We start from the raw sequence: 42273 nt of genomic DNA on the forward strand, positions 1-42273 counted from the left end.
ACTTCACGTACAAGCTCGGCTACTCGGCCTTCTTCCCGCTCCCCACCGGGTTCTTCGCGGACCCGAAGGGCTTCGGCGAGAAGCCGGTCGGCAACGGCCCGTACCAGTTCGTGTCGTGGGAGCACAACAAGGCCATCACGCTCAAGGCCTACGACAAGTACACCGGCACCAACAAGGCGAAGAACGGCGGGATCGTCTTCCGCAGCTACACCTCGCCCGAGGCCGCGTACAAGGACCTGATGTCCGACACGCTGGACGTGCTGGACCAGGTCGACTCGACCGACCTGCCCAAGTACAAGGACGACCTGGGCAAGCGCGCGATCGACCAGGCCCAGGGCGCGATCCAGAACATCTCCTTCGCGCTGTACAACGCGGACTGGTCCTCCATGGACAAGGACAAGGCCGCCAAGGTGCGCCAGGGCCTGTCGATGGCGATCGACCGCGACACCATCACCAAGACGGTGCTGAACAACAGCCGTCAGCCCGCCGACTCGTTCGTGGCGCCGGGCGTCATGGGCTACAAGGCCGGCGTCTGCGGCGACGCCTGCAAGTACGACCCGGCCAAGGCCAAGCAGCTCATCACCGACAACGGTGGCGTCCCCGGCGGCAAGATCACCATCCTGTACAACTCCGATGGTGGCCACAAGGAGTGGGTGGACGCGGTCTGCAACTCGATCCGCCAGGCGACCGGCGTCGAGTGCCTCGGTGACCCGAAGCCGGACTTCAAGACCTCGCGTGACATCGTCACCAAGAAGCAGGTCCAGAGCATGATGCGGACCGGCTGGGTGCAGGACTACCCGCTGAACGCCAACTTCCTGCGGGACGTCTACGGCACCGGTGCCGCCGCGAACGACGCCGGCTACTCCAGCCCGGAGTTCGACAACCTGGCGAAGCAGGCCGACGCGGCCACCACGGTCGAGAAGACCGCCGAGCTCTACCAGCAGGCCGAGGCCGTTCTGGCCAAGGACATGCCGGCGATCCCGCTCTGGTACTACAAGACCAACTCGGGCTACTCGAACAACGTCCAGAACGTGAAGTTCAACTCCTTCGGCGACCCGGTCTACACCGACGTCGAGGTCAAGAAGAAGAAGTAATCGGTCGGCACCGCCTGACCCGGTGACAACGGCCGGTGCCCGTCCCATCCCCACAAGGGCGAGGACTGGCACCGGCCGTTGGCACGCCGACTTATCTCTTGCCGGGTTGACGGGCCCGGCAGAGCCATACATGGAGGCACGATGGGGCGCTTTGTCGCGAGGCGACTGCTCCAGATGATTCCGGTGTTCCTCGGAACGACCGCACTCATCTTTTTCATGGTGCACTTGCTGCCCGGTGACCCGCTGGCAGCACTGTGGGGCGACAAGGCGCCGGACCCGGTGCAGCTCGCAGCCCTGAAGCACCAGCAGCACCTGGACCAGCCGCTGGTCCAGCAGTACCTCTCCTACATGGGGGGCCTGCTCACCGGCGACTTCGGCACGGCACTGGACGGACGTCCGGTGCTCGACAAGATCACCGAGGCACTGCCGGTCACGGTCCGGCTGGCGCTGTTCGCGTTCGCCATCGAGATCGTGGTCGGCATCGGCATCGGCCTGATCGCGGGCCTGCGCCGCGGCAAGATCTTCGACAAGGGTGCGCTGGTCTTCACCCTGCTGCTGATCTCGATCCCGGTCCCCGTGCTGGGCTTCCTGTTCCAGACGATCTTCGGCATCAACCTCAAGTGGGTCACGCCGACCGTCCAGCACAGCGACGACATCACCCAGCTGGTGCTGCCGGCCGTCGTGCTCGGCTCGCTGTCGCTGGCCTACGTCGCGCGCCTCACCCGTACCTCCATCGCCGAGAACATCAAGGCCGACTACGTCCGCACCGCGGTGGCCAAGGGCCTGCCGCGCCGGAAGGTCATCGGCACCCACCTGCTGCGCAACTCGCTGATCCCGGTGGTCACCTTCCTCGGCACCGACCTCGGCGCCCTGATGGGCGGCGCGATCGTCACCGAGGGCATCTTCAACGTCCAGGGTGTCGGCCACGCGCTCTACCAAGCGATCAACATGAAGGAGGGCGCGACCGTCTCCGGCTTCGTGGCCTTCCTGGTGATCGTCTACCTGGCCGCCGGCCTGATCGTCGACCTGCTTTACGCGGTCCTGGACCCGAGGATCCGGTATGCCTGACCTGACCGAGAAGAAGACGACCGGGAAGATCCCGGCCCAGACCACCGTCGCGGCGGCCGCCAAGCCGGAGAAGGCGCGCAGCCTCGGCTCCGACGCCTGGCACGACCTCCGGCGCAAGCCGATCTTCGTGATCTCCGCGCTGCTGATCCTGCTGCTGATCGTGATCGCGATCGCCCCCGGGCTGTTCACCTCGGTGGACCCGCGCGCCGGCGACCTGCGCAACCACTTCCACACCCCGCCGGTCTACGACCACTTCTTCGAGGGTGACTGGTTCGGCTACGACGGCCAGGGCCGCAGCATCTACGCCCGCATCATCTACGGCGCCCGCGCCTCGGTCGTGGTCGGCATCTGCGTGACCCTCGGTACGACCGTCCTCGGCGGCATCGCCGGCATGGTCGCCGGCTACTTCGGCGGCTGGGTCGACACGATCATCTCCCGCATCACCGACATCTTCTTCGGCATCCCGCTGCTGCTCGGCGCCCTGGTGATCCTGAACGCCTTTCCCACGCGCACCATCTGGAGCGTGGTCTTCGCCCTGATCGCCCTGGGCTGGACCCAGATGACCCGTGTCATGCGCGGTTCGGTGATCACGGTCAAGCAGTCGGACTTCGTGACGGCGGCCAAGGCGCTCGGCGCCAGCACCAGCCGGATCATGTTCCGGCACATCCTGCCGAACGCGATCGCCCCGGTGATCGTGGTCGCCACCATCTCCCTCGGCGGCTACATCGCCCTGGAGGCGACGCTGAGCTTCCTGGGCATCGGTCTGCAGGACCCGACCATCTCCTGGGGCATCGACATCTCGTCGGCCCAGAAGCTGATCCGTACGGCGCCGTTCGCGCTGTTCTTCCCGGCAGGCATGCTGAGCCTCACCGTGCTGGCCTTCATCATGCTCGGCGACGCGGTGCGCGACGCCCTCGACCCGAAGCTCCGCTGAGAGAAGAGGTGACGACCCGATGACCACCGTGATCGAGAACAACCAGAAGAGCGATCGTCTCGAAGTCGGAACCCCGCTCCTGGAGGTCAAGGACCTCCACGTGGAGTTCCACACCCGGGACGGCGTCGCCAAGGCCGTCAACGGCGTCAACTACTCCGTCGCGGCCGGCGAGACCCTCGCCGTCCTCGGCGAGTCCGGCTCCGGCAAGTCCGTGACGGCCCAGACCATCATGGGCATCCTGGACATGCCCCCGGGCAAGGTGACCCAGGGCGAGATCCTGTTCCGCGGCCGGGACATGCTCAAGATGAGCAACGAGGAGCGGCGCAAGATCCGCGGCCAGAAGATCGCGATGATCTTCCAGGACGCGCTCTCGGCGCTCAACCCCGTGCTCAGCGTGGGCTACCAGCTCGGCGAGATGTTCCGGGTGCACCAGGGTGCCTCCAAGTCCGAGGCCAAGGCCAAGGCCATCGAGCTGATGGACCGGGTGCGCATCCCCGCCGCCAAGCAGCGGGTGAACGACTACCCGCACCAGTTCTCCGGCGGCATGCGCCAGCGCATCATGATCGCCATGGCGCTGTCGATGCAGCCCGACCTGATCATCGCCGACGAGCCCACCACCGCCCTGGACGTCACCGTCCAGGCCCAGGTGATGGACCTGCTGGCGGAGCTCCAGGCCGAGTACAACATGGGCCTGATCCTGATCACCCACGACCTCGGCGTGGTCGCCGACGTCGCGGACAAGATCGCCGTGATGTACGCGGGCCGGATCGTCGAGACCGCCCCGGTGCACGAGCTGTACGCGAACCCCGCGCACCCGTACACCAAGGGCCTGCTGCGCTCGATCCCGCGCCTGGACCAGAAGGGCCAGGAGCTGTACGCGATCAAGGGCCTGCCCCCGAACCTGCTCAAGGTTCCGGCCGGCTGCGCGTTCAACCCCCGCTGCGACGTCGCCACCGACCTGTGCCGCACGGAGGTCCCGCTGCTGCACCACGTGACCGACGAGGACGGCACGGAGATCACCGGCCGCCGCAGCGCGTGCCACCTCTGGAAGGAGACCCTCCATGGCTGAGAACATCCTGGAGGTCAAGGACCTGGTCAAGCACTACCCGCTGACCCAGGGCGTCCTGTTCAAGAAGCAGGTCGGCGCGGTCAAGGCCGTCGACGGCATCAGCTTCGAGCTCAAGAAGGGCGAGACGCTCGGCATCGTCGGCGAGTCCGGCTGTGGCAAGTCCACGCTGGCCAAGGTGCTGATGAACCTGGAGCGGGCCACCTCCGGTCAGGTGCTGTTCAAGGGCGAGGACATCTCCACCCTGAGCGGCGCGGCCCTCAAGGCCGTCCGACGCAACATCCAGATGGTGTTCCAGGACCCGTACACCTCGCTGAACCCGCGCATGACGGTCGGCGACATCATCGGTGAGCCGTTCGAGATCCACCCCGAGGTGGCGCCCAAGGGCGACCGCCGCAAGGCCGTCCAGGACCTGCTGGACGTCGTGGGTCTGAACCCGGAGTACATCAACCGGTACCCGCACCAGTTCTCCGGCGGCCAGCGCCAGCGCATCGGCATCGCCCGCGGCCTCGCGCTCAAGCCGGAGATCATCATCTGCGACGAGCCGGTCTCGGCCCTGGACGTGTCCGTCCAGGCGCAGGTGATCAACCTGCTGGAGCAGCTGCAGGGCGAGTTCGGCCTGTCGTACATGTTCATCGCGCACGACCTCTCCATCGTCCGGCACATCTCCGACCGCGTCGGCGTGATGTACCTGGGCAAGATGGTCGAGATCGGCTCCGACGAGCAGATCTACGAGAACGCCACCCACCCGTACACCCAGGCGCTGCTGTCGGCCGTGCCGGTGCCGGACCCGACGGCGCGCGAGTCCCGCGAGCGGATCATCCTCACCGGGGACATCCCCTCGCCGGCCAACCCGCCGTCCGGCTGCCGCTTCCGCACCCGCTGCTGGAAGGCGGAGGAGCGCTGCGCCGAGGAGATCCCGCTGCTGGCGATCCCGACCACGCTGGAGGGCCCGGCCGCCCACGAGTCGGCCTGCCACTTCGCCGAGGTCCGGGAGTCGGCCGCGGCCTGACGTCCCGTACGCACCAGGAAGGGTCCGCGGCTCCGGCCGCGGGCCCTTCCGGCGTTCCGGGCGCCGGGAGGACCCGGCGCCGCGTCAACTCGGCAGGGGGGTCACGGCACCCGTCCGGGTGCACCCGGCTCGCGCCGTCGCCGGGGCGCGCTTCTCATGGGGTGTGATGCGACACACACCCCTTGAGGAGGGACCTCCATGCCCGTAGCCGCCCGTGCTCGCCTGGTCCTCGCCGCTGCGACGTCCGTGGTCCTGGTGGCCACCGGGTGCGGCAGCAGCGGGGGAGGCGGTGGCAACGGCTCGTCGGACGCCGGCAAGACGTTCAGCTACCAGAGCAATGAGCCGCAGAACCCACTGCAGCCCGCCAACGCCAACGAGGTGGGCGGCGGTCGCATCATCCAGAACCTGTTCAAGGGGCTGGTCGACTACGACCCCAGCAACGCCAAGATCCGGATGCAGGTCGCGGACAAGATCGACACCAGTGACTCGCAGACCTTCACCATCACCCTGAAGGACGGCTGGAAGTTCCACGACGGCACCCCGGTGCACGCCAAGAACTTCGTGGACGCCTGGAACTGGGGCGCCAACCCGGCCAACGCCCAGATCAACAGCTCCTGGTTCTCCGACATCGAGGGCTACCAGGACGTCCACCCGGCCACCGGCAAGGCGACCACGGACAAGATGTCCGGCCTGACCGTCACCGACGACCTGCACTTCACCGTCAAGCTCAGCCACAAGGTCTCGTACTTCGAGTACAAGCTCGGCTACATCGCCTTCTCGCCGCTGCCGGACGCCTTCTTCAAGGACCCGGCCGGGTACGGGCAGAAGCCGGTGGGCAACGGCCCGTACCAGTTCGTCAGCTGGTCGCACAACACCGAGGTGGTCACCAAGACCTTCCCGGACTACCAGGGCGTGGACAAGCCGAAGAACGGCGGCATCGTCTTCAAGATGTACACCACGTCCGAGGCCGCCTACGCGGACCTCCAGTCCAGCAACCTCGACGTGATGGACCAGGTGCCGCCGTCGGCGCTGGCGAACTACAAGAACGACCTCGGCGACCGGGCCGTCGACGCCCCGCAGGGCGCGATCCAGAACATCGGCTTCACGCTCTACCAGGCCGACTGGTCCTCGCCGGACAAGGCGAAGGTGCGCCAGGGCCTGTCGATGGCGATCGACCGGGACATCATCACCAAGACGGTGCTCCAGGGCTCCCGCAAGCCCGCCACCGCCTGGGTCGCCGAGGGCGTCGAGGGCTACAAGGACGGCGCCTGCGGCGACTTCTGCAAGTTCGACGCGGCCAAGGCCAAGCAGCTGATCCAGGAGGGCGGCGGCGTCCCCGGCAACAAGCTGCTGATCACCTACAACGCGGACGGCGGCCACAAGGAGTGGGTCGACGCCGTCTGCAACTCGATCCGGCAGAGCACCGGCGTGGACTGCCTGGGCGACCCGAAGCCCGACTTCAAGACCGCCCGCGCGGCGATCACCGCCCACCAGCTCAACGGCGCCTTCCGCACCGGCTGGGTGCAGGACTACCCGCTGAACGCCAACTTCCTCTCCGACGTCTACCGCACCGGCGCGGCCTCCAACGACTTCGGCTACAGCAACCCGCAGTTCGACGACGCCGCCACCAAGGCCGACGAGGCCGCCAGCGTCGCCGACACGGTGACCGGCTACCAGCGGGCCGAGGCGGTGCTGCCGAGCGGCATGCCGGCCATCCCGCTCTGGTACTACCGCACCAACTCGGGCTACTCGAACAAGGTGCAGAACGTGAAGTTCGACTCCTTCGGCAACCCGGCCTGGACCCAGGTCGAGGTCAAGGGCTGACCCGCCCCCCACGCGGCCCCGCCCTCCCCGCACGGAGGGCGGGGCCCGGTCCTCCCGGCCGGTCGCCCCCGGCCGGGTCACGCCCTGGAAGGAGGCTCGGATGGGCAGTTACGTGCTGCGGCGGGTGCTGCAGATGATCCCGGTGTTCTTCGGCACCACGCTGCTGATCTTCCTGATGGTCTACACGCTGCCCGGAGACCCGGTGACGGCGCTGTTCGGGGAGAAGGCGGCCGACCCGGCCGTGGTGGCCAGCATCAAGCACAAGTACTTCCTCGACCAACCGGTCTGGAAGCAGTACCTGCACTACATGGCGAACCTGTTCCAGGGCGACTTCGGCACCAGCTTCACCGGCCGCCCGGTCTCCGACATCATGGCCGGGGCCTTCCCGGTCACCATCCGGCTCGCGCTGCTGGCCTTCGTGTTCGAGCTGGTCCTCGGCCTCGCCCTCGGCCTGGTCTCCGGACTGTGGCGCGGCAGCATCGCGGACACCCTGGTGCTGGTGCTGACCCTGGTGGTGATCTCGATCCCGGTCTTCGTGCTGGCGTATATCGCGCAGACGATCTTCGCCACCAATCTGGGCTGGGTCACCCCGACCGTGCAGGACAGCTACGACCTCTCCCAACTCGTCCTGCCCGCCGTGGTGCTGGGCTCGCTCTCGCTCGCCTACGTGGCCCGGCTGACCCGGACCTCGATCGGCGAGAACCTGCGGGCCGACTACATGCGCACCGCCGTCGCCAAGGGCCTGCCCCGGCGCACCATCATCCTGCGCCACCTGCTGCGCAACTCGCTGATCCCGGTGGTCACCTTCCTCGGCACCGACCTGGGCGCCCTGATGGGCGGCGCGATCGTCACCGAGGGCATCTTCAACGTGCAGGGCATCGGCAACGTCCTGTACCGGGCGATCAACACGAAGGAAGGGCCCACCGTGGTCGGCATCGTGACCGTCCTGGTGATCGTCTACCTGGTCGCCAGCCTGCTCGTCGACCTGCTCTACGCGGTCCTGGACCCGAGGATCCGCTATGCCTGACATCCACGACGAGGACTCGCCCAAGCCGCACCCCAAGCCCGGCGTCGCACGCCTGGACTACGCGGGCGAGCAGGGCATGGCGGTCGAGCAGGAGACCCTGGTCGAACCCGACGTGGAGAAGCGGGAGGAAGCCCGCAGCCTCTGGGGCGACGCCTGGCGGGACCTGCGCCGGCGGCCGATCTTCCTGATCTCCGCGGTGCTGATCCTGCTGCTGGTGGTGATGGCGGTCTTCCCGTACGCCTTCACCGACGCCGACCCGCGCAAGGCCGACCTGGTGAACGACTACCTGCGCCGGCCCGCCTGGGGCGACGTCTTCGGCACCGGCTGGTTCGGCTACGACGCCCAGGGCCGCTCCATCTTCGCCCGGGTCATCTACGGCGCCCGCGCCTCGATCACCGTCGGCATCTTCGTGACCGCCGCGGTCACCGTGCTCGGCGGGCTGACCGGCATGGTCGCCGGGTACTTCGGCGGCGCCGTGGACGCGGTGATCTCCCGGATCATCGACATCTTCTTCGGCATCCCGCTGCTGCTCGGCGCCCTGGTGCTGCTGAACGCCTTCGCCACCCGCACGGTCTGGAGCGTGGTCATCGCCCTCGGCGTGCTCGGCTGGACCCAGATCGCCCGCGTCATGCGCGGCGCGGTGCTGACCGTCAAACAGGCCGACTACGTGGTGGCCGGCCGGGCGCTCGGCGCCGGGACGGGGCGGCTGATGTTCCGGCACATCCTGCCGAACGCGATCGCCCCGGTGATCGTGGTCGCCACCATCGCGCTCGGCGGCTACATCGCGGCCGAGGCCACGCTGAGCTTCCTCGGCATCGGCCTCCAGGACCCGACCATCTCCTGGGGCATCGACATCTCCTCCGCCCAGAAGGTGATCCGCACGGCGCCGTACGTGCTGTTCTTCCCGGCCGCGGCGCTCTCCGTCACCGTGCTGGCCTTCATCATGCTGGGCGACGCGGTGCGCGACGCCCTCGACCCGAAGCTTCGCTGAGCGAGGGGAGCGCATCGTGAGTACAGCTGTGGACGCCACCGGGCAGGAACGGCAGACGCCCTACGAGGGGCCGCTGCTCGACGTGCGGGACCTGCACGTCGAGTTCGTCACCCGGGACGGCGTCGCCAAGGCCGTCAACGGGGTCAACTACAGCGTCCGGGCCGGGGAGACGCTGGCGGTGCTGGGCGAGTCCGGCTCCGGGAAGTCGGTGACCGCCCAGGCGATCATGGGCATCCTGGACATGCCGCCGGCCCGGATCCCGCGCGGGGAGATCCGCTTCCGCGGCCAGGACATGTTGACGATGGGCAAGGAGGAGCGGCGCAGGATCCGCGGCCGGAAGATCGCGATGATCTTCCAGGACGCGCTGTCCGCCCTCAACCCGGTGCTCAGCGTGGGCTACCAGCTCGGCGAGATGTTCCGGGCGCACCAGGGCGTCTCCCGGGCCGAGGCGAAGGCCAAGGCCGTCGAGCTGATGGAGCGGGTGCGCATCCCGGCGGCCAAGCAGCGGGTGAACGACTACCCGCACCAGTTCTCCGGCGGCATGCGCCAGCGCATCATGATCGCCATGGCGCTGGCGCTGGAGCCGGACCTGATCATCGCCGACGAGCCCACCACCGCGCTGGACGTCACCGTCCAGGCCCAGGTGATGGACCTGCTGGCGGAGCTCCAGGCCGAGTTCCACATGGGGCTCATCCTGATCACCCACGACCTGGGCGTGGTTGCCGACGTCGCGGACAAGATCGCCGTGATGTACGCGGGCCGGATCGTCGAGACCGCCCCCGTGCACGAGCTGTACGCCCGGCCCGCGCACCCGTACACCCGCGGCCTGCTGGACTCCATCCCCCGGCTGGACCAGAAGGGCCACGAGCTCTACGCCATCAAGGGCCTGCCGCCCAACCTGCTGCGGATCCCCCCGGGCTGCGCCTTCAACCCCCGCTGCCCGCGGGCGCAGGACGTCTGCCGGGCCGAGGTGCCGGAGCTGTTCCCGGTCACCGAGGAGGACGGCACCCCGCTGGAGGGCCGCGGCAGCGCCTGCTTCTTCTGGAAGGAGACCCTCCATGGCCGTTAACGGGGCCAGCGCGATGGGCGTGGCGGTGCCGGAGGAGGTCGCCTTCGAGCAGCCGGTGCCGCGCGGCGAGCCGATCCTGGAGGTCCGGGACCTGGTCAAGCACTTCCCGCTGACCAAGGGCGTGCTGTTCAGGAAGCAGGTCGGCGCGGTCAAGGCGGTGGACGGGGTCAGCTTCGACCTGATGCAGGGCGAGACGCTCGGCATCGTCGGCGAGTCCGGCTGCGGCAAGTCCACGCTGGCCAAGGTGCTGATGAACCTGGAGCCGGCCACCGGAGGGTCCGTCCGCTACAAGGGCGAGGAGATCTCCCGGCTCTCCGGGGCCGGGTTGAAGGCCGTCCGGCGCAACATCCAGATGGTGTTCCAGGACCCGTACACCTCGCTGAACCCGCGGATGACGGTCGGCGACATCATCGGTGAGCCGTTCGAGATCCACCCCGAGGTGGCGCCCAAGGGCGACCGCCGCAAGGCCGTCCAGGACCTGCTGGACGTGGTCGGGCTCAACCCGGAGTACATCAACCGGTACCCGCACCAGTTCTCCGGCGGCCAGCGCCAGCGCATCGGCATCGCACGGGGGTTGGCGCTCAAGCCGGAGATCATCATCTGCGACGAGCCGGTCTCCGCGCTGGACGTGTCCGTCCAGGCGCAGGTGATCAACCTGCTGGAGCAGCTGCAGGGCGAGTTCAACCTCTCGTACATGTTCATCGCCCACGACCTCTCCATCGTCCGGCACATCTCGGACCGGGTGGGGGTGATGTACCTGGGGAAGATGGTCGAGCTCGGCAGCGACCTGGAGATCTACGACCACGCGACCCACCCGTACACCCAGGCGCTGCTGTCGGCGGTGCCGGTGCCGGACCCGACGGCGCGCGAGAGCCGGGACCGGATCGTGCTCACCGGGGACGTACCCTCGCCGGCCAACCCGCCCTCGGGGTGCCGGTTCCGCACCCGCTGCTGGAAGGCGCAGGAGCGGTGCTCGGTGGAGGTGCCGCTGCTGGCCGCGCCGGGCTGGCTGAACGGCGCTGCGGTGCACGACTCGGCGTGTCACTTCGCCGCGGAGCGCGGGAGCGGGCAGGACACGGCGCAGAACGGGAGCGGGCCGGGCACCCCCTGACCCCCTGCCACCGAAGGGCGCGTCCTCGTACCGGGGGCGCGCCCTTCGCCGTGATGGAACCGAGATCTGCCGCGCACTCCCCAAGTGCACGCCGTTCCTTGATAGTTGCACTGCGCCTGGCTGTCGATGGTCGCTGCTGCGCTGAGGAGGCCTGCCCGGATGGATGCGGTCGAGGTGGTCGGCGGCGGACGGGAGAACCTGGTGCCCGGGACGCCGTTGCTGGAGGTCGAGGACCTGCACATCGAGTTCCACACCCAGGACGGCGTCGCCAGGGCCGTCAACGGGGTGAGCTACTCGGTGGCGGCGGGGGAGACGCTGGCGGTGCTGGGCGAGTCCGGCTCCGGGAAGTCGGTGACGGCGCAGGCGATCATGGGCATCCTGGACGTGCCGCCCGGCCGGATCACCTCGGGCCGGATCCTGTTCCGGGGTGACGACCTGCTGACCATGAGCCCCCGGCTCCGGCGGACCGTCCGGGGCCGGCAGATCGCGATGATCTTCCAGGACGCGCTGTCCGCGCTCAACCCGGTGCTCAGCGTGGGCTACCAGCTGGGCGAGATGTTCCGGGTGCACCAGGGGCTGTCGCGCGCCGAGGCGAAGGTGAAGGCCGTCGAGCTGATGGACCGGGTGCGCATCCCGGCGGCCAAGCAGCGGGTCGGCGACTACCCGCACCAGTTCTCCGGCGGCATGCGCCAGCGCATCATGATCGCGATGGCGCTGTCCCTGGAGCCGGACCTGATCATCGCCGACGAGCCCACCACCGCCCTGGACGTCACCGTCCAGGCCCAGGTGATGGACCTGCTGGCCGAGTTGCAGGCCGAGTTCAACATGGGCCTGATCCTGATCACCCACGACCTCGGCGTGGTCGCCGACGTCGCGGACAAGATCGCCGTGATGTACGCGGGCCGGATCGTCGAGACCGCCCCCGTGCACCAGCTGTACGCCCGGCCCGCGCACCCGTACACCCGGGGACTGCTGGACTCCATCCCCCGGCTGGACCAGAAGGGCCAGGACCTGCACGCCATCAAGGGCCTGCCGCCCAGCCTGCTGCGCATCCCGGAGGGCTGCGCGTTCAACCCCCGCTGCGACCGGGTGCAGGACCGCTGCCTGACCGAACTCCCGCCGCTGGTACCGGTGGCGGACGCGGAGGGGGCCGAGCTGCCCGGCCGCCGCAGCGCCTGCCACTACTGGCGGGAGACCCTGCACGGCTGAGACCGGCGGGTGCCGGGGCGCTACTTGGTGAAGCCGACGTTCTCCCAGACGATGTCGGACAGGCCCTGGGCGCCGATGTTGGCGAGGTCGGCGCGGGCGCCGTACAGCTGCGGGCGCTGGTAGAGCGGCAGGACGCCGGCCACCTTCCAGAGCTCGCCGTCGGCCTGGTTGATCGCCTCGGAGGCGGTGCCGGCGTCGGTGGCGCCGGCGGCCCGGTCGAGCGCGGCGTCCACCGCGGAGCTGCCGGCGCCGGCCCGGTTGGTGGAGCTGTTCTGGGCGTAGCTCGCGCGGCTGCCGCTGGCCGGGAACGGGGTGCCGAGCAGCGCGTAGACGGCGATGTCGAAGTCGTTGCGGTTGACGTACTTGTCGAAGAACTCGTTGGGGGCGGCGGTCACCGGGGTGACCTTGATGCCGACGTCCTTGAGCATCCTCGACACCGAGGCCGTCTCGTTCTGGGCCACGGCCACCCCGGCGGGGACGACCATCCGCAGGTTCAGCTCGTGGCCGTCCTTCTTCCGCACCTCGCCGTCGAGCTTCCAGCCCGCCGCGTCCAGCTTGCGGGCGGCCTCGGCCGGGTCGAAGCGCGACAGCCCCAGGGAGTTGTCGCGGTAGCCGTTCTGGTTGGCGACCAGCAGGTGGTTGTTGAGCGGGACGGCGGGCCAGTCCAGGCCGTTGAGGTCGGTGCGGATCAGGGCGTCCCGGTTGATCGCCTGGAGGACGGCCTGGCGGACGGTCGCGTCGGCGAGCACGGGGTTGCGGGCGTTCAGGGTGAGCTGGCGGAAGTCCGGCCCGCCGGCCCGGCGCACGGCCGCCCCCTTGGTGTTCCTGATGACCTGGTAGCCGGCCAGGTCCGGACCGTTGTTGAGAAGGTCGATCTCGCCCTTGGCGAAGGCGGTGCGCATCGCGTCGGGCAGCATGGCGTGGAAGACGATCCGGTCCAGCACCGGCTTGTCGCCCCACCAGGTCGGGTCGGCGACCAGGGTGACGGTCTGCGCCGACGGGTCCAGCCGCTCGACCCTGAAGGGGCCGGCGGTGAGCGGGATGGCGTCCAGGTAGGCCGAGTTGAACAACTCCGGGGTGGACACCTTGCTCGCGGGCAGCAGCGGCGCGTTGGCGGCGCCGTTGAACATCGACTGCCACTCGGAGAACGGCCGGTCGAAGGTCATCACGGCCTGGAAGTCGTCCTTGCCCCGCTCGACCGAGCTGACCAGCTCGAAGCCGGAGGTGCTGGAGGGCCGGTACGCCGGGTCCTTGCCGTTCATGGCACGCCAGTTGGCCTCGATGTCGCGCCAGGTGATCGGGGTGCCGTCGGACCAGTGGGCCTTCGGGTTGAGCGTCCAGGTGACCACCTGGTGGCCGTCCCTGAGCTCGGCGTGGGCCTCCTGGAGGTAGGCCGGGTTGACGGTCTGGGTGCCCGCCGCGTCGGAACGGAAGAAGGTCGGCAGCAGCGGCTTGCCGACCGCGACGGTCGAGGACTCGGTGCCGTCGGTGTGGATCGGCGACCACTGGTGGGAGAACTGGGAGATCGCCAGGTTCAGGGTGCCGCCCTGGCGCAGCCGGGCGCGGTCGTGGGCGTTGATGTCGACCGAGGTCAGCTTGGGCACCCCGGTGGCGGCGACCGGGGCGTCCGCGACGGCGCCGTCCGACCCCGCGGAGCAGGAGCAGAGCGCGAGGGAGAGCGTCAGGACGGTGAGACCGGCGAGCAGTGCCGTCCGGTGGTGCTGGAGGCTGCGGCGGCCCATCGGCGTGGCTCCCGGGGTGACTGTGACGGATGGTGTGGCGTCACATCTTGCTGACGGGAGGGGGAGTTGTCGAGGGGCGGGACGGCCGCGACCGTGCGGTGCGGCGGCCCCGCCCCTCGTTCGTGCCCGGCTCGTCGGCCGGTGCCGCCGGACGGTGGGTGCCGTCCGGCGTCCGGGCGTCCGGCGGCCGGGCGCCCGGCGTCAGGCGGTGGTGAACTTGAAGGTGCGTTCCTTGTCACCGGTCTTGTCGAACAGCGAGGTGACGGCGTCCGCGACGTCCTGGGTGGTGATCGCGGCGGTCTGGCCGTTCTTCTTGGCCTTCACCTTGTCGAACGCGCCGTTGAGCAGGGAGCCCAGCGCGTCGAGGTCCCACTTGGGCGCGATCTTGCCGGAGGCGTCCGGGGCCAGGGTGAGCGCCTTGGCCGCGGTCTTCGGGCCGAAGTCCCAGGTCTTGGCACCGGCCACGACGTGGATCTTCCCGCTGGTGACCTGCTTGCCGAGGCTGTCCGCGGCGGCCTGGAGGGCCTGGGTGGAGACCTTCGGCTGGGCGGCCGTGACGGCCAGCGCGATCGGCTGGTCCGGCTTGCCGGCGGCGCGGTCGCGGTAGGCCTGCTCGATCACGTCCAGCGCGGCGTTGGTGTCCACCGCCTGACCGGCCTTGCCGGGGACGACGACCGGGTCGCCGTTGTCGGCGAACTTGACGTAGCCCTCCTGCAGGCCCTGGCCCGAGCCGACCGCCAGCGAGTCCAGTGCGGCCTTGAGCTTGGCGCGGTCGACCCGGACCTCCGGGGCGACGGCCTTGGTGCCGCCCTGGATCGACGTGATCACGGTGACCGGGTTGTAGCTGTGCGCGGCGAGGCCGTCCACGGTGGCCGTGGTGTCGAAGCTCAGGCCGGCCACCGTCGGGTCCAGGTCGACGCTCTGGTCGCCGATCTTGAGCTTGAGCGGCTGCTGCCCGGCCTTGCCGACCGAGGCGTCCAGCGCGTGGATCGCCTGGTCACGGCCGTTGCCGCCGATGTCCGTGCCGAGCACCACGGTGCCCTTGGGGATGTCGGACTGGTTGAGCATCAGGCCGGTGCCGTACGCGGCGGCGCCGAGGAAGAACACCCCGCCGACGGCGTAGACGCCGAGCTTGACCAGCTTCTTCGGGCCGCCGCGCTTGGCCTTCGCCTGGCCCTTGCCCTTGCCCTTGCCGCTGGCCGGGGCGGCCGGCTCGGCCTTGGCGGGTGCCGGGCCGGACGCGGGAGCCGGCCCGGGGACGGCGCCGGGGAGGAACGGGGCGGCGTCGACCTGGGCGCCGGGACCGCCCGCCGCGCCCTGGGGGCCGGGGGCGGGCAGCGGGGTGACCTCGGTGGCCTCCGGGTCACGACCCGCCCGCCGGGGCCCGCCGGGGGCGGGCTGCGGGGCCGGCTGGGAGCCGGGCTGGGGCGCGCCGGGGAAGAGCCCGCCGGGGCCCGCCGGGGTGGCGAAGGGGTCCTGGCCGGGGGCGGCCGGGCGCTGGGTGGCGAACGGGTCGGCACCGGTCGGGGCGGAGGCGAACAGGCCCGGCTGCGGACGGCCGTCGAAGCCGTCCGGGCCGCCGCCGTTCGGGCCGCCGTGCGGCGCGGTCCCGTTCGGCGCGGTGCCGTTCGGGACAGCGCCGTTCGGGGCGGTGCCGTTCCGGGGCAGGCCGGGTATGGCGGCCGGGGGCGCGCCGTGCTCGCGGATCGGCGCGAAGCCGTCCACCGAGGTGTCCTCCGGACCGGGCTCGGCCTGCGGGAAGCCGTTCTGCGGCAGCCCGCTCGGCGGGAACCCGCCCTGCGGGGCGCCGCCCTGCTGGAGGCCGCCCTGGGGCAGCCCGCCCTGCTGGGGGCCGCCCTGCTGGTGCGGCGACGGCTGCTGCGGACGGCTGCCGCGCGGGCCGCGCTGGTCGCCGCGGCCGCGCGCGCCGGCGGCGGGGCCGGTCGGGCCGGTCGGGGCGAACGGATCGGCGACCGGTGCGAACGGGTCGGCGCTCTCGTACACCCCGGGCTCCTCGGCCGGGCCCCCGGCGCCGTAGGGCGAGGCGGGGGCGGCCGGGGCGGCGCCCTGGTGCGGGGCCTGGCCCCGGGTGGGCAGCGGGCGGCCGTTCGGCCGGGCGGCGCCGGCGTCCGGCGCCGGGCGGGCGCCGTTCGGGGCGGACTGCGGCCGGGCCTCGGCGCCGGGGCCGGGCACGGCCGGGGCCTCCGGCGTGCTCGGGACGCTCGGGGCGCCGACCGGCACGGCGGCCGGGGCGGGTTCGGCGGCCGGGGCCTTCTTCTGCCGCGGCCGGAACCACGCGCCGGTGGACTCGGACTCCGAGGTCGCCGGCGGGATCGGCGGGATCTGCCACTCCGGCGGCAGGTTCGGCGGGGTGGCGGAGCCGGAGCCGCCCTCCATCACGCCGAGGACGGGCGAGGCGGGTGCGGAGCGGTGTCGCGGGCCGCCCGGCTCGGTGCCCGGCGCGAACGGGTCGGCCGGGCCGTCGTCGCCCCGGGCGGTCTCGTTCTTGACGGTGCTGCGGACGACGACCGGCGGGATCGGGCGCGAGCCGGGGATGTTGATCCGGACCCTGGTGGTCAGGGTCGTCTCGGTCTTCGGACCGTCGTCCTCGCCGCCCGACCCGGTGTCGGCCCGGTCACCGCCGGGGCCCGCCGGGGTGCCGTAGGGCGGCGTGCCCGACGGGTAGGCGTCCGGACCCGTGCGCCGGGGCGTCGGGTTGGCGTTGTCAGATTCGCGGCTGCTCAATGCTGCTCTGCTCCGGGTTCGCGGGCGGGCCGTGCGGCGCGACCGCGGTTCGTGGTCGCCGGGCCTGGGGCAAACGGCGGTCGGGTACGACGTACTGCGGGACCACCATACTGGGAAGAACTGAGCGGTGAACGGCTTCGGACAGATCCTGATACGTCCGGTTCCTCCGGTATGAGAGTACGGCGGAGTGGTCCTGACTGCGCGTTGTGTGCGCTACCGTACGCGGCCGCCCGCCGGGTTCAGCGCTTGGGGTTGGGGACGCCGGGGAACCAGCTGGTGCGGGTGGGCAGGGTGGCGCAGATCACGCCCAGGATCGAGCCGACGAACAGCCAGGCCAGCGATGTGGCATTGGACCAGAGCACGTTGTCGCCCTCCGGCCGGGGCACCATCAGCAGCAGCATCGCCAGGAACCAGCCGCCGGCGGGCATCCCGGCGCCCAGCTTGGTGCCGGTGACCCGCAGGCCGGCGTAGAAGGTCGCGGCGGTGGCGGCGAGCGCCAGCAGAACTCCCACGGGCGGCCACAGGGCCTGCACAAAGGATCCGCACACCGACACCGCGATGCCCAGCAGGAAGAACAGGACATACCCCGCGATCCGGGCGGCGCGCGGGGGTTGGGGCTCGGCCAGCCGCTCCTCGCGGGTGCCGAGCACGGTGGCCGCGACCGATCGGGTCCTCGGCTTGGCGGCGGGCGCGGTCATCGGGCGTTCCCCTCGCTCGGGGCCGGGTCGGTTCCCGGGCCTGTCGGGTCGGTTCCCGGGCCCGTGGCGTCGGCGCCGAGGCCCGCGAAGAGGTCGTGCTCGGGCCGCTCCGGCCCGGCCTGGCCGCGTACCAACTGGTAGTACTCGGTGGCGAACAGGGGCTGGCCGAGGTGGTTGGAGAGCGCGAAGGAGTCGCCGGCCACGGTGATCTGGGTGGCGTGCGCGGTCAGTGCGGCGGTCTTGGGGGCGGCGTAGCCGGTGCCGTCCAGCACGGTGGTGACCACCTCGTCGGCCACCACCCCGGGGACGTCGCCGGGGTGCGCGACGCCCGGGAAGCGCGCCTCGGCCGCGGTGGCGGCGAGGCCGGCGTCCAGCACCGAGCGGGGCATCCGGTTCCAGTACACCTTGGCGATCCGCCAGGGAGCGCCCGCCTCCGGGGCGTGCGCCGGGTCGGCGGCCAGCTCGTACGCGCGCATCGCGACCCGGTGCGCCTGGATGTGGTCCGGGTGCCCGTAGCCGCCGTTCTCGTCGTACGTGACCAGCACCTGCGGCCGCACCTCGCGGATCACCGCGACCAGGTGGCCCGCCGCCTCGTCGACGTCCGCCCGCCAGAAGCAGCCGGGGGCGTCGTTCTCGGGCACGCCCATCATCCCGGAGTCGCGGTAGCGCCCCGGCCCGCCGAGGAAGCGGAAGTCCGTGACGCCGAGCGCGCGCATCGCCGCGGTCAGCTCGCCGATCCGGTGGGCGCCGAGGGTGTCGTCCCGATCGGCCGTCAGGTGGGCCAGCGCGGGCGGGATCACCTCGCCGCCCTCGCCGAGGGTGCAGGTCACCAGCGTCACCCGGGCGCCCTCGGCGGCGTACCTGGCCATGGTGGCGCCGTTGCCGATCGACTCGTCGTCGGGGTGGGCGTGCACCAGGAGGAGGCTGCGGCCGGTAGTCGCGGTCATGGGAGGAAGCCTAACGACCGCGCTGCGGGGTCAGAGCTTGAGGCCGTTGATCATCCCGGCGAGGTTGCTGGTGACCTGGCTGATCGACGGTGCGATCGAGCTGGACGCCAGGTAGAAGCCGAGCAGTGCGCAGATGATCGCGTGCGCCAGCTTGAGGCCGGAGCGGCGGATCAGCACCACCACGATGACGAGCATCAGCACGGCTGCGGAGATGTTCATGGCCATGTGGGCTCACACCCCTTCTCGGGCGCCGGCCCCCGGGGAGGGCGGCGGTGGGACCGTACGGGAATCGGGGCCGGGTGGCCGGCGGGCCCGGGACGGGGCCCGACGATCACTCGCCTGACCAGTCATACCCGATGGGTAAGGGGAGCATTACATTCAGTGAGTCCGCGCGCGCCGGGGCAAGGAGGCACTCGTGGGGCGCACGGGCCGGTCGGAGGGGGTGCGGGGCCCTCCGGGGCGTACTCGGGGGTGATGCTCCGAACGAGTGATCGTCAGTCACCCGGCCGTGGCAGTCGCCCGTCGTAGGGTCTGGTGCCATGACCTCCCACACTCCTGCGGACACCTTCCCCCGGCAGTACGCGCGGACCCTGCGCTACACCGTCGGCGCCCCCCGCTCCTTCTCCGTCGTACCCGACGGCTCGCGGGTCGTCTTCCTGCGCTCGCGCTCGGGCGGCGACCGGGCCAACCTGCTCTGGACCCTCGACACCGCCACCGGCGAGGAGCGGATCGCCGCCGACCCGGCGGTGCTGCTCGGCGGCGGCGAGGAGGACCTCTCGCCGGCCGAGAAGGCGCGCCGCGAACGCAGCCGGGAGAGCTCGGCCGGCATCGTCGGCTACGCCCTGGACGCCGCCGGCGACCGGGCCGCCTTCGCGCTCTCCGGCCGGCTGTTCACCGCCGACCTGGCCGCCGGCACCACCGCCGAACTGCCCGCCGTGGGCCCGCTGCTGGACCCGCGGCTCTCCCCGGACGGCGCCCACGTCGCCTACGCCAACACCGCCGGCGAACTGCGGCTGACCCGCACCGACGGCGGCGGCGACCGGGCGCTCGCCGAGCCGGACGGCCCGAACGTCACCTGGGGCCAGGCCGAGTTCATCGCCCAGGAGGAGATCGACCGCACCCGCGGCTTCTGGTGGTCCCCGGACGGCGAGCGGCTGCTGGCCGAGCGCGCCGACGACAGCCCGGTGCGCCGCTGGTGGATCGCCGACCCGGCCAACCCGGACCGCGAGCCCGCCGAGGTCGCCTACCCGGCGGCCGGCACCGCCAACGCCGAGGTCGGGCTCTGGGTGCTCGACCTGCACGGCGGACGCACCGAGGTCTCCTGGGACCACGCGGCGTTCCCGTACCTGGCCCGGGTGCACTGGTCCGAGGGCGGCGTGCCGCTGCTGCTCGTCCAGTCCCGGGACCAGCGCGCCCAGCGGGTCCTCGGCCTGGACGTGACCACCGGCGCCACCGAGGTGCTGTTCGAGGAGCACGACGAGGTCTGGCTGGAGGCCTTCCCGGGCGTGCCGGCGTGGACCCCGGACGGCAAGCTGGTCCGGATCTCCGACCAGGGCGGGGTGCGGGCGCTGGTGGTCGGCGACCAGGCCGTCACCGGGGCCGACCTGCACGTGCGGTCGGTGGTCGCGGTCACCGCGCGGGAGGTGTTCTTCAGCGCCTCCGGCGGCGCCGAGGAGACCGACCCCGAGCCCGGCTGGATCGCCGTCGGCCGGATCAGCCACGACGGCAAGGAGCTGGCCTGGGAGTCCGCCAACGGCCGCCCGTTCACCTCCGTCACCAGCGCGGTGCACGCCGGCGGGATCACCGTCCGGGCCACCGCCGAGCCCGACCTGCCCGGCACGCTGGTGCAGGTCGCCCGCGACCTGCCGGAGGGCGTGGTGGTCGACGACGTCGCCACCGTCGCCTCGTACGCCGAGACCCCGGCCATCACCGCCCGCCCGGTCTTCCGCTTCGCGGGCGAGCGCCGCATCCCGGCCGCCGTGTTCCTGCCCACCGGCTACGACCGCGAGCGCGACGGCCTGCTGCCCGTCCTGATGGACCCGTACGGCGGCCCGCACGGCCAGCGCGTCGTCCAGGCGCACAACCCGCACCTCAACTCGCAGTGGTTCGCCGACCAGGGCTTCGCGGTGGTCGTCGCCGACGGCCGCGGCACCCCCGGGCGCGGCCCGGCCTGGGAGAAGTCCATCGCCTTCGACTTCGCCGGGGCCACCCTGGACGACCAGGTGGAGGCGCTGCGGGCGCTGGCCGACGAGTTCCCGCTGGACCTCGACCGGGTCGCGATCCGCGGCTGGTCGTACGGCGGCTACCTCGCCGCGCTCGCCGTGCTGCGCCGCCCCGACGTGTTCCACGCGGCGGTGGCCGGGGCCCCGGTGACCGACTGGGAGCTGTACGACACCCACTACACCGAGCGCTACCTGGGCCACCCGGCCGAGCGGCCCGAGGTGTACGCGGCGAACTCGCTGAACGGGTACGCGGCCGGGCTGGAGCGCCCGCTGATGATCATCCACGGCCTGGCCGACGACAACGTGGTGGCCGCCCACACCCTGCGGCTCTCCTCGGCGCTGCTGGCCGCCGGGCGCCCGCACACCGTGCTGCCGCTGTCGGGCGTCACCCACATGACCCCGCAGGAGGAGGTCGCGGAGAACCTGCTGCTGCTCCAGGTCGACTTCGTGAAGCGCTCGCTGGGCCTGTAGCCGCCCGGGCCGTCGTGCCTTCGGCATGACATCCGTCATACCGCGCCGGCTCCCCGGTGTCTTCTTGTGTCGGGGCGGGGGGGGGGGCGCCCCGGGGGGCCTGTGGTCCCGCCGCAAACCCAGCCAAACCCCCCCCCCCCCCCCGCCCGACACTGCCGCCGGCCCCGGCCCCGGCGGGACCCTGGGGTGGTGCGGACAGCTCCGCACCGGACCCCACCAGGGAGAGGAGCCGGGCGATGGTTACCGAGGTGGCCGCCTTCCGCGGCGTCGGCAAGAGCTACGGGCGGGTGCGCGCCGTGGACGGCCTGGACCTCGTGCTGCGGCCGGGCGAGACCGTCGCCCTGCTCGGCCCGAACGGCGCCGGGAAGTCCACCAGCCTGGACCTGCTGCTCGGCCTGCGCGAACCCGACCAGGGCAGCGTCACGCTGTTCGGCGCCACCCCGCGGGCGGCGATCGCGGACGGCCGGGTCGGCGCGATGCTGCAGAGCGGCGGGCTGATGACCGACGTCAAGGTCCGCGAGATCGTCGAGCTCGCCTGCAAGGTGCACCCGCGCGGCCGGCCGGTCACGGAGGTGCTGGCCGACGCCGGGATCGAGGAGATCGCCGAACGCCGGGTCGACAAGCTGTCCGGCGGCCAGGAGCAGCGGGTCCGCTTCGCCCTGGCGATCGCCGGCGACAGCGACCTGATCGTGCTGGACGAGCCCACCACCGGCATGGACGTCAGCGTCCGGCAGGCGTTCTGGGCGAGCATGCGCGCGCAGGCCGACGCCGGGCGCACGGTGCTGTTCGCCACCCACTACCTGGAGGAGGCCGACTCGATCGCCGACCGCGTCCTGGTGCTGCACCGGGGCCGGCTGATCGCCGACGGCAGCTCCGCCGAGATCAAGGCGCGCGCCGGGGCCCGCCGGATCGCCTTCGAACTCCACGACGCCGACCTCCCCGCGGACGTCCGCTTCGACGAGGCCGTGCTGCGCTCCCTGCCGGGCGTGCAGGCACTGGACGTCACCGCCCGCGTCCCGGGGGTGCGGACGGTGCGGATCCGGACCGCGGACGCCGACGCCGGCGTCGCCGGGATCTACCGGGCGGGCCTGTACCCGCGCGGCCTGGAGGTCGCCGGGGTCGGCCTGGAGCAGGCCTTCCTGACCATCACGGGCGAGCTGGACCGCCGGGCCGACGCCGAGAAGGAGAGCGTGCGATGACCACCCTGATCAAGCTGGAGATCCTGCGGACCCTCCGCAACCGGCGCTACCTGTTCTTCACGGTGCTCTACCCGGCGCTGATGTACGTCTTCTTCATCAACGCCTACGGCTCCGGCAACCAGGCCGGCGGCCTGCCCGTGAAGACCTACTTCATGGTCTCGATGGCCACCTTCGGCGCGGTCGGCGCGGTGCTCACCGGCAACGCGCAGCGGATCTCGCTGGAGCGCAAGAGCGGCTGGACGCGCCAGCTGCGGCTGACCGCGCTGCCCGGCCGGGCGTACACCGTCGGCAAGATCACGGCGACCGCGGTGACCACGCTGCCGGCGATCCTGGTGGTCTTCGCGGTCGGGGCCGTCCAGGGCGTCCAGCTGAGCGCGCCGCAGTGGATCGGGCTGGCGGCCGCGCTCTGGCTGGGCAGCTTCGTCTTCGCCGCGCTGGGGGTGGCGCTGGGCTACGCGGCGGCGCCGGACGCGGTGCAGCCGATCGTGATGATCACCTACATGGCGATGGCGCTGCTCGGCGGCACCTGGTTCCCGGTGAGCGGCTCGCTGGAGGGCCTCGCCCGCTTCAACCCGGTGTTCCTGTACAACAAGCTGGCCACCTTCACCCAGCCCGGGCACTCCCTGGACCTGGCCGCGGTCGCCGGACTGGCCGCCTTCTTCGCGGTGTTCGTGGCCGGCGCAGCGGTGCTGTACCGGCGTGACGCCCGCCGGGCATGATGACCACCATGAGCGACGAGCACCGGACCGACCGCCCCGACGAACCGGGGGAGGCCGGTCCGGTGCGCGCCTCCTTCATGAACGTCCCGGGCGCCCCGGTGGAGACCCGGCGGCAGATGACCGTCAAGGTCGCCTGGATGCTGCTGTGGATGACCTACCTGGCCTACCCGGCGAGCAGCCTGCTGAACGGCGGGCACAGCGGGGCCGAGCAGGTCTTCGGCTGGGCCTGCCTGGCGGTCTTCGTGGCCGCCTACGTCCTGCTGGTGATCTTCCGCTCGCAGGCGGGGATGAAGCCGCGGGCCTGCCAGGTGGTCGTCGGGACGATGATCGTGCTCGCGGTGGCCTCCGCCGCGGTGCTCGGCGGCGCGTTCCTGACCATGTTCATCTACGCCTCGGTGTGCCTCGCGGTGATCACCCCGGTGAAGCACGCGCTGCGCGCCCTGGTCGCGATGGCCCTGCTCACCGCCGGGACCGGCCTGGCGATCCACGCCGACAACGACAGCACCACCACCTTCGCCCTCAGCGCCTTCCTCTCCGGCGTCGCGATGACCGGCCTGCAGCGGCTGGTCACCACCATGAAGGAACTGCGCGAGGCCCGGGCCGCCGTCGCCCACCTGGCCGCCTCCGAGGAGCGGCTGCGGCTCGCCCGCGACCTGCACGACCTGCTCGGGCACTCGCTCTCGCTGATCACCCTCAAGAGCGAGCTGGCCGGCCGCTTCATGGACGCGGGCAAGGACGAGGCGGCGCGGGCGCAGGTCGCCGAGATCGAGCAGGTCGCCCGGCAGTCGCTGATCGACGTGCGGGAGGCCGTGACCGGCTTCCGCCGCCCCACCCTGCCGGTCGAACTCGCCGCCGCCCGTACGGCGCTGGCCGCCGCGCAGGTCCGGCTGGAGGCCGCGCCGGAGCTGGTGGACGCCTGGCCGTCGCTGGCCAACGAGGAGGCGGGCGCGCTGGCCTGGGCGCTGCGCGAGGCGGTCACCAACATCGTCCGGCACGGCGAGGGGGCCACCGTCTGCACGGTGACGGCGGACGAGAGCTGGGACGGCGGCGGCGAGCGGTACGCCGTCCTGGAGATCACCGACAACGGTCCCGGCCCGGGCAAGTCCCAACCGGGGAACGGGCTCTCCGGACTGGAGGAGCGCCTCGCCCTGGTCGGCGGCCGGCTGGAGACCGGCCCGGGGGAGCGGGGCAAGGGCTTCCGGATCCGGGCCTCGGTCCCCCTGCGCCCGGTGCCCGCCCCGTCCCCCGGGGCCTCCACGGCCTCCTAGGAGGCGTCCAGGGCGCGGCGGTAGCGGAGGCCCGGGTGTCCGCCGAGCCGGCACTGCCCGGTGACCGTGAATCCGCTGCCGGTCAGGACGGCCCGGGACGCCGGGTTGTCGAGGGTGGTGGCGGCGGTCAGCGCGTGCAGGCCGTAGGCGTCGGCGGCGAGTCGGCAGACCAGCGCGACGGCGGCCTTGGCGAGGCCCTGCCCGGCGGCGGACTCGGCGACGCGGTAGCCGAGTTCGGCGCTGCCGTCCACGAGGTCCACCAGGTTGATCCGGCCGACCAGCGCGCCGTCCGGGCCGAGGACGAGGTGGAACCGGCCGGTGCCCTCGGCCTGTTCGGCGAGCAGGGCGGCGTGGCGCTCGGCGAACCCGGCCGCGGTGAAGTAGGCGTCCCCGCGGTCGGGCACGGTCCGGGCGAACCAGGCGCGGTTGGCGAGCTCGAAGGCGAGGACGGCGGCGGCGTGGTCGGGGCGCAGGGGTTCCAGGGTCAGCATCCGGTCAGTCTGCTGCGCAGGGCTTCGGTGAGCCATCCGAATACCTCCCGCAGGCCCTCCGGCACCGGCCAGCCGTTGATGACGGCCAGCAACTGCCAGTAGCGCTCGGCGCGCGGGTCGTCGGCCGTGGTGAGGCGGGCCAGCAGCCACGAGCGGAGGGCGGGGTCGTCGGGGCGCCGGAAGGTCTCGGCGTACGCGGCGGTGAGGGTGTCCAGGACGGGGTCGGCGGCCGGGGAGGAGGGCGTGATGCCCTCGGCCAGGGCCGCGCCGACCACCGTCCGTACCGTCCCGGTCAGGGCCGCGTGCAGCCCGCCCCGGTCGCCGTCCGCCCGTTCGACGGCCTGGTGTTCGGCCATCCGCCGCACCGCCGCCCGGAAGTCCGGGTCCTGGACGAGTTCGCCCAGCTCGACCCAGGCCTCGACCTGCTCCGGCCGCGGTTCGTCCGGCAGTTCGGGCATCGCCGAGCGCAGCATGGCGACGAACTCGGGGTTGGCGTCCAGGTCGCCGAAGGTCTCGTCGATGAAGTCGTGGACGAGCCGGCGGCGTTCGGCGTCGGACAGTCGGGCGAGCTTGTGCATGAGTGTCATCTCCTCGGGGGTGGACGAACGTTGGGCGACGGCGAGCAGGACGGCCCGGCGCAGCCGCAGGGTGCGGATCTGCACCTCCAGGGCCTCCGCGTGCGCCGAGACGACCTCGTGCAGCGGGGCCTGGCGCTCCAGCACCCGGCGGATCGCGGGCAGGTCGAGCCCGAGTTCGCGCAGGGTGCGGACGAGGTCCAGCCGGGCGAGGCCGTGGAGGTCGTAGCGGCGGTAGCCGGCGGTGGTGCGGTCGGTGGGCGGGACCAGGCCGGTGTCGGCGTAGAACCGGATGGCCTTGACGGTGAGTCCGGTGCGCCGGGAGAGGTCGCCGATCGAGTAGAGCGTTTCGCTGCCGTCCATGGGCACCACTGTGGGGTCTCCCCCTGCCGGAGACTCAAGCCCCTTTCCCTCTAAGGTCGTGGCCATGGGTACTGCAGAGAACGGCCCCTCGATCCGCGTGCTGCTCGCCGAGGACCAGGGGATGGTCCGGGAGGCGCTGGCGGCGCTGCTCGGGCTGGAGGGGGACATCGACGTCGTGGCGCAGGTCGGCCGCGGGGACGAGGTGGTGGCGGCGGTGCTGGCGAACGAGGTGCAGGTCGCCGTGCTGGACATCGAGATGCCGGGGATGACGGGCATCGAGGCGGCCGCAGAGCTGCGCAGCCGGGCGCCGGGGACGCGGGTGGTCATCGCGACGACCTTCGGCCGCCCCGGCTACCTGCGCCGGGCGATGGAGTCGGGGGCGGACGCCTTCCTGGTGAAGGACGCGCCGGCGTCCGAGCTGGCCGAGGCGATCCGCCGGGTGCTGCGCGGCGAGCGCGTGATCGACCCGGCGCTGGCGGCGGCCGCGCTGGCCGAGGGCGCCAATCCGCTGACCGCGCGCGAGCGGGACGTGCTGGGCGCGGCCGCGGACGGCGCGGTGAACGCGGACATCGCCAGGCGGCTGCACCTGTCGGAGGGGACGGTCCGCAACTACCTCTCGATGGCGATCCAGAAGACCGAGGCGCGCAACCGCACCGAGGCGGTCCGGATCGCCCGGGAGAAGGGCTGGCTGTAACCTCCTCTCGGGGCAGGTCAGTTGAGCCGGTGGCGGGCTGCCCGGGCCTCCTGGCGGACCTTGGCGGCGGTGTCCGGGTCGAAGGCGTCCAGGATCCGCGCGTAGTCGTCCATCTCCGCCGAGCCGCCGAGGAAGTCGCCCATCCGCACCAGGAGTTCGGCCCGTTCCAGGCGGAGCTGGGCCGGGTGCCGGGGGAGCAGCAGGGCGAGTTCGGTGGCCCACAGCTGGGTGCGGGCCTGTTCGGGCCGGTCGGCGGCCCAGGCCCGGATGTTGCCGAGCACCCGCAGCACGATGTCCAGCGGCTGGGCGGGGGTGAGCAGCGCGGGGGTGAAGTCGTGCCCGGAGGCGGCGACCAGGCGCTCGACGTCGGCGGGGTCGAGCAGCCGCCCGCCGTGGAAGGGGTCGGCGAGGACGTACTCCTCGCCGCCGGCCGGGCCGCCGACCGCGACGATGAAGTGGCCGGGCAGGGCGATGCCGTGCACGGTGAGCCCGGCCCGGCGGCCGACGGCCGTCCACACCAGCGAGAGCATGATCGGCAGTCCGCGCCGGCGCCGCAGGACGTCGGGCAGCAGCGAGGACTCCAGCCGGCGGTAGTCGGACTGGCGCCCGTGGAAGCGTTCCCGGCCGCCGAGCACGGCGGCGAGCAGGGCGGCGGTCTCCTCCGGCCCGGACGGCGAGCGTTCGGCGACGGCGAGCCGGACGGCGGCCGCGTGCCGGTCGAGGGCGGCCTCGCAGGCGGCCAGCAGGGTGTCGACGCCGGGCGGTTCGCCCGGATCGCCCGGGTCGAGGACCGGGTCGTGCTCGGCGGCGGCGAGCAGGCAGAGCAGCACCGGGTCGGGCTGCTCGGAGCGGGCGGCGGTCCGGAAGCGGTCTCTGCTGTGCTCGGTCACGGTGACGGCGACGGCCTTCGTACGACGGACGGACAAGCGGACATACCAGGAGGGAACGGTCGGGCGCCTACTCCTGGGGGAGGAGCGCGTAGTGGTAAGTGTGACTGGTCGTGAAGCCGAGTCCGTCATAGAGCGCCCCCGCACCGTCGTTCTCCGCCTCGACCTGCAGGTACGCGCCGCTCGCCCCCTCCTCCGCCGCGCGGGCGGCGAGCACCGCCATCACCGTGGTCGCCAGTCCGGCCCGCCGGGCGTACGGCTGGACCTCGATGGCGCCGAAGCAGGCCCACGGGCCGTCGATGACGCAGCGTCCGATCGCCAGCGGCGGCTGCCCGGGGGCGCCGGGGACGGTGGCGAACCAGACCGAGGGGCCGCCGTGCAGCACCCGGCGGGCCGCCTCGCGCGCCGCCGGGTCCTCGCTCAGCTTCCCGTACAGGGACATCCAGTCCTCGCCCGCGGTCCGCGCGAGCCGCACGCGCCCGTGCCCGGTGCCGGTCCGGGCGAGCGCGGCCAGCGGGGCGGTGCGCACCTGGGTGGGGGAGCGCGGCGGGCCGAGCAGCGGCCTGAGGTCGTCGGCCGTCCCGGGGGTGATCACCTCGACCAGGGCGGGCAGTCCGCGCGCCGCGTACCAGGCCCGGACGGCGGCCAGGGCCGCGGGCAGCGGCGTCCCCGGATCGCCGAGCGCCTGGACGGAGTTGGCGCGCTGGGTGAACCCGGCCGCGGCGCGCAGCGTCCACTCGCCGAGCGCCTCCTGCTCGACGCCCGGCCAGCCGCGCCCGGCGGTCCGCTGGAGTTCGACCGGCGTGGCGGCGGGCAGCTCCGCGCGCCGCGCGGGGAAGAGCGGCACGACCTTGCCCGCGACCAGCAGCTTCTCCGGGAAGGTCACCGGACCGCCCGACCGGGGCTCGACCGTGAGCCCGTTGTCGTCCCACGATGTGAGCACGCCGATCACATCGCGGAACACCGGACGGTCGTCCACGAACTCCGAGAGGCGCCGCACGGACACGCGAAGACCCACGTCAGAGCGATCTATCCGGACTTCCGGACGCCGTTCCAGCTGGTCTCGGGTCATGATCCGGCCACCTCCTGTGCATTTGCCTGCTCCGACCCGCGATACTAGGGGCGGGCATCGACGACGCCGCGCTCACACCGCGCACGGCAGCAGAACAGAACGGGCCGACAGGCCCTTCCGAGGAGGAACGACAGCGTGACCTACGTCATCGCGCAGCCTTGTGTCGACGTGAAGGACAAGGCGTGCATCGAAGAGTGCCCGGTTGACTGCATCTACGAGGGCCAGCGCTCCCTCTACATCCACCCGGATGAGTGTGTCGACTGCGGCGCGTGCGAGCCGGTCTGCCCGGTCGAGGCGATCTTCTACGAGGACGACACTCCGGAGGAGTGGAAGGACTACTACAAGGCGAACGTCGAGTTCTTCGACGACCTGGGTTCGCCCGGCGGCGCCTCCAAGCTCGGCCTGATCGAGCGGGACCACCCGTTCATCGCCGCGCTGCCGCCGCAGAACGCCGACCACTGACGATCGGTGGCTACTGAGCTGTGAACACCAACAGCACGCGCGCGCCGTTCCCGGGTCACCCGGGGGCGGCGCGCCGCGTTTCCGACCGGCTCCCGGTGTTCCCCTGGGACAAGCTGGAGCCCTACAAGGCCACCGCCGTCGCCCACCCCGGTGGCCTCTGCGACTTCTCCGTCGGCACCCCGGTGGACCCGGTCCCCGAGCTGATCCAGAAGGCGCTGGCGGCCCACACCGACACGCCGGGGTACCCGACCGTCTGGGGCCCGCTGGAGCTGCGCGAGGCGATCGCCGGCTGGCTGAACCGCCGCTGCGGCGCCGGGATCGGCCCGCGGGCCGTCCTGCCGACCGTCGGCTCCAAGGAGCTGGTGGCCTCGCTGCCGACCCAGCTCGGCCTCGGCCCGGGCGACCAGGTCGCCTACCCGCGACTGGCCTACCCGACCTACGAGGTGGGCGCCCGGCTGTGCGGCGCCGAGCCGGTCGAGTACGACTCGGTGGACGAGCTGGACGGCTCCCGGGTGCGCCTGCTCTGGGTGAACTCGCCGTCCAACCCGACCGGCCGGGTGCTCGGCGCGGACGAGCTGCGCCGCGCCGTCGAGTGGGCCCGGGAGCACCGGGTGCTGCTGGTCAGCGACGAGTGCTACTTCGAGCTGGGCTGGGAGGCCGAACCGGTCTCCGTCCTGCACCCGGACGTCTGCGGGGACCCCGGGGACGGAACACAGCACGAGGGCCTGCTGGCCGTCCACTCGCTCTCCAAGCGCTCCAACCTGGCCGGCTACCGCGCGTCCTTCGTGGCGGGCGACCCGGTGGTGGTCGAGGAGCTGCTGGGGCTGCGCAAGCACGGCGGCATGATCGTGCCGGCGCCCGTCCAGGCGGCGACGATCGCGGCGCTCGCCGACGACGCGCACGTGGCCGAGCAGCGGGAGCGGTACGCGGCCCGGCGCTCGGCGCTGCGGGCGGCGCTGGAGGCGTACGGCTTCCGGGTCGAGCACTCCGAGGCGAGCCTGTACCTGTGGGCGACCCAGGACCGCCCGTGCTGGGAGACCGTGGCCGAACTGGCCGGGCTGGGCATCCTGGTGGCGCCCGGTGACTTCTACGGGCCGTCCGGCGCCGGCTTCGTCCGGGTCGCGTTCACCGCGACCGACGAGCGGGTCGCCGCGGCCGTGGAGCGGCTGGCCGCGGCGCGCTGACGGCGGGTACGACGGAGGGGCCGGTGTTCCGGAACGGAACACCGGCCCCTCCCGCGCGTGCGGACCGCGGCGGGGGCTGCCGCGGTCGACCGCGGACCTAGAGCGGCAGGCCGCTGATGCTGCCGCCGTTCACGCCGCCCAGCAGGCCGCCGACCGGGCCGAGCGAGTTGGTGAGGCCGGACAGCGGGTTGTTCGGGCCGAGGTCGGCGCCGCCGAGCCGGTTGGCCGAACCGTGCTCGGCCAGGCCGAGGACGTCGGTGGCGGGCAGGCCGCCGGGCAGCGCGTGCTCGACCGAGCCGAGCGGCAGGGCGCGCTCCACGGCGCTGGTGGGCAGCGCGCCGGTGAGGGCGTCGGTGCCGGGGACGGCGCCGGAGAGCTTGTCGGCGCCGGGCACCGCGTGGGCGAGCGCACCGGCCTGGCCGAGGCCGCCGACCGGGCTGCTGCCGGCGTTGGCGCTGCGGGTGCCCATGCCCTTGCCGGTGACGGCCTCGCCGAGCTTGCCCGCGAGCGCCGAGGCGACCCTCGGGGTGACGGCGGAGAGCTGGCCGGTGGTGGCGGCGGTCTGGTCCACCGGGGCGGTCAGCGAGCTGGCCTTCTCGTTCGCCTCGGGGAGCTGGTGGGCGACGATGTTCCCGGCGGCGTCGGCGGAGGCCGGTACGCCGGCGGCGACGGTGGCCGCGCCGGTGGTGCCGGCGGCCTGGCCGAGCTGGTGGGTGGTGTGCTGCAGGGTGGAACCGGTGTCGGTGTTGGTCAGCTGGCCCAGCGGCGCCGCGAGGTCGCTCTTGGGAAGCAGGGCGTCCCCGCCCAGGGCGGACGCGGAGCCGGCCGCGACCAGCGGGGTCGCTCCGGCGGCCACGACGAGCGCGGCCTGGGCGATCCGGCGCGTGAGGGGGTGAGACATGAGGCTCCTCGAAGGGGTCTGGGTCCGTCCCGTCCGCCGGGTGGACGATCCGGGTGCGGACGGGACCTGGCGGACGACGTTGTTACCGCTTGAGAAGCCAGAAGGTTTCGGCCGGAGCAAGGAACGCGCCTGACCGACCATCGGATCGTACGACCGCAGCAGGCGTCCGTCCCGGCCCTGCGGGAGGCCGTCGGGCCGCCCCGGGCAAGGGGAGTGACGGTTCTCCGGCCGGGGTCGCCGGAACGGGCGGCCGGTCCACCGTGGTTGACCGGAATCACCCGTCCGGCGGCTACCCGAACGTGAGTGCGTCAGCCCTTTCCGTACGGCGCCAGGGTGACCTGGACGAGCTTGGTCGACGTCCCCGAGGTCTGGGTCTGCCAGCCGTCCTCGGACTCGGACTTGCGCCAGATCTTCCCGTCGTAGGCGACCGTCGCGATGCCCAGCTGCTGGGCCTGGGCGACCGCCCAGTGGGCCACCTCCCAGCCGCTGGCCCGCTCGGCGGACGCCCCGGCGTCGGCCCCGGCGTCCGCCGAGGTGGTCAGCGCGGCGGCGGCCGGGTCCGGGGTCAGCGCGACGGCGTTCTCCGCGCCCTTGATCGTCGAGGCGTAGCCAGCCGCCGGGTTGACCGTCTTGCCGAACTCCCGGCGCACCCGGTCGGACAGCACCTGGGTGCGGTCCGGCTGCGCGGCCGGGGCGGACGTCGCGCCCGCCGTCGGCGACGGCGAGTCGGCCGGGTCCGGCTTGGCGTAGTCCTTCACCACGCAGGTGAACGAGGCGGGCTCCCGGCCGGCCAGCGCCGAGGTGAGCAGCGTCGCCTTGGTCTCGTGCTTGGCGTACGCCTGCGGGTAGCCGCTCTTCTGCACCGCCTGGGCCGCGTCGGTCAGCGGCAGCCGGGTGTAGCCGGGCACCTTGACCAGACCGTCCAGGAACTTGTTGGTCGCGTACACCGGGTCCGCGATCTGCTCCGGGGTGCCCCAGCCCATCGAGGGCCGCTGCTGGAACAGGCCGATCGAGTCCCGGTCGCCGCCCGCGAGGTTGCGCAGCTTGGACTCCTGCATCGCGGTCGCCAGCGAGATCGCCGTCGCCCGGTCCGGCAGGCCCCGGGAACGCGCCACCGCGGCGATCGTCGCCGCGTTGGCGGCCTGCGGCAGCTCCAGCGTGCCGCTGCCGGCGGCCGTCTTCACGGAGCACTCCTCCGTGGCGCCCTGCCGGAAACCGAACCACCAGATCCCGACCACCGCCAGGCCCGCGACCATCGCCAGGCCGATCAGCCCGACCAGCACGAGCAACAGCGCGCGGACCGGACCACGACGGCGGGGCGCCTCTTCGTCGCCCAGCTCGTCGCCCAGCTCCTCGCTGTTCCTTCTCCTGGCCACCGTCGCCCCTCTCGCGCCCGCCTTCTTGATCCGACACCGTACCCACTCGGACGGATGTGCGGCGCATTCCGGTTGCCGGTCCGCGGGCGTTCCTGGTCACAGGACGACCACGCGGAGTGCCGATCCGACGGCACTAGGCTGACGTCATGAGCAGCCCGAACCCGACGCCCCTGGACCTGACCCTCGACGGCGGCACGCTGACCGCGCGCCTCGTCGACTTCCCCTCGGTGAGCGGCGACGAGCAGGCGCTCGCCGACGCCGTCGAGGCCGCCCTGCGCGGCTACCCGCACCTGACCGTGGACCGCTACGGCAACAACGTGGTCGCCCGGACGAACCTGGGCCGCGCCGAGCGCGTCGTGCTGGCCGGCCACCTGGACACCGTGCCGATCGCCGACAACCTGCCCTCGTACGTCGACGGCGACCTGCTCTACGGCTGCGGCACCTCCGACATGAAGTCCGGCGTGGCCGTGGCGCTGCGCCTCGCCGCCACCCTGACCGAGCCCAACCGCGACCTCACCTACGTGTTCTACGACTGCGAGGAGGTGGAGGCCTCCCGCAACGGCCTCGGCCACCTCGCCAAGGACCGCCCGGACTGGCTGGCCGCCGACTTCGCGGTGCTGATGGAGCCCAGCGGGGCCATGGTCGAGGGCGGCTGCCAGGGCACCCTGCGGGCGCAGGTCCGGCTCAGCGGCGTGCGCGCCCACGCGGCCCGCAGCTGGCTCGGCGACAACGCCATCCACCACGCCGCCGAGGCGCTCACCCGGCTGGCCGACTACCGGCCGCGCCGGGTGGAGATCGACGGCCTGGAGTACCGCGAGGGCCTCAACGCGGTGCGGATCGACGGCGGCGTGGCCGGCAACGTGATCCCGGACGAGTGCGTCATCACGGTCAACTTCCGCTACGCGCCGGACCGCAGCGAGGCCGAGGCGGAGAAGCACGTCCGCGAGGTCTTCGACGGCTTCGAGCTGACCGTGACCGACTTCGCCCCCGGCGCCCTCCCCGGCCTCTCCCAGCCCGCCGCCAAGGCCTTCCTGGCGGCCACCGGCGGCCAGGCCCGGGCCAAGTTCGGCTGGACCGACGTCGCCCGGTTCAGCGCGCTCGGCGTCCCGGCGGTCAACTACGGGCCGGGCGACCCGAACTTCGCGCACAAGCGGGACGAGCACTGCTCGCTGAGCGCCATCGCCGAGACCGAGGACCGCCTGCGGGCCTGGCTGACCAGCTGAATCGAAAGCGTTCGCGGTCGGTCCCCGGGGCGGTCGAACGCCATCTTCCGGTTGCCCAACCGACCTTCCCCCGTTGCCTGAAATCGGGGGAAGGTCGGCGTAGGGTTTCGTCATGACAGGCACAGGAGACGACAAGCAGTACGGACACGGCCCCGAGCAGGTCGGCGTGCCGCGGAAGAAGAAGGCCTGGCCCGAGAAGCAGAAGGGCCCGGTGCTCGTGCGCCGGGACCAGGTCGGCACCAGCACCACGGACCAGCGCCTGCTGGACACCACGGGCCCCACCGACTGGCTGCACACCGATCCCTGGCGGGTGCTGCGGATCACCTCCGAGTTCGTCGAGGGCTTCGGCGCCCTCGCCGAACTCCCGCCCGCGATCAGCGTGTTCGGCTCGGCCCGGACCCCGGCCGACTCGCCCGAGTACGAGGCCGGGGTGGCCATCGGCCGGGCCCTCGCCGAGGCCGGCTACGCGGTGATCACCGGCGGCGGCCCGGGCGCGATGGAGGCCGCCAACCGCGGCGCCACGGAGGCCGGCGGCCTCAGCGTCGGGCTCGGCATCGAGCTGCCCTTCGAGCAGGGCCTCAACGAGTTCGTCGACCTCGGGCTGAACTTCCGTTACTTCTTCGTCCGCAAGACGATGTTCGTGAAGTACGCCCAGGGCTTCGTGGTGCTGCCCGGCGGGCTCGGCACGCTGGACGAGCTGTTCGAGGCGCTCACCCTGGTGCAGACGAAGAAGGTCACCCGCTTCCCGGTGATCCTCTTCGGCAGCGCCTACTGGGGCGGCCTCTACGAGTGGTTGAAGAACACCCTGGTCGCGCAGGGCAAGGCGGCCCCGCGCGACCTGGAGCTGTTCCACATCACGGACGAGATCGACGAGGTGCTGAAGATCCTCGCCGACGCCCGCCGGCCCGCGAACGAGATCTAGCGGGGGCACGCGAGCGAGCCGCACCGGGGCCGAGCGCCCCGGCGGCGAGCCGAGCGCAAAAAAGAGGGATTCCTAGGCCAGCCCCCGGCGGGCGACCGCCGGGGGGCGGGTGCCCCGGATCGAGGCGACCATGTCCAGCACCTGGCGGGTCTCCTCGACCTGGTGCACCCGGTAGACGCGGGCGCCCAGCCAGGCCGAGACCGCCGTGGTGGCCAGGGTGCCGAGCAGCCGCTCGGCCACCGGCCGGTCCAGGGTCTCGCCGACGAAGTCCTTGTTGGAGAGCGACACCAGCACCGGGAAGCCGGTCGCGGTCATCTCCGGCAGCCGCCGGGTCGCCTCCAGCGAGTGCCGGGTGTTCTTGCCGAAGTCGTGCCCCGGGTCGATGATCACCGCGTCCCGGCGGACGCCCAGGCCCACCGCCCGCTCGGCCAGCCCGACGGTGACCCGCAGGATGTCCGCCATCACGTCCTCGTACCCGGCCCGGTGCGGCCGGGTGCGCGGCTCGGCGCCGCCCGCGTGGGTGCAGACCAGCCCGGCGTCGTACCGGGCGGCCACCTCGGCGAGCTTCGGGTCGACCCCGCCCCAGGCGTCGTTCAGCAGGTCCGCGCCGGCCTCGCAGACCGCCTCGCCGACCTCGTGCCGCCAGGTGTCCACGCTGATCACCGCCCCGGGGTGGCGCTTGCGCAGCTCGGCCACGAACGGCACGGTGCGCCGCAGTTCCTCCTCGACCGTGACCTCGTCGCCCGGCCCGGCCTTCACCCCGCCGATGTCCAGGATCGCCGCGCCCTGCGCCATCGCGCGGTCGGCGGCGGCGAACGCGGCCTCGTCCGCGAAGGTCGCCCCCTTGTCGAAGAACGAGTCCGGGGTCCGGTTCACGATCGCCATGATCACCAGCTCGTCGTCACCGAATTCGCGCGGTCCCAGGCGCAGTGCCACCGATGTCTCCTCCACAGCTGCTGCGGGTGCGATGATGGCCCCCGGCCTCACTAGGGACCATGCTGTCATGATCAGCCCGGTTCCCTGGCCCCTCGGAGGAGGCCGACCGGGAGTTCGGGAGGACAGCTCGTGTTCTGGGTGATCGTGGTCGCCATGGCCGTGGTGGTCGGCGGCGCCGCGCTGGTTGCGCTCGGTGGGGGCGGCTCGATGCCGGAAGCGGTGCCGGACCGCATCGCCGCGCGGCTGCCGCAGGACCGCCCGCTGAGCAAGACGGACGTGGACGAGCTGCGCCTGCCGATGGCCGTGCGCGGTTACCGGATGGACGAGGTGGACGACGTCCTGGACCGCCTCGGCGCCGAACTCGCCTACCGCGACGCACGGATCGCCGAACTGGAGGCCGCGGCCCACCTGCGCGGCGCGGTCGAGGCCACCGGCGCCCCCGACCCGGCCGCCGAACCGCTGCCCGGCCTGGAGCAGTTCGCCACGGTGGTCGAGCCCGCCGTCGCGCTCACCAAGCCGCAGGCCCCCGAGGACGCGAAGCCGGTGGAGGACCGGTGACCGGGGCGCCGGGTGGCACCGTGCTCGGCGCGGACGGCCTGCGCCGCTGCGGCTGGGGCGACTCCACCGACGACTACCGGGTCTACCACGACACCGAGTGGGGCCGGCCGGTGCACGGCGACGACGCCCTGTTCGAACGGGTCTGCCTGGAGGCCTTCCAGTCCGGCCTGTCCTGGCTGACCATCCTGCGCCGCCGGGAGGGCTTCCGGGCCGCGTTCGCCGGCTTCGAGATCGGCAAGGTCGCCGAGTTCGGCGAGGCCGACGAGGAGCGGCTGCTCGCCGACACCGGGATCATCCGCAACCGCGCCAAGATCCGGGCGGCGATCGCCAACGCCCGGGTCGCCCGCGACCTGGACGGCGGTCTGGACGCGCTGATCTGGCAGTTCGCCGTCGACCCGGACCGGCCGGCCCCCCGCACGATCGCTGAGGTGCCGGCCGTCACGCCCGAGTCGACGGCGCTGGCCAAGACGCTCAAGAAGGCGGGCTTCCGCTTCGTCGGCCCGACCACCGCCTACGCCCTGATGCAGGCCTGCGGCCTGGTCGACGACCACCTGGCGGACTGCCACGTCCGCACCGGCGGTCGCCGAGCCCGCTAGCGGCCGACGTACTTCGGCTTCTCCTTGGCGATGAAGGCGCGCACCGCGATCCGGTGGTCCTCGCTCTCCCCGGCCAGGGTCTGGAGTTCGTCCTCCTTCTCGAGCAGCTCGTCCAGCGAGTGCGAGGCGCCGTACGCCAGCGACTCCTTGACGGCGCCGTAGGCCACCGTCGGGCCCTCGGCCAGCTCGCGGGCGAAGACCCGTGCGGTGGCGGCGAGTTCGTCGCCCGGCACGACCTTGGTGGCCAGGCCCAGCTCCATCGCCTCGGCGGCCTTGACCGTGCGGGGCAGCATCAGCAGCTCGGTGGCCTTGGCGTGCCCGACCAGCCGGGGCAGCGTCCAGGACGCGCCGGAGTCGGCGGTCAGGGCGATCCCGGCGAAGGCGGTGTTGAAGCCGGCCCGGTCGGACAGGATCCGGAAGTCGCAGGCGAAGGCGAGCGAGGCGCCCGCGCCGGCCGCCACCCCGCCGACCGCGGCGACGGTCGGCTTGCGCATCCCGGCCAGCGCGCGGGTCAGCGGGTTGTAGTGCTCGGCGACGGTCCGCAGCGCGCCCTCGCCGGTCTCCTCGAAGCGCTTGAGCAGCGCCAGGTGCTCGTTCAGGTCCTGCCCGACGCAGAAGGCCCGCTCGCCCGCGCCGGTGAGCAGCACCGCGCGCACGGCCGGGTCCCCGGCGGCCTCGGTCACGGCGTCGCGCAGCGCGACCTTGGTGGCCACGTCCAGGGCGTTCATCGCCTCCGGGCGGTTGATGGTGATGACGGCGAGGCCGCCGTCCAGCTCGTAGAGCACGGAATCGGACATGGGTGAGGGCTCCCTCGACGATCGTCACGCGGGTGGTCGTGCCAGGATGCCGGAGCGGAGGGCGGACTGGGGAGTGTGAGGTATCGCACCTTCCGGTGCCGTCACCACCGCCGCCACGCCGGGGCTTTTGGTGCCGATTGCGGTGGTTGCTGCCGGTCCGGCCGTGGTTGCACCGAGAGTGATGTTGGTCATCAGGCCGTGGCATGCGGGATAATGGCTTCCGATCAATGCGTTCGATACCGGCGGTGGACGGACTGCCGGTGCGTAGCTGAGCGGTTGCAGGAAGGGGAACGAGCATGGCGGCCATGAAGCCGCGGACGGGTGACGGCCCGCTCGAAGTCACCAAAGAGGGGCGGGGCATCATCATGCGCGTTCCGCTCGAAGGCGGCGGACGTCTCGTGGTGGAGCTCACGCCTGACGAGGCCGACGCCCTGGGCGAGGCCCTGAAGAAGGCCTGCGGCTGACCGCAGCGCTCGCCGTCTCCTGGAGACGTACCGCCGGGCCCGGGCACGACGTCATGTCGGCCCGGGCCCGTGCGTTCTCCGGGGGCGGGGCCCGGCGCCGTACGGCCGCTAGCGCTTCACGGCGCAGAGCAGCCCGTCCGAGACCGGCAGCAGCGCGGGCAGCAGGGCGTCGCTCTCCCGCACGTCCCGCACCAGGTCGCGCACCGCGCCGGTCTGCGGGTCCTGGTGGTCCGGCTCGGCGAGCCGGCCCTCCTGGAAGACCCCCTCGAAGCAGACCATCCCGCCCGGCCGCAGCAGCCGCAGCGACTCCAGCAGGTACTCCCGCGACTCGGCCGGGTCGCCGTCGCAGAACACCAGGTCGTACTGGCCGTCGGCGAGCCGGGGCAGCACCTCCAGGGCCCGGCCCGGTATGAACCGCGAGCGGTTGGCCGCGAACCCGGCCGCCTGGTAGGCCTCGCGGGCCAGTTGCTGGCGCACCGGCTCCGAGTCGACCGTGGTGAGCACGCCGTCCAGCCGCATCCCGCGCAGCAGGTAGACGCCGGAGACGCCGGTGCCGGTGCCGATCTCGGCCACCGCCTTGGCGTCCAGGGCGGCGGCCAGCAGCCGCAGGCAGGCCCCGCCGCTCGGCCCGATGGCCCGTATGCCGGTCCGCGCGGACTGGGCCCGGGCGTAGGTCAGCACGGCGTCCTCGCCCACGTAGGTGTCGGCGAGGGCCGCGCGCGCGGGCCCGAACTCGCTGATGGCTGCCTCTTTCGGAGCCCCGGGTGGCGGCCCGGTGCCGGAGCATGTCGATATTTCCTGCCACAGATTACTGGCCGGGCGGGAACCGCGTACGGCGGCGGGCCGTTGTCACTGACGACCGGGTGCGCAAGACCTCCCGGACACTTTTATCCGGGCTTGACGGGTGAGGTGGATATGGTGGTGGCCCTGCTGGGCAGAAGAGCCGACCGAGGAGGTGTGGCCGAGGGCGACGTCCCTGTGCGGCGGCACTCCCGCGGCACCGCGTCGGCCCGTACGCCGAAGCCCGTGATGAACCAGCCTGCGCACTCCGACCTGGACCAGCCCGCCGCCGCCACGCCGGCCGCCGGTACCGCCGAGGCCCCTGTCCTCGCGACCTTCGCCGAGGGTCCCGACTCGCAGAGCTGGACTCCGCCCACGTGGGAGGAGATCGTCGAGGCGCACAGCGCCCGCGTCTACCGCCTCGCGTACCGGCTGACGGGCAACCAGCACGACGCCGAGGACCTCACCCAGGAGGTCTTCGTCCGGGTGTTCCGTTCGTTGTCGACCTACACCCCCGGCACCTTCGAGGGCTGGCTGCACCGGATCACCACCAACCTGTTCCTGGACATGGTCCGTCGCCGCCAGCGCATCCGTTTCGACGCGCTCGGCGAGGACGCGGCCGAGCGGCTCGCCTCCCGCGAGCCCAGCCCGGCCCAGCACTTCAGCGACACCCACTTCGACGCCGACGTGCAGCAGGCCCTGGACACCCTCGCGCCGGAGTTCCGCGCCGCCGTGGTGCTCTGCGACATCGAGGGCCTCTCCTACGAGGAGATCGCCGCCACCCTGGGCGTCAAGCTCGGCACCGTCCGCAGCCGCATCCACCGCGGCCGCTCCCACCTGCGCGCCGCCCTCAAGCACCGCGCCCCCGGCTCGGCCCCGGGCCGCGAGCGCCGCGGCGGCTCGGAGGAGCCGGTGCCGGTCGGCGTCGCCGCCGAGGTCGCGACGGCGCCGGGCGGGCGCGGACGGAGGCGATCGTGAGCGGAACCGGCTGGTCCGGCCAGGACCGTTCGGATGCGTCCGACCGGTCCTCGGCCCGGCGGAGCTGGGCCCTTCCGGGCCGCCGCGGCGCCGCGGACCCGGTGGGCGGTGACCTCGGGGACCCTCTGCTGCCGACCGTCCCGCTGCCCGCCGACACGGCGCTGCGCGCGCTGCCCGTACGGCCCGCCGAGCCCGCGGCCGAGGAGCACCACCTGGGCGACCGGCTGTCCGCCTTCCTGGACGGCGAACTCGGCCACGACTCCCGCGAGCGGGTCCTGGCCCACCTGGCCACCTGTCCGCAGTGCAAGGCCGAGGCCGACGAGGGCCGGTCCGTCAAGCACCTGCTGACCCGCACCGACACCCCCGGCCCCTCCTCCGCGCTGATGGCCCGGCTGATGGCCGTCGGCAGCCTCCCCGAGGACGCCCCGGCGGACGCCGGCCGGCTCCGCGGCCGGGACGACGACGACCTCCCCGGTGGCGGCGTGAACGCCACCGGGACGCTCGGTGGCAGCCGGCTGACCGGCGGCTCCTTCGGCCGCGGCGCCGGTGCCTCCTTCGGCGCGGGCGCGCTCGGCGCCGACGCCCCGCTGCCCGGGTTCGACCCGCGCGCCTTCGGCCGCGGCTCGATGCTGCGACCGCTCATCGGCCGGCGCAGCGGCCGTCCGGAGGCCGTCGCCCGTCCCGACCGCACCGCCGCCCGCCCGCAGCCCGCAGCGGCCGTCCTGCGGCCCTCCGCGGCCCGCGGCCGCCGCCTGGTGTTCGCCGCCGCGGGCGCCTTCTCGGTCGCCGCGGTGACGCTCGGCGGCGTCGGCGGGCTCACCCAGGGCGAGGAGCAGCACGGCACCACGGTGAGCCCGGTGGGCGGCACCAGCGGCCGGAGCGGCTACGTCCCGATGAACGCGCAGGTCCCGGTGGACTTCCCGGGCCGCCCGGTGGCCGCCACCCGCGACCCGGAGCCGTCCTCCTCCCCGGAGCGCTACCCGGGCAACATCGCCGCCCTGCGCCAGCAGACCCGTTAGGCCCCGTCCGGCCGATCTTGCCGGGCCCCCGGCCACCGGCTGGTCTTTACCACGGCTTCATCCCGTCGTGGACCAGGGACTCGCCGGTGGCCATTACCCTGTAGGAACGTCGTCCGATGAGCTAGGGAGCCCAGGTGTTCACCGATGTAGGCGGGCTGAAGCTGCTGACCCTGGCCGTACTGGCGATCGTCGTCTTCGGCCCGGACAAGCTGCCGAAGCTGATCCAGGACACCATGGGCTTCATCCGGAAGGTCCGTTCCTTCGCCGACACCGCGAAGGAGGACATCCGCAGCGAGCTGGGGCCCGATTTCAAGGACTTCGAGTTCGAGGACCTCAACCCCAAGACCTTCGTCCGCAAGCAGCTGATGGGCGACCAGCAGGACCCGCTGGGCCTCAAGGACATGAAGGAGTCGCTCGACATCCGCTCCGTCCTGGACGACAAGCCGGCCGCGCCGGTGAACGGCCGGACGGGCAGCGTGAGTTTCGAGAAGGCCGCGGCGCCCGCCTCCGCCAGCGCCCCGCTGCAGCCCGGCGAGCGGCCCCCGTTCGACCCCGACGCCACCTGATCCGGGTCGGCCGTCCGCGGCCCGGGGCGCGTCCGACAATTCCCGCCGGCCCGCCCGGCTGAGCGGGGCCCCGGCGTGCGCGCCGCTATTGTGCTGATTGTTCCCGTTGAGCCGTCCGTCACATCCGCGCCCGCGCGGACCAGGAACGGCCCCCGGGAACGCCGAGGTACGCCACCATGGGAGCGCGCCACGGCAGGCACACGTGCGTTGAGGAGGCCCGGGGATGGACGCGACGAGTCAGGCGGGAGGGGCGACGGTCACGGCCGGCGGCCCGGTGGTCGGCGGGCAGGCCGGTCCGGCGGACCCGCTGGTGCCCTACCTGTCCGCCGACTTCCCCTGGTACGGCCTGGACGAGGGCTGGACCGGCCGCCGCTTCCTGATGCAGGCCGGCGCCGGCGGCCCCCGCGGCGGGGCGGCCGGCGGCGTCGACTACGGCACCCTCGGCCACGGCGACGAGCCGGCCAAGCAGTTCGAGCCGCGTGATGTGCGCAAGTTCGCCGTGGTGGTCACCGTGGCCCGCCGGGACAGCCGCCGCAGCGCCGACAACACCGGCACGCTGGAGGCGACGTCCGCCTCCTCGGCGGCCTGGCTGGCCGGCTCCGGCCTGCTCGCCGCGACCTGGCCCGGCCAGCTGGACCGCGCGCTGCGCCAGGACTGGCTGGACCAGCAGAGCAACCTGGCCTGGGACCTCGCCGACGACCTGGCCGGGCCCGGCTGGTCGACCCTGAGCCTGCCGGTCAACGGCCTGCCGCAGCCCTTCCGCTACCGGGAGTCCGAGTACGGCTGGGTGCTGGCGGGCGAGGCCCCCGGTGTGCTGCTCGGCGCCTTCGGCCGGGGCGTCAGCGCCTACGGCGTCGGTTTCGCCACCGTCCCCGACCTGGGCGGCTACGCCCGGCCGTAGCGAGGCAGCGGACACGCGGCGGGGGCCGGCCGGGGTACCGCCCGCCCCCCCCCGGTCGCCCCCCCCGGACCGGACAAACTGTTGGTGGGGGGCCGCCCCCCGGGCCAGCCCG

General features: G+C 72.8%; 41 protein-coding genes (1 of these 41 cut by a window edge). 27 read left to right on the top strand and 14 right to left on the bottom strand.

Annotated elements, in window-relative coordinates; genetic code table 11:
- From ACFC1T_RS07285 to ACFC1T_RS07335, 11 genes are all read left to right on the top strand, one after another.
- A protein-coding gene (locus tag ACFC1T_RS07285) for an ABC transporter substrate-binding protein (RefSeq protein WP_375884705.1) crosses the window boundary here: on the top strand, positions 1–1094 show its 3' portion. It extends 559 nt beyond the left edge of the window; only the last 1094 of its 1653 coding nucleotides appear in the window; its start codon lies off the left edge, out of view; the stop codon is at positions 1092–1094.
- Positions 1095–1235: 141 nt separating this feature from the next.
- Complete coding sequence (locus ACFC1T_RS07290; RefSeq protein ID WP_375884708.1) at positions 1236–2162, top strand: ABC transporter permease; 927 nt, start codon at positions 1236–1238, stop codon at positions 2160–2162.
- Positions 2155–3096, top strand: a complete 942-nt coding sequence (locus tag ACFC1T_RS07295; RefSeq protein WP_375884711.1) for an ABC transporter permease — start codon at positions 2155–2157, stop codon at positions 3094–3096. The genes ACFC1T_RS07290 and ACFC1T_RS07295 overlap by 8 nt, the downstream gene beginning before the upstream one ends.
- Before the next feature lie 19 nt (positions 3097–3115).
- Positions 3116–4165, top strand: a complete 1050-nt coding sequence (locus ACFC1T_RS07300; RefSeq protein ID WP_375884713.1) for an ABC transporter ATP-binding protein — start codon at positions 3116–3118, stop codon at positions 4163–4165.
- Positions 4158–5174 (top strand): ABC transporter ATP-binding protein, encoded by a 1017-nt coding sequence (locus tag ACFC1T_RS07305; RefSeq protein ID WP_375884716.1) that lies wholly within the window; start codon positions 4158–4160, stop codon positions 5172–5174. Before ACFC1T_RS07300 ends, ACFC1T_RS07305 begins: the two co-directional genes overlap by 8 nt.
- A 198-nt stretch (positions 5175–5372) precedes the next feature.
- On the top strand, positions 5373–6998 hold the full coding sequence (locus tag ACFC1T_RS07310; protein WP_375884717.1) for an ABC transporter substrate-binding protein: 1626 nt from the start codon (positions 5373–5375) through the stop codon (positions 6996–6998).
- Between the two features lie 100 nt (positions 6999–7098).
- On the top strand, positions 7099–8025 hold the full coding sequence (locus tag ACFC1T_RS07315) for an ABC transporter permease (protein ID WP_375884720.1): 927 nt from the start codon (positions 7099–7101) through the stop codon (positions 8023–8025).
- 76 nt (positions 8026–8101) lie between these two features.
- Positions 8102–9016: an ABC transporter permease gene (locus ACFC1T_RS07320; protein WP_375884880.1), complete on the top strand. Its 915-nt coding sequence runs from the start codon at positions 8102–8104 to the stop codon at positions 9014–9016.
- A 16-nt stretch (positions 9017–9032) separates the two neighbouring features.
- Positions 9033–10085 carry an ABC transporter ATP-binding protein gene (locus ACFC1T_RS07325; protein ID WP_375884723.1) on the top strand — a complete coding sequence of 351 codons (1053 nt, stop codon included), beginning with the start codon at positions 9033–9035 and terminating at the stop codon, positions 10083–10085.
- Complete coding sequence (locus ACFC1T_RS07330) at positions 10075–11196, top strand: ABC transporter ATP-binding protein (RefSeq protein WP_375884724.1); 1122 nt, start codon at positions 10075–10077, stop codon at positions 11194–11196. Before ACFC1T_RS07325 ends, ACFC1T_RS07330 begins: the two co-directional genes overlap by 11 nt.
- Before the next feature lie 159 nt (positions 11197–11355).
- Complete coding sequence (locus tag ACFC1T_RS07335) at positions 11356–12405, top strand: ABC transporter ATP-binding protein (protein ID WP_375884728.1); 1050 nt, start codon at positions 11356–11358, stop codon at positions 12403–12405.
- A gap of 20 nt (positions 12406–12425) precedes the next feature.
- On the opposite strand, the gene ACFC1T_RS07340 is transcribed toward ACFC1T_RS07335, so the two are convergent.
- From ACFC1T_RS07340 to ACFC1T_RS07360, 5 genes are all read right to left on the bottom strand, one after another.
- Entirely contained in the window at positions 12426–14147 is a 1722-nt protein-coding gene (locus tag ACFC1T_RS07340; RefSeq protein WP_375884731.1) for an ABC transporter family substrate-binding protein, read from the bottom strand.
- A gap of 201 nt (positions 14148–14348) precedes the next feature.
- Positions 14349–16892 (bottom strand): peptidoglycan binding domain-containing protein, encoded by a 2544-nt coding sequence (locus ACFC1T_RS07345; RefSeq protein ID WP_375884734.1) that lies wholly within the window; start codon positions 16890–16892, stop codon positions 14349–14351.
- Positions 16893–17131: 239 nt separating this feature from the next.
- Positions 17132–17590, bottom strand: a complete 459-nt coding sequence (locus ACFC1T_RS07350) for a DUF6113 family protein (RefSeq protein WP_375884737.1) — start codon at positions 17588–17590, stop codon at positions 17132–17134.
- A complete protein-coding gene (mshB, locus tag ACFC1T_RS07355) occupies positions 17587–18537 on the bottom strand; it encodes an N-acetyl-1-D-myo-inositol-2-amino-2-deoxy-alpha-D-glucopyranoside deacetylase (RefSeq protein WP_375884740.1) in 951 nt (316 codons plus the stop codon). Before mshB ends, ACFC1T_RS07350 begins: the two co-directional genes overlap by 4 nt.
- 30 nt (positions 18538–18567) lie before the next feature.
- Positions 18568–18762, bottom strand: coding sequence for a DUF2304 family protein (locus ACFC1T_RS07360; protein ID WP_350587436.1), 195 nt, complete (start codon positions 18760–18762; stop codon positions 18568–18570).
- A 314-nt stretch (positions 18763–19076) separates the two neighbouring features.
- Here ACFC1T_RS07360 and ACFC1T_RS07365 point away from each other — a divergent pair, with 314 nt between their 5' ends.
- From ACFC1T_RS07365 to ACFC1T_RS07380, 4 genes are all read left to right on the top strand, one after another.
- The gene (locus ACFC1T_RS07365; protein WP_375884742.1) at positions 19077–21230 is read left to right on the top strand and encodes a prolyl oligopeptidase family serine peptidase; all 2154 of its coding nucleotides are present in this window, start codon (positions 19077–19079) and stop codon (positions 21228–21230) included.
- Between the two features lie 236 nt (positions 21231–21466).
- A complete protein-coding gene (locus ACFC1T_RS07370; protein WP_375884744.1) occupies positions 21467–22429 on the top strand; it encodes an ABC transporter ATP-binding protein in 963 nt (320 codons plus the stop codon).
- On the top strand, positions 22426–23148 hold the full coding sequence (locus tag ACFC1T_RS07375; protein ID WP_375884746.1) for an ABC transporter permease: 723 nt from the start codon (positions 22426–22428) through the stop codon (positions 23146–23148). The genes ACFC1T_RS07370 and ACFC1T_RS07375 overlap by 4 nt, the downstream gene beginning before the upstream one ends.
- Before the next feature lie 8 nt (positions 23149–23156).
- Positions 23157–24416, top strand: a complete 1260-nt coding sequence (locus ACFC1T_RS07380) for a sensor histidine kinase (RefSeq protein WP_375884749.1) — start codon at positions 23157–23159, stop codon at positions 24414–24416.
- Here the strand turns inward: ACFC1T_RS07380 and ACFC1T_RS07385 are convergent.
- Together ACFC1T_RS07385 and ACFC1T_RS07390 are read right to left on the bottom strand one after the other, a co-directional pair.
- Positions 24413–24907, bottom strand: coding sequence for a GNAT family N-acetyltransferase (locus ACFC1T_RS07385; protein WP_375884751.1), 495 nt, complete (start codon positions 24905–24907; stop codon positions 24413–24415). The genes ACFC1T_RS07380 and ACFC1T_RS07385 overlap by 4 nt on opposite strands.
- Positions 24901–25845 (bottom strand): MerR family transcriptional regulator, encoded by a 945-nt coding sequence (locus ACFC1T_RS07390; RefSeq protein WP_375884753.1) that lies wholly within the window; start codon positions 25843–25845, stop codon positions 24901–24903. The genes ACFC1T_RS07385 and ACFC1T_RS07390 overlap by 7 nt, the downstream gene beginning before the upstream one ends.
- 64 nt (positions 25846–25909) lie before the next feature.
- Here ACFC1T_RS07390 and ACFC1T_RS07395 point away from each other — a divergent pair, with 64 nt between their 5' ends.
- The gene (locus ACFC1T_RS07395) at positions 25910–26539 is read left to right on the top strand and encodes a response regulator (RefSeq protein WP_375884756.1); all 630 of its coding nucleotides are present in this window, start codon (positions 25910–25912) and stop codon (positions 26537–26539) included.
- Positions 26540–26556: 17 nt separating this feature from the next.
- Here the strand turns inward: ACFC1T_RS07395 and ACFC1T_RS07400 are convergent, their stop codons facing one another.
- Positions 26557–27465, bottom strand: a complete 909-nt coding sequence (locus ACFC1T_RS07400; protein ID WP_375884759.1) for a transglutaminase family protein — start codon at positions 27463–27465, stop codon at positions 26557–26559.
- Positions 27466–27496: 31 nt separating this feature from the next.
- A complete protein-coding gene (locus ACFC1T_RS07405; RefSeq protein ID WP_375884761.1) occupies positions 27497–28432 on the bottom strand; it encodes a GNAT family N-acetyltransferase in 936 nt (311 codons plus the stop codon).
- Between the two features lie 201 nt (positions 28433–28633).
- Between ACFC1T_RS07405 and fdxA the strand changes: the two genes are divergently transcribed.
- Positions 28634–28960: a ferredoxin gene (gene fdxA / locus ACFC1T_RS07410; RefSeq protein ID WP_030287402.1), complete on the top strand. Its 327-nt coding sequence runs from the start codon at positions 28634–28636 to the stop codon at positions 28958–28960.
- A 20-nt stretch (positions 28961–28980) separates the two neighbouring features.
- Positions 28981–30144, top strand: coding sequence for a succinyldiaminopimelate transaminase (dapC, locus tag ACFC1T_RS07415; RefSeq protein WP_375884764.1), 1164 nt, complete (start codon positions 28981–28983; stop codon positions 30142–30144).
- A 97-nt stretch (positions 30145–30241) separates the two neighbouring features.
- On the opposite strand, the gene ACFC1T_RS07420 is transcribed toward dapC, so the two are convergent.
- Both ACFC1T_RS07420 and ACFC1T_RS07425 read right to left on the bottom strand, forming a co-directional pair.
- Positions 30242–31045, bottom strand: a complete 804-nt coding sequence (locus ACFC1T_RS07420; protein WP_375884767.1) for a hypothetical protein — start codon at positions 31043–31045, stop codon at positions 30242–30244.
- A 308-nt stretch (positions 31046–31353) separates the two neighbouring features.
- Entirely contained in the window at positions 31354–32421 is a 1068-nt protein-coding gene (locus ACFC1T_RS07425; RefSeq protein WP_375884770.1) for a hypothetical protein, read from the bottom strand.
- 146 nt (positions 32422–32567) lie between these two features.
- Between ACFC1T_RS07425 and dapE the strand changes: the two genes are divergently transcribed.
- A complete protein-coding gene (gene dapE / locus ACFC1T_RS07430; RefSeq protein WP_375884773.1) occupies positions 32568–33644 on the top strand; it encodes a succinyl-diaminopimelate desuccinylase in 1077 nt (358 codons plus the stop codon).
- 112 nt (positions 33645–33756) lie between these two features.
- Entirely contained in the window at positions 33757–34566 is an 810-nt protein-coding gene (locus tag ACFC1T_RS07435) for a TIGR00730 family Rossman fold protein (RefSeq protein ID WP_375884776.1), read from the top strand.
- Positions 34567–34638: 72 nt separating this feature from the next.
- On the opposite strand, the gene folP is transcribed toward ACFC1T_RS07435, so the two are convergent.
- A complete protein-coding gene (gene folP / locus ACFC1T_RS07440; protein WP_375884881.1) occupies positions 34639–35451 on the bottom strand; it encodes a dihydropteroate synthase in 813 nt (270 codons plus the stop codon).
- Positions 35452–35631: 180 nt separating this feature from the next.
- Between folP and ACFC1T_RS07445 the strand changes: the two genes are divergently transcribed.
- Positions 35632–36060, top strand: a complete 429-nt coding sequence (locus ACFC1T_RS07445; protein WP_375884778.1) for a DivIVA domain-containing protein — start codon at positions 35632–35634, stop codon at positions 36058–36060.
- Positions 36057–36656: a DNA-3-methyladenine glycosylase I gene (locus ACFC1T_RS07450; RefSeq protein WP_375884781.1), complete on the top strand. Its 600-nt coding sequence runs from the start codon at positions 36057–36059 to the stop codon at positions 36654–36656. Before ACFC1T_RS07445 ends, ACFC1T_RS07450 begins: the two co-directional genes overlap by 4 nt.
- Here the strand turns inward: ACFC1T_RS07450 and ACFC1T_RS07455 are convergent.
- Positions 36653–37453 carry an enoyl-CoA hydratase-related protein gene (locus tag ACFC1T_RS07455; RefSeq protein ID WP_375884784.1) on the bottom strand — a complete coding sequence of 267 codons (801 nt, stop codon included), beginning with the start codon at positions 37451–37453 and terminating at the stop codon, positions 36653–36655. The two genes, ACFC1T_RS07450 and ACFC1T_RS07455, sit on opposite strands and share 4 nt — an antisense overlap.
- 296 nt (positions 37454–37749) lie before the next feature.
- Here ACFC1T_RS07455 and ACFC1T_RS07460 point away from each other — a divergent pair, with 296 nt between their 5' ends.
- Positions 37750–37917 carry a DUF3117 domain-containing protein gene (locus tag ACFC1T_RS07460; RefSeq protein ID WP_014137929.1) on the top strand — a complete coding sequence of 56 codons (168 nt, stop codon included), beginning with the start codon at positions 37750–37752 and terminating at the stop codon, positions 37915–37917.
- A gap of 108 nt (positions 37918–38025) precedes the next feature.
- Here ACFC1T_RS07460 and ACFC1T_RS07465 read toward each other — a convergent pair whose 3' ends face one another.
- Positions 38026–38658, bottom strand: coding sequence for an O-methyltransferase (locus tag ACFC1T_RS07465; protein WP_375884884.1), 633 nt, complete (start codon positions 38656–38658; stop codon positions 38026–38028).
- Between the two features lie 288 nt (positions 38659–38946).
- On the opposite strand from ACFC1T_RS07465, the gene sigE reads away from it, so the two are divergent.
- The 4 genes from sigE (at position 38947) to ACFC1T_RS07485 (ending at position 42161) form a co-directional block, all read left to right on the top strand.
- Positions 38947–39675: an RNA polymerase sigma factor SigE gene (sigE, locus tag ACFC1T_RS07470; protein ID WP_375884886.1), complete on the top strand. Its 729-nt coding sequence runs from the start codon at positions 38947–38949 to the stop codon at positions 39673–39675.
- Complete coding sequence (locus tag ACFC1T_RS07475) at positions 39672–40694, top strand: anti-sigma factor family protein (RefSeq protein ID WP_375884787.1); 1023 nt, start codon at positions 39672–39674, stop codon at positions 40692–40694. The genes sigE and ACFC1T_RS07475 overlap by 4 nt, the downstream gene beginning before the upstream one ends.
- 134 nt (positions 40695–40828) lie before the next feature.
- Complete coding sequence (locus ACFC1T_RS07480) at positions 40829–41260, top strand: sec-independent translocase (protein ID WP_375884790.1); 432 nt, start codon at positions 40829–40831, stop codon at positions 41258–41260.
- Positions 41261–41483: 223 nt separating this feature from the next.
- The gene (locus ACFC1T_RS07485; RefSeq protein ID WP_375884793.1) at positions 41484–42161 is read left to right on the top strand and encodes a hypothetical protein; all 678 of its coding nucleotides are present in this window, start codon (positions 41484–41486) and stop codon (positions 42159–42161) included.
- Positions 42162–42273 lie beyond the last annotated feature (112 nt).

The organism is Kitasatospora sp. NPDC056076, from assembly GCF_042266305.1.
Lineage (GTDB): Bacteria > Actinomycetota > Actinomycetes > Streptomycetales > Streptomycetaceae > Kitasatospora.

What these genes read in the sequence shown, in the direction of transcription:
- ACFC1T_RS07290 (WP_375884708.1), top strand. Translation starts at nt 1,236, where the DNA reads ATGGGGCGCTTTGTCGCGAGGCGACTGCTCCAGATGATTCCGGTGTTC.
- ACFC1T_RS07295 (WP_375884711.1), top strand. Translation starts at nt 2,155, where the DNA reads ATGCCTGACCTGACCGAGAAGAAGACGACCGGGAAGATCCCGGCCCAG.
- ACFC1T_RS07300 (WP_375884713.1), top strand. Translation starts at nt 3,116, where the DNA reads ATGACCACCGTGATCGAGAACAACCAGAAGAGCGATCGTCTCGAAGTC.
- ACFC1T_RS07305 (WP_375884716.1), top strand. Translation starts at nt 4,158, where the DNA reads ATGGCTGAGAACATCCTGGAGGTCAAGGACCTGGTCAAGCACTACCCG.
- ACFC1T_RS07310 (WP_375884717.1), top strand. Translation starts at nt 5,373, where the DNA reads ATGCCCGTAGCCGCCCGTGCTCGCCTGGTCCTCGCCGCTGCGACGTCC.
- ACFC1T_RS07315 (WP_375884720.1), top strand. Translation starts at nt 7,099, where the DNA reads ATGGGCAGTTACGTGCTGCGGCGGGTGCTGCAGATGATCCCGGTGTTC.
- ACFC1T_RS07320 (WP_375884880.1), top strand. Translation starts at nt 8,102, where the DNA reads ATGGCGGTCGAGCAGGAGACCCTGGTCGAACCCGACGTGGAGAAGCGG.
- ACFC1T_RS07330 (WP_375884724.1), top strand. Translation starts at nt 10,075, where the DNA reads ATGGCCGTTAACGGGGCCAGCGCGATGGGCGTGGCGGTGCCGGAGGAG.
- ACFC1T_RS07335 (WP_375884728.1), top strand. Translation starts at nt 11,356, where the DNA reads ATGGATGCGGTCGAGGTGGTCGGCGGCGGACGGGAGAACCTGGTGCCC.
- ACFC1T_RS07340 (WP_375884731.1), bottom strand. Translation starts at nt 14,147, where the DNA reads ATGGGCCGCCGCAGCCTCCAGCACCACCGGACGGCACTGCTCGCCGGT.
- ACFC1T_RS07350 (WP_375884737.1), bottom strand. Translation starts at nt 17,590, where the DNA reads ATGACCGCGCCCGCCGCCAAGCCGAGGACCCGATCGGTCGCGGCCACC.
- mshB (WP_375884740.1), bottom strand. Translation starts at nt 18,537, where the DNA reads ATGACCGCGACTACCGGCCGCAGCCTCCTCCTGGTGCACGCCCACCCC.
- ACFC1T_RS07360 (WP_350587436.1), bottom strand. Translation starts at nt 18,762, where the DNA reads ATGGCCATGAACATCTCCGCAGCCGTGCTGATGCTCGTCATCGTGGTG.
- ACFC1T_RS07365 (WP_375884742.1), top strand. Translation starts at nt 19,077, where the DNA reads ATGACCTCCCACACTCCTGCGGACACCTTCCCCCGGCAGTACGCGCGG.
- ACFC1T_RS07370 (WP_375884744.1), top strand. Translation starts at nt 21,467, where the DNA reads ATGGTTACCGAGGTGGCCGCCTTCCGCGGCGTCGGCAAGAGCTACGGG.
- ACFC1T_RS07375 (WP_375884746.1), top strand. Translation starts at nt 22,426, where the DNA reads ATGACCACCCTGATCAAGCTGGAGATCCTGCGGACCCTCCGCAACCGG.
- ACFC1T_RS07380 (WP_375884749.1), top strand. Translation starts at nt 23,157, where the DNA reads ATGAGCGACGAGCACCGGACCGACCGCCCCGACGAACCGGGGGAGGCC.
- ACFC1T_RS07385 (WP_375884751.1), bottom strand. Translation starts at nt 24,907, where the DNA reads ATGCTGACCCTGGAACCCCTGCGCCCCGACCACGCCGCCGCCGTCCTC.
- ACFC1T_RS07390 (WP_375884753.1), bottom strand. Translation starts at nt 25,845, where the DNA reads ATGGACGGCAGCGAAACGCTCTACTCGATCGGCGACCTCTCCCGGCGC.
- ACFC1T_RS07395 (WP_375884756.1), top strand. Translation starts at nt 25,910, where the DNA reads ATGGGTACTGCAGAGAACGGCCCCTCGATCCGCGTGCTGCTCGCCGAG.
- ACFC1T_RS07420 (WP_375884767.1), bottom strand. Translation starts at nt 31,045, where the DNA reads ATGTCTCACCCCCTCACGCGCCGGATCGCCCAGGCCGCGCTCGTCGTG.
- dapE (WP_375884773.1), top strand. Translation starts at nt 32,568, where the DNA reads ATGAGCAGCCCGAACCCGACGCCCCTGGACCTGACCCTCGACGGCGGC.
- ACFC1T_RS07435 (WP_375884776.1), top strand. Translation starts at nt 33,757, where the DNA reads ATGACAGGCACAGGAGACGACAAGCAGTACGGACACGGCCCCGAGCAG.
- folP (WP_375884881.1), bottom strand. Translation starts at nt 35,451, where the DNA reads ATGGCGATCGTGAACCGGACCCCGGACTCGTTCTTCGACAAGGGGGCG.
- ACFC1T_RS07455 (WP_375884784.1), bottom strand. Translation starts at nt 37,453, where the DNA reads ATGTCCGATTCCGTGCTCTACGAGCTGGACGGCGGCCTCGCCGTCATC.
- ACFC1T_RS07460 (WP_014137929.1), top strand. Translation starts at nt 37,750, where the DNA reads ATGGCGGCCATGAAGCCGCGGACGGGTGACGGCCCGCTCGAAGTCACC.
- sigE (WP_375884886.1), top strand. Translation starts at nt 38,947, where the DNA reads ATGAACCAGCCTGCGCACTCCGACCTGGACCAGCCCGCCGCCGCCACG.
- ACFC1T_RS07485 (WP_375884793.1), top strand. Translation starts at nt 41,484, where the DNA reads ATGGACGCGACGAGTCAGGCGGGAGGGGCGACGGTCACGGCCGGCGGC.